This window comes from Clostridium sp. C8-1-8, from assembly GCF_009928445.1.
Classification (GTDB): Bacteria; Bacillota; Clostridia; order Clostridiales; family Clostridiaceae; genus Clostridium_AR.
Map to the genome: position 1 here is coordinate 1 of NZ_JAABNO010000037.1, position 48,103 is coordinate 48,103.

Annotated in this window: 37 protein-coding genes; 36 read left to right on the forward strand and 1 reads right to left on the reverse strand. The window is 32.3% G+C overall.

Going from position 1 to position 48,103, the window contains the following annotated elements; all coding sequences use genetic code 11:
- Window positions 1–269: 269 nt before the first annotated feature.
- Window positions 270–512: a hypothetical protein gene (locus tag GXK57_RS23430; RefSeq protein ID WP_160680438.1), complete on the forward strand. Its 243-nt coding sequence runs from the start codon at window positions 270–272 to the stop codon at window positions 510–512.
- Window positions 502–714: a hypothetical protein gene (locus GXK57_RS23435; protein ID WP_160680439.1), complete on the forward strand. Its 213-nt coding sequence runs from the start codon at window positions 502–504 to the stop codon at window positions 712–714. Before GXK57_RS23430 ends, GXK57_RS23435 begins: the two co-directional genes overlap by 11 nt.
- A 174-nt stretch (window positions 715–888) precedes the next feature.
- On the opposite strand, the gene GXK57_RS23440 is transcribed toward GXK57_RS23435, so the two are convergent.
- Window positions 889–3,003 carry a methyl-accepting chemotaxis protein gene (locus GXK57_RS23440; RefSeq protein WP_160680440.1) on the reverse strand — a complete coding sequence of 705 codons (2,115 nt, stop codon included), beginning with the start codon at window positions 3,001–3,003 and terminating at the stop codon, window positions 889–891.
- A gap of 598 nt (window positions 3,004–3,601) precedes the next feature.
- Here GXK57_RS23440 and GXK57_RS23445 point away from each other — a divergent pair.
- The 34 genes from GXK57_RS23445 (at window position 3,602) to GXK57_RS23610 (ending at window position 47,494) form a co-directional block, all read left to right on the forward strand.
- Window positions 3,602–7,420, forward strand: a complete 3,819-nt coding sequence (locus GXK57_RS23445; RefSeq protein WP_160680441.1) for a 5'-nucleotidase C-terminal domain-containing protein — start codon at window positions 3,602–3,604, stop codon at window positions 7,418–7,420.
- Window positions 7,421–7,817: 397 nt separating this feature from the next.
- The gene (locus GXK57_RS23450) at window positions 7,818–8,318 is read left to right on the forward strand and encodes a GNAT family protein (protein WP_160680442.1); all 501 of its coding nucleotides are present in this window, start codon (window positions 7,818–7,820) and stop codon (window positions 8,316–8,318) included.
- A gap of 428 nt (window positions 8,319–8,746) precedes the next feature.
- Window positions 8,747–9,193 carry an Rrf2 family transcriptional regulator gene (locus GXK57_RS23455; protein ID WP_128214521.1) on the forward strand — a complete coding sequence of 149 codons (447 nt, stop codon included), beginning with the start codon at window positions 8,747–8,749 and terminating at the stop codon, window positions 9,191–9,193.
- A gap of 19 nt (window positions 9,194–9,212) precedes the next feature.
- Window positions 9,213–10,397: a cysteine desulfurase NifS gene (gene nifS, locus GXK57_RS23460; RefSeq protein WP_160680443.1), complete on the forward strand. Its 1,185-nt coding sequence runs from the start codon at window positions 9,213–9,215 to the stop codon at window positions 10,395–10,397.
- Between the two features lie 2 nt (window positions 10,398–10,399).
- Complete coding sequence (gene nifU, locus GXK57_RS23465; RefSeq protein ID WP_202127777.1) at window positions 10,400–10,828, forward strand: Fe-S cluster assembly scaffold protein NifU; 429 nt, start codon at window positions 10,400–10,402, stop codon at window positions 10,826–10,828.
- 9 nt (window positions 10,829–10,837) lie between these two features.
- Window positions 10,838–11,914, forward strand: a complete 1,077-nt coding sequence (gene mnmA, locus GXK57_RS23470; protein ID WP_160680444.1) for a tRNA 2-thiouridine(34) synthase MnmA — start codon at window positions 10,838–10,840, stop codon at window positions 11,912–11,914.
- A 343-nt stretch (window positions 11,915–12,257) separates the two neighbouring features.
- Window positions 12,258–12,995, forward strand: a complete 738-nt coding sequence (gene nfsA, locus GXK57_RS23475; protein WP_160680445.1) for an oxygen-insensitive NADPH nitroreductase — start codon at window positions 12,258–12,260, stop codon at window positions 12,993–12,995.
- Window positions 12,996–13,120: 125 nt separating this feature from the next.
- Complete coding sequence (locus GXK57_RS23480; RefSeq protein ID WP_160680446.1) at window positions 13,121–13,801, forward strand: response regulator transcription factor; 681 nt, start codon at window positions 13,121–13,123, stop codon at window positions 13,799–13,801.
- The gene (locus GXK57_RS23485) at window positions 13,798–15,333 is read left to right on the forward strand and encodes a HAMP domain-containing sensor histidine kinase (protein ID WP_160680447.1); all 1,536 of its coding nucleotides are present in this window, start codon (window positions 13,798–13,800) and stop codon (window positions 15,331–15,333) included. The genes GXK57_RS23480 and GXK57_RS23485 overlap by 4 nt, the downstream gene beginning before the upstream one ends.
- A gap of 318 nt (window positions 15,334–15,651) precedes the next feature.
- Complete coding sequence (locus GXK57_RS23490) at window positions 15,652–17,061, forward strand: efflux RND transporter periplasmic adaptor subunit (protein ID WP_160680448.1); 1,410 nt, start codon at window positions 15,652–15,654, stop codon at window positions 17,059–17,061.
- A 25-nt stretch (window positions 17,062–17,086) separates the two neighbouring features.
- Window positions 17,087–17,800: an ABC transporter ATP-binding protein gene (locus GXK57_RS23495; protein ID WP_160680449.1), complete on the forward strand. Its 714-nt coding sequence runs from the start codon at window positions 17,087–17,089 to the stop codon at window positions 17,798–17,800.
- Window positions 17,797–18,993, forward strand: coding sequence for an ABC transporter permease (locus tag GXK57_RS23500; protein WP_160680450.1), 1,197 nt, complete (start codon window positions 17,797–17,799; stop codon window positions 18,991–18,993). The genes GXK57_RS23495 and GXK57_RS23500 overlap by 4 nt, the downstream gene beginning before the upstream one ends.
- Window positions 18,994–19,347: 354 nt before the next feature.
- Window positions 19,348–19,776 (forward strand): MarR family transcriptional regulator, encoded by a 429-nt coding sequence (locus GXK57_RS23505; protein WP_160680451.1) that lies wholly within the window; start codon window positions 19,348–19,350, stop codon window positions 19,774–19,776.
- Window positions 19,777–20,026: 250 nt separating this feature from the next.
- Window positions 20,027–20,527, forward strand: coding sequence for a nitroreductase family protein (locus GXK57_RS23510; protein ID WP_160680452.1), 501 nt, complete (start codon window positions 20,027–20,029; stop codon window positions 20,525–20,527).
- A 196-nt stretch (window positions 20,528–20,723) separates the two neighbouring features.
- A complete protein-coding gene (locus GXK57_RS23515; RefSeq protein WP_160680453.1) occupies window positions 20,724–21,011 on the forward strand; it encodes a putative quinol monooxygenase in 288 nt (95 codons plus the stop codon).
- A gap of 383 nt (window positions 21,012–21,394) precedes the next feature.
- The gene (locus GXK57_RS23520) at window positions 21,395–23,101 is read left to right on the forward strand and encodes an alpha/beta hydrolase (RefSeq protein WP_160680454.1); all 1,707 of its coding nucleotides are present in this window, start codon (window positions 21,395–21,397) and stop codon (window positions 23,099–23,101) included.
- Between the two features lie 289 nt (window positions 23,102–23,390).
- A complete protein-coding gene (locus GXK57_RS23525) occupies window positions 23,391–24,095 on the forward strand; it encodes a response regulator transcription factor (RefSeq protein ID WP_160680455.1) in 705 nt (234 codons plus the stop codon).
- Window positions 24,088–25,101, forward strand: a complete 1,014-nt coding sequence (locus GXK57_RS23530; protein ID WP_160680456.1) for a sensor histidine kinase — start codon at window positions 24,088–24,090, stop codon at window positions 25,099–25,101. Before GXK57_RS23525 ends, GXK57_RS23530 begins: the two co-directional genes overlap by 8 nt.
- An 83-nt stretch (window positions 25,102–25,184) precedes the next feature.
- The gene (locus GXK57_RS23535) at window positions 25,185–25,949 is read left to right on the forward strand and encodes an ABC transporter ATP-binding protein (protein WP_160680457.1); all 765 of its coding nucleotides are present in this window, start codon (window positions 25,185–25,187) and stop codon (window positions 25,947–25,949) included.
- On the forward strand, window positions 25,939–27,852 hold the full coding sequence (locus GXK57_RS23540; RefSeq protein WP_160680458.1) for an ABC transporter permease: 1,914 nt from the start codon (window positions 25,939–25,941) through the stop codon (window positions 27,850–27,852). Before GXK57_RS23535 ends, GXK57_RS23540 begins: the two co-directional genes overlap by 11 nt.
- A 22-nt stretch (window positions 27,853–27,874) precedes the next feature.
- Complete coding sequence (locus GXK57_RS23545) at window positions 27,875–28,384, forward strand: GNAT family N-acetyltransferase (protein WP_160680459.1); 510 nt, start codon at window positions 27,875–27,877, stop codon at window positions 28,382–28,384.
- 383 nt (window positions 28,385–28,767) lie between these two features.
- A complete protein-coding gene (locus tag GXK57_RS23550; protein WP_160680460.1) occupies window positions 28,768–29,286 on the forward strand; it encodes an RNA polymerase sigma factor in 519 nt (172 codons plus the stop codon).
- Window positions 29,270–30,391 (forward strand): anti sigma factor C-terminal domain-containing protein, encoded by a 1,122-nt coding sequence (locus GXK57_RS23555; RefSeq protein WP_160680461.1) that lies wholly within the window; start codon window positions 29,270–29,272, stop codon window positions 30,389–30,391. Before GXK57_RS23550 ends, GXK57_RS23555 begins: the two co-directional genes overlap by 17 nt.
- Window positions 30,392–30,576: 185 nt before the next feature.
- The gene (locus tag GXK57_RS23560) at window positions 30,577–30,882 is read left to right on the forward strand and encodes an Imm53 family immunity protein (RefSeq protein WP_160680462.1); all 306 of its coding nucleotides are present in this window, start codon (window positions 30,577–30,579) and stop codon (window positions 30,880–30,882) included.
- Between the two features lie 28 nt (window positions 30,883–30,910).
- On the forward strand, window positions 30,911–31,636 hold the full coding sequence (locus GXK57_RS23565) for an SGNH/GDSL hydrolase family protein (protein ID WP_160680463.1): 726 nt from the start codon (window positions 30,911–30,913) through the stop codon (window positions 31,634–31,636).
- Between the two features lie 423 nt (window positions 31,637–32,059).
- Window positions 32,060–32,512, forward strand: a complete 453-nt coding sequence (locus GXK57_RS23570) for a MarR family transcriptional regulator (protein ID WP_160680464.1) — start codon at window positions 32,060–32,062, stop codon at window positions 32,510–32,512.
- Window positions 32,512–34,242, forward strand: a complete 1,731-nt coding sequence (locus GXK57_RS23575; protein WP_160680465.1) for an ABC transporter ATP-binding protein — start codon at window positions 32,512–32,514, stop codon at window positions 34,240–34,242. The genes GXK57_RS23570 and GXK57_RS23575 overlap by 1 nt, the downstream gene beginning before the upstream one ends.
- Complete coding sequence (locus GXK57_RS23580) at window positions 34,235–36,058, forward strand: ABC transporter ATP-binding protein (RefSeq protein ID WP_160680466.1); 1,824 nt, start codon at window positions 34,235–34,237, stop codon at window positions 36,056–36,058. Before GXK57_RS23575 ends, GXK57_RS23580 begins: the two co-directional genes overlap by 8 nt.
- Before the next feature lie 679 nt (window positions 36,059–36,737).
- Window positions 36,738–37,025: a CD3324 family protein gene (locus GXK57_RS23585; protein ID WP_160680467.1), complete on the forward strand. Its 288-nt coding sequence runs from the start codon at window positions 36,738–36,740 to the stop codon at window positions 37,023–37,025.
- A 172-nt stretch (window positions 37,026–37,197) separates the two neighbouring features.
- Window positions 37,198–37,791 carry a GNAT family protein gene (locus tag GXK57_RS23590; RefSeq protein ID WP_160680468.1) on the forward strand — a complete coding sequence of 198 codons (594 nt, stop codon included), beginning with the start codon at window positions 37,198–37,200 and terminating at the stop codon, window positions 37,789–37,791.
- Window positions 37,792–38,078: 287 nt separating this feature from the next.
- The gene (eutH, locus tag GXK57_RS23595) at window positions 38,079–39,167 is read left to right on the forward strand and encodes an ethanolamine utilization protein EutH (RefSeq protein WP_160680469.1); all 1,089 of its coding nucleotides are present in this window, start codon (window positions 38,079–38,081) and stop codon (window positions 39,165–39,167) included.
- Window positions 39,168–39,856: 689 nt separating this feature from the next.
- A complete protein-coding gene (locus tag GXK57_RS23600) occupies window positions 39,857–40,084 on the forward strand; it encodes a hypothetical protein (RefSeq protein WP_160680470.1) in 228 nt (75 codons plus the stop codon).
- A 384-nt stretch (window positions 40,085–40,468) separates the two neighbouring features.
- Window positions 40,469–47,044 carry a DNRLRE domain-containing protein gene (locus GXK57_RS23605; protein WP_160680471.1) on the forward strand — a complete coding sequence of 2,192 codons (6,576 nt, stop codon included), beginning with the start codon at window positions 40,469–40,471 and terminating at the stop codon, window positions 47,042–47,044.
- 18 nt (window positions 47,045–47,062) lie between these two features.
- On the forward strand, window positions 47,063–47,494 hold the full coding sequence (locus GXK57_RS23610; protein ID WP_160680472.1) for a hypothetical protein: 432 nt from the start codon (window positions 47,063–47,065) through the stop codon (window positions 47,492–47,494).
- Window positions 47,495–48,103 lie beyond the last annotated feature (609 nt).

Genomic DNA, 48,103 nt, shown 5'->3' on the forward strand with positions numbered 1-48,103 from the left:
AAGATTTTGGGGAGATCCATTGATTAATCTTTACAAGCTTATCATACCAGGGGGTAAGAGAAGCTGGAGGATTACGACAGTCAGCATTAAAAGAATTAACTCCTGAGGAAATAGAACACATAACTAATGAATTCACTGAAATTGGCGGAGATGCGAGCAAACTACGCTTTAATAAAGGAAGTAGTACTTATTACAGGGATGATATTGATGCGATTAACGTAAGAGGAGATATTTTCCCGGATTTAAATGAAATCCATCCTCGTTCTGTTATGAGTGAAAGGGCAGTATTAGCACATGAATATTATGGGCATGCTGCTAATAGGGGAACAACAGCAGGAGTTGGGTCATGGAATGATGAATTTAGAGCTAGTTATATGGCAGCAAAGAATGCACCAAATCTATCAGAGATTGACAGGTATCACTTAATACAGGATGCAATTAGTAGAGCACAAGAAGCAGGAGTTTCTATAAGACCTAATGAATTTATGAGGGGGATATTGTATGGATATTAATAAAGATTCAATCATAGGTTATGATATGAATAATGAAGCAGATTATATTGATAAGGCAGATGAGGATTTTGCTAGGTATGGAAATACTAATTTGAATTGTCCACGTTGTGGTAGTAAACTGATATATGAGGATTATGGTTCAGCGCATATTATAAGATGTGAAAAAGAAAACTGTATAAAAATAACGTATAGAGGACTATAAGTAACTGCAAAAGTAAAGCGTGATTGGATACAAAAAAGTATTAAGCCAAAGGATACAGTAATACCAATATAATTGGAACATTAATTAGCTGCATAATTTCAATAGCGCAGCGAGAAAATAAAAATGAACTAGCTAAAAACAATTAAACTAGTTCATTCTTATTATTTTCGGGTCTTAGTCCATTTTGAACTTAAGAATTAAGTTTCTCATGTTAGAGGCATTACGAGCTAATTCTTCTGTTGTTTTGGCTATTTCTTCACTTCCAGCAGAAACTTGATTTGAGCCTTCTCCAAGCTGTTCAGAGGTAGCTAAGATCTCTTCTGCTGCAGCTACTTGATCACTGGTTACTTTAGCCACTTCCTGCGCTAGACCATTCATCATATCGATATTATTTAGTATGTCCTGAATCAAGTCATTGGTATTTTGAACGGATTCAAAAATATTTTGAAAGATAACACCTGTGTTTTCTACAACAGAAACTCCATTTTCTATAGTCTTAGCATTTAAATTAGAACTATTAACTGAATTAGTTATTTCTTTTTCTACATTATTAATCAAAGATGAAATAATTCCAGTAGATCTTGAGGACTCCTCTGCAAGCTTTCTAACTTCATCTGCTACTACTGCAAAACCTTTACCGGATTCTCCTGCTCTTGCGGCTTCGATTGCAGCATTTAAAGCTAAGAGGTTGGTCTGTTCAGATATACTGTTAATAATGTCTATAATACCTCTGATCTCACCAGTAGATTCACCAACCTTGTTTATAGAAGTAGCAAGTTGGAACATGGAATTTTGTATGCCTGACATCTCGATAATTAAAGCTGACATGCTATCTCTACCTTTATTAGAGTTATCAACTGAGTTTGTTATCTGATTTTTAGCAATACTACTTTTTTCTGTTGTGTTACCTATTAGTTCTGCTAATTTACTTGTGTTTTCAGCAACATTTTCAATGGATACTGCCATTACATTAGTTGTCTTAATCAATTCTTGCATTGACTCAGTCTGACTTTGTGCTGTACCTGAAAGTTCTTCCGTAACACTGCTTGTCTCATCTGCTACACAGGATAGCTCTTCTGAGGAGGCGCCAATTTTACTAATTAGTTCAATAAAATTATTTTGCATGGTAACAAGTGATCTTGAGATCAGGCCTATTTCATCATTCATATTACCATATTGGTCTATCTTACTAATATTTTTATTTGATAAATTAAAATTAGCCAAATTATTAATATTTACAGACAAAGCTTTGATTGGATTTGATATTTTTGATGAAATATATGAAACAATTGCAACCAATAGCAGAAGACCTAGTGTGCTAAGAGAAATCATAAATATAACAAGCTTATCAACTTGCTTGGTAATCTCATTTATAGGGACAACAGCTTCTATATACCAAGGTTTAGTTGTTTTCCCTATACTTATCGGCACGAAGGATATATAAGTTTTTTTACTATCTATATTAGATGTCTGTTTAGTATTAATAGCCTGTCCGTTACTAAAAGCAGTTTTTATGCTATCTTTTTCTTTTAAGTCATAATTAAATAAATTTTTTGTAATTAGCTCCTTCTTAGGATTGGCTACATAGGTACCTGTATTTGTAACGATTGTGCTGTAGCCAGTTTGGTAGAATTTAATTTTGTTATTAATTGTTTGTAAAGAGTCAAGTGCTAAATCAACTCCAACAACTCCTAGGAAGACCCCGTTAACTTTAATTGGAACTACTAAAGAAGTCATTAAAACTTCCTTGCCACTAACGTTATATAAATATGGTTCCAGTATCACTTCTTCTCCAGAAGCTTTTGCTAATAGATAATAATCTCCAGCTCCAGGTTTATCATAGTCAACTAGTGGTTCTAATACAACTTTGTTGTCACTATAATGCCAGTAAGGAATAAATCTTCCAGTAGCGTCATGACCTGCTTGGTTTATGTATTCAGCATCTTTGCCATCAAGAGCATTTGGCTCCCAGGCGGTCCAAAGAGCTAAAATATTTTTGTTTTCAGATAATACATTTTTAAGAATGTTACTCATAAGTTCTCGATTGGTCTGATTATTTGTTTTAAGACCTTTAAAGCTATTTGCAGTAGTTCGAGCAATATCAAAGTCTACATCCAGTTGGTTTTTAATTTCCTTTGAAATACTTTCTGTCTCAGTTTTTGAATTTGAGTACGCTTCTTGTACAGAAGTACTTCTCATACTTACAGTAACTGTTCCAATAATAATTGATAAAATCACTAAGATACTTGCAGAAATAAATAGTATTAATTTTGATCTTATAGATCTCACAAATTTCATCCTTTCATAATTTAAAGATATTAGTTTTCTTATTAAGTCAAGTTGTAAGCGAATATGAATAATTAGCTTTGTAATCGTATACTTATATCTATATGATAAACAGGGCTGAGCTTATTTTCAATGTAGATAGTATGGGATTTAAGGTAAATATAACAGGTATAGTATTTTATTCTCTAGTAATCCACAATGAAGTCTGAAGTCATCACAAGAGTATAAATAAGAGCTTATTTTTTCGTAGGGAATTGTATTTAAGATAAGCCTTTATAGATGACCTAAAATCATATATGGGAGAAAAATAAAAATGAAAAGTTATGACAACTGCCAGATTTTTCTCATATATATTTGGAAAGTAATATGTGAAAAATAGAAAATTATGGGAATAAAAATATACAATCCCTATAAGATGTTAAAAAAAATTAATGAACAATTAACATATAATGGAAGGAAGAGGCGAATGAAAGGTCGTATTATTTAGTTTGTATACTAATATATATATATTAATTATTGTGTATGATACTAAATTTGTAGCTTTTGCTTAAATGAAAATTATACATTAATAAAAAGTTATATGAATGAGGAGGAGGAGAAAATGCTAAATTCTATCAGAAAAGTTAAGTCACTTATAACCCTGGCGCTGTCAACAGTTATGACCTTTAGCTTAATCGGACCAGTGAATGTTATTGCGGCAACAGATACTCAAGGTAAACAAGTTGTTAACTCAAGCGAAAAAATTGATCAATCCTCAACTAATGATAAGATATCACTTCAGATTCTTGCTACTTCAGATAGTCATGGAAGGTTTTTACCTTATGATTATGCTGTAAATGCTCCGGATACCACAGGAAGTTTGGCTCAGGTCTATACAGCAGTAAAGCAATTAAGAGCACAAAATCCAAACAACACTATCCTTGTAGATGATGGTGATACTATTCAAGATAATTCAGAAAGCCTATTTATAAACGGTTCATCAAACCCTATGATAACTGCTATGAATATGATGGGCTATGATACCTTAAGTTACGGAAATCATGAGTTTAATTATGGAATTCCGGCATTAAAGAATGTCATGAGTCAGTTCAAGGGAAAGACTCTTTGTGGAAACGTATATAATAAGGATGGTTCAAGACTTGCAGCACCATATACAATTGTTGAGAGAAGTGGAGTTAAGGTTGGAATAATCGGTATGGTTACTCCTAATATAAAGAGATGGGATTCTGCTAATCTTGAAGGATATAAAGTAACAAACCCTGTAGATGAAACAAAAAATGCTATAGCTGAACTAAAGAAGCAGAATATAAATACCATAATCGCAGTTGAGCATATGGGAGAAACAGAAGAATATAACGAACCAGGTTCAGGAGTTGCTGATGTTTTAGCACAATGTCCTGAGATTGATGCTTTTGTGGCAGGACATTTTCACAGTAGAATAGCGGGGGATTATTTTTATAACAATACAATATATTCCTTAAACAATGGAAGTGTTACAGCAACTTTAAATGATGGAAGTACAAAAACTGCTTCTATGGATGAGTACAGCACTGCAAAGCAGAAGGGTACTGTAATCGTAGAACCAAATAAGTGGGGGAAGAGCCTTTCACAGATTAATATAAGTTTAACGAAGGATTCAACTGGAAAATATGTAATCGAAAATAAAGGAAATGATATTACAACAGCAATTTATGATATGTCTAGCAAGGCTGGTGTAACTTATCAGGCTGATCCAGAACTAACAGCTGCACTTCAGCCTTTTAATAAGATTGCTATTGATGATGCTAATACACCAATTGGTACTTTAAAGGGAGGAGATCTAGCTCCTAAGAATGAAGTTAATGGTATAAGTGATGCAAAGCTTCAACCTACAGCTATGATTGACTTAATAAACAAGGTACAGATGTATTATGGCGAAAAGATGGTAAGTCATAAGATAGATGTATCTTCTGCAGCTATGTTTAAGGATAATCAAAATATAGCAGCTGGACCTATTAAAAAGTGTGATACAGCAAATATTTATCAGTTTGATAATACTTTGTATGTTTTAAAGATAACTGGAGCTCAGCTTAAGAAGTACATGGAATGGTCAGCTTCCTATTATAATACCTTTAAGCCTGGTGATTTGACTGTTTCCTTTAATGCTTCAATACCAGGATATAATTATGATATGTTTGCTGGAGTTAAGTATACAATAGATATATCAAAACAACCAGGAAGCAGAATAGTTAACCTAACTAAGACTGATGGAACAGCAATAGGGGACTCTGAAGTTCTTTATATGACTGTTAATAACTATAGAGCCAGCACTCAGCTTACAAAGCCAGGAACAGTATACTCAGCAAATGACAGCTTACCGGTAATTGTTGGGCAGTCAGATAAGACTGATGGTTTTGGAGAAGGAAGGGTAAGAGACTTAATCGGAACTTACATTCAAAATGTAAAGGGCGGAACTATTACACCAGATTGTGATAACAACTGGAAGGTTATAGGTAACAACTGGAACACTCATGAAAGAGCTTTGGCTGTTAAGTATATAAACAATGGTAGTATAACTCTTGCTCAATATAATGGTAAAGCTATTACTTGGGATGATGTGAAAAAGGCAATGAATCCTAATGGAGATAAGATTATTGATGTGGTTTCATTTAATGATTTCCATGGAAACTTAGCAGAAGATACAAGTGCCAGCGGTAAGAATCCAGGAATGGCAAAGTTTGTAGCAGCTATTAATGAATATAAAGCTGCTAACCCTGATACTGTAGTAGTTTCAGGTGGAGACAATTATCAGGGAAGCGCTATGTCAAACTTAACTTATGGAGAACCAGTTTCAGCAATGATGAAACAACTTGGAGTTACAGCCTCTGCAGTGGGTAACCACGAATTTGACTGGGGCATAGATAAGATATCTCCATGGGCACAAGCTGGTAACTTTGACTACTTAGCTTCAAATATTTATGATAAGAAAACAGGGCAACCAGTTTCTTGGGCAAAACCATATAAGCTAGTAACCATAGATGGAGTGAAGATTGGCTTTGTTGGATTAACAACTCAAGAGACAGCATACAAAACAAAACCAGATATAGTTGCTGGACTAGAATTTAGAGACCCTGCTGCCTCAGCAAAAGTTTGGGCTGATAAGCTTAAGGATGGAAGTCTTCCAGAAGGAAAGGCAGATGTGGTAATAGCACTTACTCACATTGGTGCAGCACAGGACTCAAAGGGCAATATAACCGGTGAAGTTGTTGATTCAGGTTTATGCAAGGTTGACAGCTTAGATGCTATAGTAACTGCTCACACTCACAATCCAGTTAGTGGATATGTAAATAATAAGCCTGTAGTTCAAGCTTACTATGCAGGCAGAGATCTAGCAGATCTTTCAATAGCGATAGATAAGAATACTGGTAAAGTAAAGAGCATTACTCCAAATCTAGATAGTATCTATCAAAGAAAAAATACAATAGTTGCTGATAGTACAGCACAAGATACTTATAATAACTTCTATACAAAGCTTAAGCCATTACTAGATAAAGTTGAAGGAGTTACTGATACCAATCTAACTCATGATAGATTCGCTGAAGGTACTTCAATACTTGGTCAATGGGTTACTGATGTTATGAGAAAAGCTGTTGGAGTTCAGATAGGAATAACCAATGGTGGAGGCTTAAGAGAGCCTATAGCTGCAGGCAATATTACTATGGGAGACCTATATGAAGTAATGCCTTTTGATAACACCTTAGTAAAAATGAACTTGAAGGGTTCAGACCTAAAGAGAGTTATTGAGAATGGTATAATGAATACAAATGTAGGTTGGGTTCAAGTGTCTGGAGTTAAGGTTTATTACGATAAAGCAGCACCAGCAGGAAATAGAATAACAGCAATGTTTTTAGAAGATGGTACACCAATTGACATGAATAAGTATTATTCAGTAGTTACAAATGACTTCATGGCTACAGGTGGAGATCAATATGACTTTACAGGAGCTCAAAATGTTTACGATACAGGCATTCCTATAAGAGATAGCCTGGCAAGTGCTCTTGAAGCCTTAGGTGGAAAACATCTTGTAGTTGCAGATGCAAAACCGCTTGTTGCAGGGGCAGCACCTTCAACTAACAACAATACTGGAGGCAATGGAAACTCGAACACAGGAAGTAACACTAATACAGGCAATGGCAGTGGAACACAGGGTAGTGGAACCGCTACATCAGGAAACAGCGCTAGTACTACTCCAACAAGTGCTACTAATAGCAACGGAAGTACTGGTACAGCATCAAGCACAGTTTCATCGTCAAGCTTGCCAAAAACAGGATCAACTATTGATTCTAATAATCTAATTGAAATAAGTGTTGCTGCAATGCTTCTAGGATTTGCAATGATAGTCCTAGCTAAAAAGAAAAAAGAGGAAGATGAAATAGCTTAATAATCTTAAAGAGTCCTTGTATGATTGTTTTATTAATCATATAAGGACTCTTTTTACTGTTAAGAAAATTATATTTTTTTGCTAGCTAAACCTATTAATTTTAAGGTTGCTTCAGCTACTTTTTATTTTGTAGCTTTAGTAAATTTTCTACACTTACAGTTTAAAGTAGAATGGTTAATTTTGAATGAAGCATTTGCTAGGGTAACATATTTTAGATAGTATAATACAATTGTTTGTTAAAATATGTATATATTTAAGAAATGTTTTGCTAATATATAAGTATAGAGATATAAGAAAGGAATGATAATGTATGAAGAAGCTATTAACTACTAATAAAAATAACAATACATGGAGGGATACTATAAATTAGACCCTCTTGTAATTTTTGGAGGAGTTTATGTATAAATATAAATTAACAATCAAAGAAACTGATAAAAGTGATTTGAAAAATGTTATGGAGCTATGGAATGACGGAGAAGTTATGTACTATGTTGGATTTCCACAAGGTCTTAATATAACTTTGGACAAACTAGAAGGTTGGTTAAGTAAATTAAATAGTAGTAAGTACACTAAACATTATAGTATCTATGATGAGAATATAGGCTACTGTGGAGAAACTTATTACTCTATTGATTTGGATCATGATTTAGCCGCATTGGATATTAAGCTTTTTCCAAAAGCTCAAGGTAAGGGGATTGCAGAATACTCTTTAAGCTATTGTATAAATGAAGTGTTCAAGAATAACTTAGCATCTAAGGTCTATGTAGATCCAAATCCTTTGAATAAAAAGGCTTGGAAGTTATACGAGAAACTAGGTTTTGAAAGTAAGCTTAGACCAGACTTTCTTGATCATTATGAAACATACCTTGAGACAACTAAGGACCGTTGGAATAGATAAAAGAACAATATTACTAAACATAGCCTAATCTTAATTTGCAAAGTAAGCACAATCTAGAATATAGCAGAGGTAGAAATACTTATGAGAAGATAGGTGTTTTTGCCTCTGCTTTTAGTTTAATTAATATTTTATAATAATCATGAAATTATATGGATAGGACAATTACAGGCTTTTGATTAATAATTAGTTATTTGAACTTAGGAGAGGAAAACAATCATACCTATTTATGTGATATTTATTTTCAATTGAAAATATGAAACCTATATTCATAGCTAGTACAAAGTTAATAATTAAATCGTTTACTGTGAGCAATAAACTAAAATAATGGGAGAAAAATTGATTTCTTTAATTGTTGACAGTTTAAGTCGGATTTGCTATCATATGAAATGGAAAGTTTAGTGTTTTACTCAACATTAAGGGGTGATAGTATGAAGTTGTCAACCAAAGGAAGATATGGAGTAAAGGCTATGGTTGATTTAGCTATTAATTATGGCGAGGCACCCGTATCCATTAAGACAATATCAGAGAGACAAAGTATTTCTGAATATTACTTAGAACAGCTTTTTAGTCCTTTGAGAAAAGCAAAGCTTATTAAGAGTATTAGAGGAGCTCAAGGTGGCTATGTTTTGAACAAAGAGCCTAAAGATATAACTGTTGCAGATATAATGGATGTACTTGAAGGCCCTATTGAGATATCAGACTGCGTAGACGGAGTTGTTTGTGACAACGTAGATTGCTGTGCTACTAGGCTGTTATGGAAAAAAATAAAAGATAGTTTAGATGAAGTCATGGAATCAGTGACTTTGCAAGATATTGTTAATGACTACAATGGAATAAAATCAAAACAAAGCAGCATCAAAATAGCTGAAAAATAGCTGATTGGAGTGAAGGTTAATGAATAAAGTTGTGTATATGGATTATGCGGCTACTACATATGTAAAGCCAGAAGTTTTAGAAGAGATGATGCCTTATTTCACAGAAAAGTTTGGTAACCCATCATCATTCTATAGCATTTCAAGAGATACTAAAATGGCTATAGATCAAGGTAGAGATAGAGTAGCTAAGGCCCTAGGTTGTGACTCAAGTGAAGTTTACTTTACTGGTGGTGGCTCAGAAGCAGATAACTGGGCGCTAAAAGGTATTGCTTTTGCCCATAAGAATAAAGGAAATCACATAATAACTACAAAGATAGAGCACCATGCAGTGCTTCATGCTTGTGAATATCTTGAAAAGCACGGTTTTGAAGTTACATATCTTGATGTAGATAGTGAAGGTTTCATAAATTTAGAAGAATTAAAAAATGCAATCACTGATAAGACTATATTAGTTTCTATCATGTTTGCAAATAATGAAATAGGTACAATACAACCAATAAAAGAAATCGGACAGATCTGTAAGGAAAGAAAGATATTATTCCATACAGATGCAGTTCAAGCTATAGGAAATGTTCATATAGACGTTAAAGAATTGAACATAGATTTATTATCCCTTGCTGGTCATAAGATATATGGACCTAAAGGTATAGGTGTTCTTTATATAAGAAAAGGTGTTAGAATCGACAATCTAGTTCACGGTGGTGGACAGGAGAGAGCAAGAAGAGCAGGTACAGAAAATGTTCCAGCTATAGTTGGTCTTGGAAAAGCAATAGAGCTTGCTACTGAAAATATTGATGCTCATGTTGAAAGACTTGAAAAGTTAAGAGATAAATTGATTGATGGATTGTTACAAGTTCCATATTCAAGACTTAACGGACCAAGAGGGAAGAACAGACTTGCTGGTAATGCTAATATTATATTTGAATTCATCGAAGGTGAATCAATATTATTAATGTTAGACTTTGAAGGTGTTTGCGCGTCTTCAGGAAGTGCATGTACTTCAGGATCTTTAGATCCATCTCATGTTCTTTTAGCTATAGGCTTACCTCATGAAATAGCTCATGGTTCTCTAAGATTATCCTTAGGGGATGGAACTACTGAGGAAGATATAGATTATGTAATAAATGTAGTACCACCAATTATACAAAGATTAAGAGACATGTCACCATTATGGGAAGACCACTTAAAGAAGGGAGATAAATAATTATGATGTATAGTGAAAAGGTAATGGACCATTTTAGAAATCCTAGAAATGTTGGAGAAATAGTTGACGCAAACGGTGTTGGTGAAGTAGGAAACGCTAAGTGCGGAGACATAATGAAGATATATTTAAAAGTTGAAGATAATAAAATACAAGATGTTAAGTTCAAAACTTATGGCTGTGGTTCAGCTATAGCATCTTCAAGTATGGCTACAGAATTAATCATGGGAAAATCTCTTGAAGAAGCATGGACATTAACAAACAAAGCAGTTGCAGAAGCTCTTGATGGACTTCCACCAGTAAAAATGCACTGTTCAGTATTAGCTGAAGAAGCTATACATAAAGCAATAAACGACTATAGAATAAGCCAAGGCTTAGAACCATGGGATTATGAAGAACATGACGACATCCATGATCAAGTTCACGGAGAATAGTCGATATATATGAAGAAAAAAGTAGTTATAGGTATGAGTGGCGGGGTTGATAGCTCCGTCGCTGCTTATCTTTTAAAAGAACAAGGCTATGATGTAATAGGAGTTACTATGCAGATATGGCAAGAAGATAAGGAGTTTGAAGAAAGAGAAGGAGGATGTTGTTCTCTTTCAGCTGTAGATGATGCAAGAAGGGTTGCTGATAGAATCGGTATACCTTTTTATGTGCTGAATTTCAGAGATTCATTCAAAGAAAAGGTAATTGATTACTTTGTTGAAGAATACATAGAAGGCAAAACTCCAAATCCTTGTATAGCTTGTAATAAGTATCTAAAATTTGATGAACTTTTAATGAAAGCTAGAGCTATAGGTGCAGATTATGTTGCTACTGGTCATTATGCTACTGTTTCTGAAAAGGACGGAAGATATGTCCTTAAGAGATCAGAGGATGGTAGAAAAGATCAGACCTATGCTTTATATAATCTAACACAAGAACAGTTATCTCACACTTTAATGCCTTGTGGTGAGTACACTAAGGATAGAATAAGAGAGATAGCAAAGGAAATAGGTCTTGCTGTCCATAACAAAAAAGATAGTGAAGAGATATGTTTTATACCTGACAATGATCATGGAAGCTACATAAAGCTTGCTAAACCAGGAAAGGTTAAGGCAGGAAACTTTGTTGATAAGCACGGAAATGTCTTAGGCAAGCATAAAGGAATTGTATATTACACTATTGGTCAAAGAAAAGGCTTAGGATTAGCTTTGGGAAGACCGGTTTTTGTTACGGATATCAATCCTTTAAGAAATGAAGTTGTAATAGGACCTGAAGAAGATATATTTAAAACAGAGCTTATAGCAAAGGACTTGAACTTTATAACTTTTGATAAGCTTGAAAAAGAAATAAGTGTAAAAGCTAAAATAAGATATTCTGCAAAAGCTGCAGATGCCACTATAAGGCCATTAGAAGATGGAAGAGTAGTTGTGTCTTTTAAGGAAAAGCAAAGAGCTATAACAAAAGGTCAATCAGTAGTTTTCTATGATGAGGACTTAGTTGTAGGTGGCGGAATAATTGAAAAAATAATTTAAAGCTGCTTTATATTGATGTACTAAACCTTTTTAGGCAAATCATGCTTGGAAGGTTTGGCATCATATAAGTAGCTTTTTTCCTATATAAAAAACTGGTAAAATCAAAGAAACTTTAAATGATAAGAAAAAATATAAATCTATGGTGTTTTAAGAAGTTTAAAAAGCCATATTAAAAAGATTGCTATAGATACACTGTATCTGAAATTTATAAAAATAGTCTTGATTAACTTATATTAATTAAGTAAAATTGTAGAAACTTAAAAATTAGATTTTATTGAGTTTCTAATTTTTAAAATTTAAAAATATAATAGATAATTTGTTGTTTAATATTGGAGGTTTTAAAATGAATGATGTTATAAATTTATTAAAGTCTCACAAGTCAGTGAGAAAATACAAGGATAAAGCAATAGAAGAGGAAAAGATAAGAAGCATAATAGAAGCAGCACAAAGTGCTTCTACATCTAGCTTTATACAGGCATATACAATAATAAGCGTGGAGAATAAAGAAAATAGAGCAAAGATTGCAAAGCTTGGCGGAGATCAAAAGTATATAGAAGAATGTCCTTTATTTCTTGTTTTCTGTGCAGATTTAAATCGTCATAAGCTTGCTTGCGATATTCATCAAGTAGAGATGCAGGAAGGTTATACAGAAAGTTTTATCATTGCTACAGTAGATACTGCTTTGGCAGCTCAAAATGCTATGATTGCAGCTGAATCACTGGGACTTGGTGGTGTATATATAGGAGGAATAAGAAATAATCCTAATGAAATATCAGAAATACTAAACATTCCAACTAATGTGTATCCTGTTTTCGGCATGTGTCTTGGATATCCAGATGAAGACAATGATATCAAGGAAAGACTTCCTATGGATATTGTTTTCAAGAAGGATACATATACAACTGATGGAGATCTTGAAAGATTAAAACAGTATGATAGTAGCATTGAGGCGTACTATCTAGATAGAACTAAAGGAATGAGATCTGATACTTGGACAGGAATGATGGCTAGGATGATGAGTCATATCCCAAGACCACATATGAAAGCATTTCTTGAGAAGTATGGCTTCTTCATGAAATAAGATTATTTTAAAATTATTTATATATCTCACATAATGTTCACATAATTTATCTAAAATGTTTTTAATGTTGTATGATAAAATAGGTTCATAAGTAAAATGAAGATATATAAATTGAGGTGAGAATATTGGATAAGACATTATATCTTGTAGAAGATGAAAAAAGTCTAAACCTTTTGTTAGAAAAATATTTGAAAAGAGAAGGATATATAGTTACAACCTTCTCCAATGGTTTATCTGCTATGGAAAGAATCAAGGATAAGCCTGATTTGTGGATACTTGACATAATGCTTCCAGATATAGATGGATATGAATTGATAAAGGCTATAAAAGCTAATGATAAAAATACACCAGTTATATTTATGTCAGCAAGAAATGAAGAGCTGGATAGGGTAGTTGGACTTGAGATGGGCAGTGATGATTATCTTTCAAAACCATTTCTTCCTAGGGAGCTTGTTATAAGAACCAATAGACTAGTTGAGAGGGTATATGGCAAGGAAAGTACTGAAGTTCAAGATGTGATGTTAAAAATAGGCGACTATAAAATAAGTAAAAGACAAAGAACTGTGTTCTTAGGCGATGAAGAGATTCAATTGACTAATAAAGAATTTGAGTTGTTAGTTTATCTTGTGGAAAACAAAAATGCTCTTTTGTCCAGAGATCAAATCCTAGACCATGTGTGGGGTGATGATTACTTTGGTTCAGATAGAGTTGTTGATGACACCATAAGAAGACTAAGGAGAAAGGTGCTTACTTTGGCTATAGAAACCATATATGGCTGTGGTTATAAATTGGTATATAAGTCATGAAGAAATTCAAATTTAGATCACTAACCATGAGAATATGGACTACTTTTACCGCTTTTATTCTGATAATAATATGCAGCATAACCTTTGTATATATGTTTGCTTATAGAAGAACAAGAGAGAAAGCTGTAATTGCAGATCTTAAGGTAGCACATGGCATGGTACTTGATAGTGAAGATGGTATTACCTCTCCAGATGGCTTAAGACGTTTTGGCAATCTTAAAAATAGCAGACACTTTTTAGTAGTAGCCGATGATAGCTGGAAGCCAGAAGTAGATGCAAATGGGTATCCAGTGGTTCCTTCTAATTCAAGTAGTAAAATAGAGATACCTGTGCCTGGAATACCAATAGAACCAAGTCAAAATGATAACCCTGCACCTCCAAGTACCATAAAAAGTGATAAAGGGTTAATTGAAAATATAGTAGACTTCGTCACTGGTGATAAGGGGTTTACTAAAGAGTTTAATGATAAAGAGCTTAAAAAATGGATGATTAAATTAATATCTGAAGGTAAGGCTTCTGAGAAGCAGCTTCAGGGGTACTACAAGGGTAGAAAGTACTTTATGATAGTAAGTTCAAAACAAACCGTTAATGGAACTAAGGAATTCTTAATATCTTATGTGCCTAGCATGGAAGACAATACTTTACTTTATACAGTGCTTTCCATAGGAATAGTATTTATAATAATAGGTTTCTTTACTTCTAAAATGATTGCAAATTATCTTTCTAAGCCATTAAAGCAGCTTGAAGAGTATACAAAGAAAATATCTCATAAGGATTGGACTGACCCAATAGAAGTGAAAACTGAAGATGAGATAGGCAGGCTGGTAACTTCAATGAATGTTATGCAGACTGAACTTCAAAAGATAGACAGGGAAGAAAAGCTATTTCTTCAAAGTATATCTCATGATTTGAAAACACCAGTAATGGTAATAATGAGTCATGCTGATGCAATAATTGATGGAGTATATATTGACTCCGTTGAAAAAACGGCAGAGATTATAAGAGATGAAGCTATAAGTCTTGAAAAGAAGATAAAACAAATGTTATATTTAAATACCTTAGATTATGTGATGAATAATACAAATGAAGATACAGAAATTAATTTTCACAAGCTTATTATACATATAGTGAATAGATTTGAAGTTGTAAAAAGTGATATTGATTGGAATTTAGATATAGATGAAGTTAATATATTCGGTAATATTGACAAGATACAGGTTGCTGTAGAGAATATATTAGATAATGGTCTTAGATATGCAAAAGAGCAGGTATCAGTAACGCTTAAAAAGCAAGGTGGTTATGCGGTGTTAGATATATACAATGATGGTCCTAGTATAGATCAAATTCATATGAATCGTATATTTGACAATATGTATAAAGACAAAACTGGAAACTTTGGCCTTGGCCTGGCTATATCTAAGAAAATAATAAATTTCTATAAAGGAGAAATATCTGCAAAGAATAGAGAAAAAGGCGTTAGTTTTATAATAAAATTTCCAATAGCTGAAAGCGTAGAGATAATAGAAGACTAAATTAACCATTGCATTGTTAGAGATTTTTATTATTTATAGGATACCCTTTAAGGCTAAAGATCACATAAAGTATAATGGACAATGCGTTACTGATAGAAAATTATATTTCATATAAGACTTTAGAAAATAATATGATTACCCCATTGGATTAAAAAATCTGCTGGGGTAATTTTGTTTTATCACATAATTTTCACATAATTCTTTGATAATGCTTAGGTAATTTGAAACTATAATTTTACTATAAATAGTAAACAAATGTATAAATTCGGATGTTATTAAGGGATATAAATTGGTAATCACATTTATAGGAGGATTAAGATGAAGAGTAAAGTTATCAAAGGAATAGTTGCAGGAATTATAGCAGTAGCTGTAGGAGTAGGTGGGTATTTTGGGTATAAGGCCTTCTTTGCAAAACCAGCGGTTGCTTCTACAGCTCAGTATTACACTGTTTCTGCTAGAAAGATGAATCTTAATGTTACAGTTCAAGGAACGGGGACGGCTTATGCTGCTACAACAAAACAAGTATCAGCTAATAATTCTGGAACTATAAAGGACTTAAATGTAAAGGTAGGCGATACTGTAACTGCTGGACAAAAGCTATTTGTATCAGATAGTGATACTCTTAGAAAAGCAGTAACAACTGCACAAAATAACTTAGCAAAGCAAAACCTTACATTAACAAGTGATGAAAGCGCTACGAAAGTAGATGATAATAAAGTTGCTATGGATAAGTTAAATGTTTCTGATGCACAGTCGCAACTTAATGATGCTTATACTCAGCTTAACAATATGACTGTAAAGGCACCTATAGCAGGTGTTGTTACAGCAGTAAATGCTTCTAATGGTGACAATGCTCAATCTGGTGGCTCAAGTTCAGGCTCTGGATCATCAGGGGCAGGTTCAAGCTCATCAAGCTCTTCAGGCTCATCAAGTGGTGGAGTTTTAACAATAGTTGATATGAATTCAATTAAGATTAAGTTATCCATAGATGAACTTGATATAGAAAAAGTAAAGAATGGACAAACTGCACAGATAAAATTTGATGCAATTAAAGATAAAACATATGATGGAACTGTAGAATCAGTTGCAACAGTAGGTACAACCTCCAATAATGTTACTACCTATGATGTAGTTGTTGGAATAAAGGATCCTACTGGTATTAAGCTTGGTATGAACGGTAATGTTACTGTATCTGTTGAAAGTAAGCAGGATGCATTAGTTATTCCGTCTGAAGCACTAGTAGAAACTAATGGACAAAAGTTTGTAAGAGTAGAGAGTTCAAGTAATACTTCGAGTGGACAAGGTTCAAGCGAAAATCAACAATCACAAGGTTCTAATAACCAAAATAGCAATAATAGCAATAACCAAAGTAATAGTGGAACAAATAGTGGAAAAGGTCAAAGAAATAAACAAAGCTATGGAAATGGCAATGGATATGGAAACTCTGGATTTAGAGGTATGACTACAACAGCAAGCAGTGGAAGATTGGTAGCAGTTAAGACAGGCTTAGAGACTCAAAATTACATTGAAATCACAGAAGGAGTTACAGAAGGAGAAAAAGTATTAGTTCAATTACCACAGACTTCAACTACAACTACAAGCAGTAATAGAAGTGGTCAGAACTCAGCCTTTGGTGGAGGCATGGGTGGCTTTGGTGGCGGTATGGGTGGCTTCGGTGGACAAGGTGGCCAAAGAAGTAATGGCAGCAGTGGTGGCGGTAAAAACTAGTATAAATAAGAGAGGTATTCAGTAGATGGAAGAGAATTCAAGTAAAGATATAATCAAAATGACTGGAATAGAAAAAGTATACAAAATGGGAAGTAATACCTTTAAAGCTCTAAGCAATGTAAATTTAACTATTGCAAAAGGAGAATACGTAGCTATAGTAGGACCATCCGGTGCTGGAAAGTCTACTCTTATGAATCTTATAGGATGTCTCGATAAGCCTAGTTCAGGTGAATACTTTTTAGACGGGGTAGACACTAGATGTAATGATAATAAGCTAGCTGAAATAAGAAATAGGAAAATAGGCTTTATATTTCAGAGTTACAATCTGCTTCCAAAGTTAAATATATATGAAAATGTTGAATTGCCACTATTATACTTAGGATATCCTAATGGTAAGACTAAAGAGAAAGTTAAACAAGCGATCGAAAAGGTGGGGCTGATAAGTCACTTAAAGCACAAACCTTCTGAGCTTTCTGGAGGGCAAATGCAAAGAGTTGCAATTGCAAGAGCATTGGTAACAGAACCTCAAATGATCCTTGCAGATGAACCAACAGGAGCGCTTGACAGTAAGACCGGTAAAGAAGTCCTAAGGATGCTGACAGAGCTAAACAACGAAGGCAATACAATTGTTATGATTACTCATGATATGGAGATAGCAGCTCATGCTAAGAGAATTATAACAGTAAGAGATGGAATGATAACTTCTGACAAGCTCAATGATAGTGAGGTGATAGCATGAAGTTAAGTAAACTTATAAAGATTGCCTTATCTTCAGTTTGGCACAACAAAGTTAGATCTTTTCTTACTATGCTTGGTATAATTATAGGTATATCCTCAGTTATTATACTGGTAGGAATGGGACAAGGAACTCAAAAGACAGTAAGTGATCAGATAGAGAAGCTTGGAACAAACCTTATAACCATAAGCATAACAGGAAATAGAACCCCTACTATAACAACTGATGAGCTTACGGAGCTTAAAACTAAACCTGGTATCAAGGAGATTGCTCCTCAGATAACAAGTAGTGTGAATGTAAAGAATGGTGATGAGTCAAGTACCACTACTTTAGAAGGCTCCACTCCAAATTATGCTGAGATAAGAAAGCTATCAATTAGCACTGGTAGATTTATAACTCAAAGAGACGTTGACAATAGATACAATGTTTTAGTAATAGGAAGCGAAACTGCAGAAACTTTATTTAGTACTACAAATGTAGTTGGTAATAGTATGTATGTAAATGGTATCGAGTTTACTATAGTTGGAGTGTTGCAATCAGAAGGAACTTCAGCAGCAGGATCAAGTGATGATAGGATAATAGTGCCACTAAGTACTGCTGAAAGATTATTAAAGAGTGCCAATCCAAAGACTTTTTATATAGAGGCAGCAAGTAAAGAAAAAGTGGATACAGCAATGTCTTACTTGCAACTATTCTTAAATAAAAAGTATAAGTTAAATAGCAGTACAAGCAATACTAATACTACAAGAAATTATTATAGAATAATGAATCAAACAAGCATATTAGATACAGCAAACTCAACTAACAAGAGTTTAACTACAATGCTTGCAGGTATAGCAGCTATATCTCTAGTTGTTGGAGGCATAGGTATTATGAACATAATGCTAGTATCTGTAATAGAAAGAACTAGAGAAATTGGTACAAGAAAAGCTATTGGAGCAAAGAGAAGGACAATACTTGCTCAATTCCTAATAGAGGCTGCCAGTGTAAGTGGTCTAGGCGGAGTCCTAGGAGTTTTGGTGGGATATTTAGGTTCATATATAGGGCAAAAGTTCTTTAATACAACTATTTTGATTTCCAATAACATAGTCTTAGCAGCGTTCTTGTTCTCCTTAGCAGTTGGTATAATATTTGGAATGTATCCAGCTAATAAGGCATCTAAGTTAAATCCTATTGATGCATTGAGATTTGAGTAACATGTAGAAAGTTCTCTCGCAGCTTAAAAGTTGTGAGAGAACTTTTTTACTGTTAATACCAGTTATATAAAAAAACTATTACCTGTCAGATATTGAAGTTTGAATTTCTTGACAAAGATTTAAAACTAGACTATAGTTGTATGTACAAACAATAAGTAGCTTAATTTATAACTTAAATGTGGTATAATTAGATTATGTAATAAATCTTATTACATAGCTGTATATCTATAGCATTCCATGAGAATAGATAGAGTAAAAAATATATAGTAAATATATTTTAGAATCTACAGAGATAAATAATAACAATGTATTGTGTATTTGTAAAATGAGACATATACAGAAAGGAACATTACAATGTCAGAGATGAATGAGCTATTATGTGATTGTTTGTATTTTTCTGCTAATAAGCTAGCAAGAATAATGACAAAAATGGCTGATGAAGAATTTAGAATAACTGGACTTTCGCCAACTTATGCATTTTTAATAAGCATAGTTAATGAAAAGCCAGGGATTAGTCAAAAAGATATAGGCGAGGCTTTGCACATAACCCCTTCTACTATAACTAGATTTATAGATAAGTTAGAAAACAGCGGATATGTAAATAGGAGAACAGAGGGGAAGAATTCCTTTATATATTCAACTGAAAAAGGAATTGATTTACAAAAGGATATTAATAGAGCCTGGAATAATCTTCAACAGAGATATACCCAATCCGTTGGAAAAGATGAGTATGTAAAAGTTACTGAGATGATTAACTCAGTATGTTCAAAGTTAGAAAAATAGTTTAATAAATCCGTATCCTTAGGGTATGGATTACAAATAAGGTTGTATGTACAACTAAGTAATATTGCTAATTAATATAACTAATACTATAGTTTATTGGTTTAATAGGTTGTGATTATATGTATAATTTTATAAAGCCTATAATTTAAAACTTACTCATTGAAGTAGTGAAGGTAAAAGCGAGAAAAATCCATACCTAAAATTTATAAGACTATGGATTAATATATATAATATTTTTGGAGGTAATAGCATGGAAGAGATTTTTAAAAGAAGAAGTATCAGAAAATATGAAGATAAACCAGTAGAAAAGGAAAAAATAGAGAGACTTCTAAGAGCAGCAATGCAAGCACCATCAGCAGTAAATCAGCAACCTTGGGAGTTTTTAGTTGTTGAAGATAAAGATACACTAAAGAAGTTGTCTGAAATGAGTCCATATGCTAAGATGGTAGCATCTGCACCAGTTGCTTTTGTTCTGCTATCTAACACTGATAAGCTTAAGGTTCCAACAGCTTGTCATCAAGACATGGGGGCTTGTGCTGAAAACCTATTGCTAGAGGCTACTCATCTTGGACTAGGTGCAGTATGGTTAGGTGTTTCTACTGCAGAGCCAGTTGGTGCATATGTTAAAGAACTATTCAATTTGCCGGAAAATATCGTACCTTTCAATGTAATACCTGTTGGGTATCCAGATCAAAAGAGCGACTTTGTAGATAGATATGATGAAACAAAAGTTCATTATGAAAAGTGGTAAAAATCACAAGGTTGAAAATCATATGCTCAGAAAATGTGGATGCGCAAAAGAAGCTAACTAAAGGAGGTTTCTTGAGCGACTTTTTACAATTATTATAGATGTGCCATCAAACCATTTGTTTCAAACTAGAATAAAATCGTGAAAATTTTATAATAAACATGAAACTAAGCGAAAACATAGAGAAAGAAGGATTATTATGTTAAAGATTGTAGCAAAGCATTATGTACTTGCAGATAAAGTAGAGGAAGTATTAGCACTTGCAAAAGAATTGGTAGATGCAACTGTTAAAGAAGAAGGTTGTATAAGCTATGCAATGTACCAGGATACAAAGGACAGTTCAATACTTACAATGATAGAAGAATGGGAAAGTGCAGAAGCCTTAAAAAAACATGGTCAGTCAGAACATTTTACAACAATAGTACCTAAAATGGCTCCATTAATGGCAAAGCCAGCTGAAATGAATGTATACAAAAAAGTAATTTAATATTAAAACATTCATTTTAAAGAGTATTTTAAACTATAGTTTAAAGACATACTTTTATACTTAGAAGAAAATTTGAATATTTAAATTTTATTACTAAGGTATACAAGAGTAATATCCTACAGCTAAAAATGAATCAATTCAATTTTATATTATTAAAATTAGGATTGATTCATTTTTTACTATAAATAATTCTATAACGAGAAGTAAAGCTTTATACTCTATAATGAAAAGCTTTTACTTTTAGGTTAGAAAGTATGTTATAGTAGTAAAATATGTGGTTTTAATGATTGTAATGATTTTATATGAGACTAATTAAAAGATTAGCTAGTACTTAAACATTTTTGGAAAGTATATAAATTCAATAAAAAGAGGTGAGAGTTATAGTGCCAACTAGTGAATTAAATAATAGGTTAAACACATCATCAGTAATTAAGACAAGCTTAAAAACAAAAACTGTTTACCATTTAAGCTTACTTTGCATCAATATGACTTCCATAATATTAGGAATAATATATTATATAAATTACAGTTCTAATACACTTTGGAATATCTACGGAGTCATCATAATTGTTGCATTATTATTAAATATATTATCAACTTATATAAGTGACAACGGAAGCACTTCAAATTATATTTATCTAATATTGAACGTATTATTTATGGCTATCATACCAATTCAAAATACCAGTGCTTCAGCGGACCTTAACAATGAGAAGGCTATAAGTCTTGTTTCAGCAATTATGCTATTTTCTCTATTTGTATATGGCTTCATAGGTAATTGTTTTAAACTAGTAAAGCTTAGAGATAGAAAGAAAAATTCTAGTAATAGACAAAAATCTAGCATTAGAAAGAGTAATAATGTAGGTAAGGCTGTAGCTATAATTATAGTTACCTTGCTTTTTATGTCAGGAATATTTGTTGTTGTTACACTGCTTACTAAGGGTAAAAAGAGTATGGCAGAAGTTTTTATTCCAGAGTATTCAGTTTTTTACGGATTTATATTTTTAGGGTTATCAGCAATTGCATATAATTTAATGTCTTCATATAAAACCAGGATAATTAAATATGTATTCCCTGTAGCAGGATTAATTATCTATGTAATATGCTTGTTACCACTAATATCAATACCAACTCTTATAAAAGAAGCTGATAAAAGCTACGCGGTAGCTTTTGGTGCAGAAGATAGAGCCAAAGTAGAAAAACAGTATAAGGATGTATTTAGAAACACTGCTTTTTCACTACCTGATTACTTCTTTGGAACACCTTCTAAAAAGTACGATGTAAAAGAAAATGTATTATTTTATGAAGGAAAAGATGGAGTAGATAAAGGAGTCAAGCTGTATTTTGATGCATATACTCCAGCTTCCAAGGATGATAACCTTCCAGGAAAAAATTCTGTACTCATAAGAATACATGGTGGCGGTTGGACCATTGGTGATAAGGGGCAGGAAAATTATGCTGAGGTCAATAAATACTTTGCCAGCCAAGGCTATATAGTTTTTGATGTGCAGTATGGACTAAGTAATAAAGAAAAGTTTGTAAAGTATGCAAAGGTACCGGAAAATGTGGTAGGTGACTTTAATATAGATGATATGATGAGACATCTAGGGATATTTACAAAGTACTTAGCTAAAAATAAGGATCTTTTTAGTGCCAATTTAAATTCTGTATTTATTTCTGGTGGGTCTGCAGGAGGACAGTTAGCAAATGCACTTGCCTTAGGTATAACTAGTGGAAAGTACTCAGACTTACTTGATTCAAGCATAAAGGTGAAAGGCTTGATACCTTTCTATCCAGCCAATGGTTTATCAAAGAATTTAGGCATAGGTGGTCAAAATGATTTTGTTGATCCTAAATATTTGGTTACACCAGACAGCCCTCCAGTTTTAATGTATCAAGGAAACCATGATGGTATAGTAAATCCTGATATTGCTGAGTTATTTAAGGAAACTTATATAAAGAATCAAAATAATAAAATAGATTTGATGTACATGCCGTATGGTACTCATGGTAGTGATGAATATTTTTCAAGCTACTACAATCAAGTTTTTATGTATTATATGGAAAGATTTATGGCTCAATATAGATAAGATAAAAAAGCACACTGGCCTTCAGTGTGCTTTTTTGTCCGTGTCTTTCTTAACAAATACAAGCAAAGGCTGCGAGGATGATAGAAAACCTGTTTTCATCAAACTTTAATAAAAATATTTTCTTTGTCCATAGGAAATTAATAACTATAATAGAAATATATATTAGGAACCGAAAGCCATTATCCTAAGGCTAAAATATTTATATTGTTGATATAAATTTATAAATAAGGCTATGTTTAATAGTGTACTTTAACAGAGCCATAAATAAAAACTATGTGAGGTTTAATATATGTACAAGGTAATGATTATAGAAGATGATGAAAAGCTATGCGCTATTGTAAAAGAGCACATGGAGAGGTATGGATATATTACTTATGAAGTTAAGGATTTTAACAGAATTGAGAAGGAGATTGAAGATATAAAGCCTGATATTTTAATACTTGATATAAATTTGCCATACTATGATGGTTTCTATATATGTAGGGCAGTAAGGAAAAAATATAATATTCCAATCATAATAACTTCAGCAAGAAGTGATACTATGGATCAAGTTTTGGCTATAGAACTAGGTGCAGATGACTATATAATAAAGCCTATGAACTTAGAACTACTTATGGTGAAGGTAAAGGCTGCCTTAAGGAGAGCATATGGTGAGTATTCAAGTAACAGTAGTATAGAGGAGAGTATAGAACTAAAGTTGGATGAAGCTAACTTTCAGCTTAAATATGATGAAAAGTCAACTATTCTAAGTAAGAATGAATACAAGCTTGCCAAGCTTTTCATAGAAAATAAAGATAGAATAATAAGTAGAGAAGAGATATTTGAAGCCCTATGGGATACACAGGATTTTGTTGATGAAAATACACTTACAGTAAACATAACAAGGCTTAGAAATAGATTAGCTGAGCTAGGGATTGACAATATAATAAAGACAAAAAGAGGTGTAGGATATATCTTTGACTATAAGGTATTAGAGGAGTTAAAAGATGTGTAAGCAACTATTTAAAGAATTTATGAAGGATAAGAGCTTATTTCTTTGTTTTTATGTAGCAAATACCTTATGTCTTATCTTATTTTTTAATCTAACAGATAGAAAGACCATAGAGATAGCCTATCCTGTTAGCATTACCTTATTCTTATTGACCATATTGATTATAGTGGAGTGGGTTAAATACTACAACTTTAATTTAAGCTTAGGACAAGTGTTAAGAGAAGAGAATCATAAGCTTATGGTTGGTACTTATGAGCAAAGAAGAGTTGAGTCAGTTATTAATTGGATAAATGAGAACCATAGAAATAATTCAAAAACTTTAAAGGAGAACTATGACAAAAAAGCATGGTTCATAACTCAATGGATACATAAATTGAAAACCCCTATTTCAGTAATTGATTTAATAATACAAAAATACGCTAAGGATTCTGCACTTAACCTTGAGGTCTTAAAAGATATAGAGGTAGAAAATAAAAGTTTATATAGCAGCGTAGAACAAGTTTTAACCTTGTTAAGACTCCAGGAATTTGAAAAAGATTATACAGTAACATCAATAAATCTTCTAGAAGCTTTAAGGCAGATAATAAATCATAGAAAGAGTCAGTTTATATATAATAAAGTTTTCCCAATTCTAGATTGTAAAACTGAAGTGTATGTTTTATCAGATTATAAATGGAATGAGCTTATGCTTTCTCAAATAATATCAAATGCAATAAAGTACTCTGCTAATGGTAAGGACAACAAGAAGCTTTACTTTTCTTTAGAGAGAAATGAGAAACATACAACTTTATCTATTAAAGATGAAGGAATTGGAATTGCAGACTATGACCTAAGAAAGATATTTGAACCTTTCTTCACTGGGGAAAACGGGAGAAAATACAGAAATTCCACTGGAATAGGACTTTATATATGTAAGGAGATATCACAAAAGCTAGGACATGATATTAGAGTTTATTCAAAATTAGGTGAAGGCACAGAAGTAAAAATAACTTACCTTTCAAAAGTGTAAGGTTATTTTAAGCTTGTTAAATGGTTTCAAGTGTTAAACTCAATTAATATTTAGTTAAGAAACCTATGAAAGGAGTATTACTTATGTGTATCTTAAAAGTAAATAACCTATCTAAAATATACGGGGGAGCAAATGGCGAGAGCTCTACAAAGGCTTTAAATAACGTGAATCTAGAGATTGATACTGGGGAGTTTGTAGGTATAATGGGGCCCTCTGGTAGTGGAAAGACTACCTTACTTAATATTGTTAGTGGAATAGATAAAGCAAGCTCAGGTTTTGTGAGTATAGCTGGCAACAAGTTAAGTGACCTGGATAAAAATCAGTTGGCTTTATTTAGGAGAAAGAAGTTAGGGTTTGTGTTTCAGGATTTTAATCTCTTGGACAGCTTAACTACTAGAGAGAATATAATGCTACCTATGATATTAGATAAATGCTCAGAGGATGCTATGAGTAAAAGAGTAGAAGAGCTTATGAACATATTTGAAATAGAAAGCTTAGCTAATAAATACCCATATAATATATCTGGTGGACAAAAGCAGAGAGTGGCTATAGCAAGAGCTATAATAAATAATCCAAGTATAATATTTGGGGACGAGCCCACAGGTAATCTAGATTCCAAGTCTTCAAAGAATGTAATGGAATGTTTTGAAAAGCTTAATAAGGAAAAGAAAAATACTATACTGCTAGTTACTCATGATGTTAGTGCCGCAAGTTACTGCAATAGAGTAATCTTTCTAAAAGATGGAGTTATAAGCTATGAAGCTGTTAAAAAGGGAACTCGAAGAGAATTTTTTAACGAACTTATGAATTATATTGCTGTTTTAGGTGGTGACAGCAATGACTTTTAAAGAGGTAGCTGTTAAAAATTTTAAAGGTTCTTTAAGAAAGTATATGTCCTTTTTTCTTTGCAACAGTGTTTCTATATTATTTCTTTTTATTTACTCTACCTTACTTTTCAACGAGGATCTGAAAAATTCTCCAAAATTATCAGAGGTAATTTCAAAGGTAATGGTAATACCGAATGTGGTACTTATAGTGTTTTGTGTGGTATTTATTAATTACTCCTACTCTATATTTATAAAAGGTAGAAAAAGAGAGTATGGTATATTCATGAATCTAGGTATGTCTATTAGCGATATAAGAAAGCTTATAGTTTTTGAAAATGCTATAATTGCACTCTTATCAATATTCTTAGGCATAATAGCTGGAACCATATTTTCAAGGCTGTTTTTTATGATAATAGCAGCAGTTTTAAAAGTAAAGGATTTGAAGTTTTCTCTTGGGATTAGGCCTTATGTTTTTACCCTTGGAATATATCTAACTGTATTTTCTTTATCTGTGCTGATAACCATAATATCAACCAGAAGTTTTGACATAATAAACTTACTTAAAACATCAAAAATGTCTACAAGGAGCAAAATATCTAAGCCTTATGTTGGAGTTTTAGGATTAGTTATTACCGTTGGGGCCTTGGCTTCACTTATTATATATTTTCATGGAGATGGAGAGACTCTACTTAAATGTACCCTTGCACTTATAATTGGTATATATCTTCTTATGCTTCAAGCAGGTCAATTCATAACATTTTTCATAGGTAGAAATAAAGAAAGATACAATAAAAACATATTATTAATTTCTAACCTAAAATATAAATTTGATCAAACAAATAAGATTTTATTTATAATAACGGTTATGATTATAGTGGTAGTGTTTATAAGTGGATTGTATATGAACCTTATATTATCTGCAGAGCCAAGTGCTGCGAAAATCAATCCATATCATATATCCTTTGTTTTGGAGGAAGGAAAAAATGAAACCAAAGCTGAGGATATAGAGAAAATAATAAAAGATAGCAACAATAAAGTTATTGAGCATAAAACTATTGAATTTATCGAACTAAAAGGAGAACTTATAACATCTCAGAAAGATATTAATAAGGCAGTAAAAAGTAATTTTAACATAAATAAAGGAAGCTACTTAAGACTTCGGCAAGTTGATGATTTAGATGAAAAAGATAAAGCTATGCAATATACTAGTGAGCAGAGATTAAAGCATACTGGAATATTAAGCGAACTTAAGCTAAAGGATATTCAGTTCAAGCTATATTTTAACTCTCCAGGATATATGTTTAATAACCTTATGATTGTGAGTGATGAGGATTATGAAAAAATAAGAGTAGCCTCAGATATAAAGAAAGGAAGAGTTGAGCTCTATAACTTTAAGGACTGGAAAAAAACTCAGGAGTTAGTTTATAATTTAAACAAAGCTTTTAGAGAATATAATAAAAATCTGAAGCTTAGTTTAGAAAATGAAAATTATATACTTACAGCCTCAAGGATAGAAACGTATAATGAAAATAATCAAGGTACTAGGGTATTGTTTTTCCTGATGGCCTTTCTTGAGTTATTCTTTTTAATATGTATCTCTATAGTTATGTCACTAAAAATATTTTCGGATTTAGATAATGATGAAGTACAATATAAAAATCTCTACAAAATAGGAATAATGGAAGCAGAATATCTTAAAATCAAATGTAATGAATTAAAGATATTGTTTTCTACAGCACCAACGTTAGCTATTCCTATAACTGTTATATATTCTTTTGGGTTTTCAAGTGATTCACCTTCAGTAGATAAAATTAAGATTTTTTTATGTGATGCAACAATAGGTATTGTTTTTATAATTTTAGAACTTATATACTATTTTCTCTGTAAGAAGACGTATATGAAGAGAATCAGTGAATGGAGTTAATATATTTAATATGGAGGAATTTATGGAAAAATTATTTTTATCGGAACCAAGCAAAACTTATGAAGAAAGCTTTAAAAAGTATGCCTTATCTTATAAAGAAGCTAAGGAAGACTATTATTTTGAGAAATATGGAAAAGCCTTAGAAAACTTTGATGAATACATGAACAATCAAATTAAGTTTTCAAAAGGTATAGACATACCTAAAGGCTATGTTACTACCTCAACCTTTTGGTTAATATGTGGCCGAGCTGTTGTAGGAGTTGTTAGAATTAGGCATGAAGAGCTTGAAAGTGCTGGACATATAGGTTATGACATAGCACCCTGTTATAGAGAAAAAGGATATGGTTCAGAAATATTAAAACTGGCTATAGAAAAAGCTCATCAAATAGGCATAGTTGAACCTATAGTTACCTGCAATATAGATAATGTAGCCTCAAGAAAGATTATAGAAAAAAATAATGGCAAGCTTTTGGGACAAATTTTTGATGAAGAGGGAAATGAATATTTATTCAAATTTAAGGTGCTATCTTGATAGTTTAATAGTATTTAAATATAAGCAGATGTTATTTGTTCATACTGAAAGCTATATAAACTAAGCTTCCGGTAAAAAAATACATGTTTTTAGTATATAAATATATTTCTTTAAGAAGTCGCTAATTATTATGATTAGCGCTTTTTTACTGTACAAAATATAAAGTTTCTTTATGTTCAATTTCAACTGAGTATTTTAATAGAGGCTAAGATTTTTATTTTCTGGATAGCAAATTTTACATGAAAATTTATAAAAAGCTGCTAACTTTTTACAGGTATAAACGTCATTTATATGAAAGGTATTAATACTTATAATAAGGCTCGCTACAGTACTGTTTAGAAATTGATCATAACTAAAGGTTATCATATTACTAGGAGAAGTTAATGGATAATGAAGAATTTAATAAGATTTTGAAAGAAAAGTTTCTGATATTATATAAATATTTAATAAAGAATGGCTGCAATCATCATGATGCAGAAGACATAATTCAGAACACCTTTATTAAATTAATGGCCAACCTAGAAGGAATTAATGTTAGAAAAATTGATGCTTGGCTATTTAGAGTAGCCATAAATGAGTTTTATGATTTATGTAGAAAAAAATCAAAAAATCCGATACTAGATACTGATGATGAGGCTTTTTTGAACAACATTATGGGCGAAGAAAACTGTGAAGGTTTTGTAATTTCCAAGGAAATAAAAAGACAAATTTCGACGGTGATGGATGGTATTAAACCAGTGTTTAAGAATCTTCTCTTACTGAAATATGATATGGAACTATCATATAAAGAAATAGGTGCTTTGTTGGACATGGAGGATAGTCTTGTGAAGAATTACTTGTTTAGAGCAAGAAAGCAATTTATGAAATTGTGGGAGGAATTAAATTATGAAAGACAATATTGAGAATAAGCTAGATGAGTTGTTTGATAAAAAGAGCAAAAAAAATAGAAAGATTATCTTTGTCGCTAAGGTGAAATCAATTGCTATAACGGTAAGCATAATTTTAGTTATATTATCTCTAATATATGTTGGGATGAGTAGAGTTGTAATAGATAAAGTAATCAATAAAATAGATATAAAATTATTCGATAAGAAAAGCCTAATCGTTAATGATATAGAGAAAGAGTATGAAATAATGCATCCAAATCAATATATAGCGCAAGTTACCTACCTAAAAGGCTTTCTTTCAGGAAATATAAAAATTGATACTTGTAAGGTTATAGAAAAAAATGTAGTTGCCGATGAACCCATAGAGAGGGAGTTCAATTTGAAAGAAATGCTTGGGTCAGAAAATCAGCAATATGTTTCTGCTAATGAATCAGGAAATGGAATAGCAACAATTTCACCAGGTAGCCTTCATGACAAGCTTAAGAATGTAGATTTTTTCAACAGGTTAGGCCAAAGAAAAATGATATTTTTCTATCCCTTTAGTGACTACAAGGATTTGTATAGAAATGATATATCAAAACTAGAACAAGTTGGTGACAAAAAGGTAGCAGAGATGGCGCTGTCTTTCGATAAATATTATAGCATGGAAGAAATTCAAAAAGTCATTCCGACAGGAATAACTGTAACTTGGTATTGGGTAGACGATATTTCTGAGGAAGGGAAGAAAGCTATATTAGCTAGTGATGAAAAAGATACTAAAAGTATAAGAGAAGGCTATAATGGAACAAGAAAAGATGGTCTATTTAGAACAGTTGTTTCAGAAGAAAACGCTATAGGAATAAAGGCTATAGATATGAATGGCTGTAAGATTGATAACCCACAAGATAACTTTGTAAGAAGTATATATAGAAATGATTATAAGGATGAAAACATAAAGGCTTTAAAAAGTAAACTTCAGATTAAGCAAACTAATGACCAAAGTAACGTCTTAAAGTATAACAAACAGAATATAAGAATTGGAGGAGTTGTAGTTACAGGTTCAGTGGAACAGCTTAAAGGATTATCCAAAATTAGCTCAATAAAAGCGAGTACCTTTGGTGTTATATTGGATAAATACTAAGTAAGAATGAGCTTGAAGAAAAAAGTAAGTTAAGGGTACTTTAGTGAAACTTTTTATATATGCATATAGGCAAAATGATATATGTGTATAATTTTATGTAGTTTTTAAAACTATATGTTGACTAATTAATATTACGTGGTACAATATGTATATAGGAAATGTTTCGTAAGCAAAGGAGTATTTTTATGATAAATATACATGTTCTTCAAGAGCTTTATAAGAAAAATAGAAAAGGTGACCTTGGAACAGGAATACAAATAGTCACAGCTGAAGATGGTAATTGGAATGTACTTATAGATTTGTTTAATACTGAATATGAAGGAAAAGATTTTGACCCAGTTGTAATACATAATGATTCAAATAATTGGGTACGCTGTTTTAAAGAAAATCAAATATTTAAAGGCTTTGGTGGAGCTGAAAACCTAGCAGACATACTTGATATATTTAATATGTGGCTCAATGGTAAAGAGGCTCAAGCCTACAACAATTAGTAAGTTTAAATTTTAAGAGGTGATTTATATGGATGTTAAAGAAAAATATAATGTAGTGGCATATGGGGACTCCATTACTCGAGGAGTAGTATATGACAATGAGAGATCAAGATATACCAATATAAAGGATTGCTTTGTCAATCTTGTAAGCACCAGTATTAATGGAACGGTATATAATGCTGGAAGGTTTGGCAACACAATTAAAAGAGGCATAAGCAAGATCTACGGTGATGTGATAAAGAAATCTCCGGATATAGTTCTTATAGAATTTGGAGGTAACGACTGTGATTTTAATTGGAAGGATGTAGCTGAAAAGCCTACCGAAGATCATCAGCCTAATACAGATATTCCAACTTTTAAAGATATACTTTTGAATATGATAGATACTGTAAAAAGTTCTGGTGCAACACCAATATTAATGACTTTGCCACCACTAGATTCTGAGAGATATTTTAATTGGATCACAAGAAATGATAAGAGTTTTCAGGATAATATCCTAAAGTGGTTAGGTACAGAGGATATAATATATAAGTGGCATAGCATGTATAATGAAACTATAAAAGAGGTAGCAGAAAGAACTAAAACTACCTTGATAGATGTAAGATCAGAATTCCTTAAGTATATAGATTATAAAAAGTTTTTATGCATAGACGGAATTCATCCTAACTCAGAAGGTCACACCTTAATTGCAAATACTATACTAACTTTCTTAAGAGAAAAGTATGATTTTGTGCTGCAAGGTACGGTAAATTAAAAAATATAATCTTTCATCCATAAAAATAGCTAATGTCTAAGGGCATTAGCTGTTTTTATTATTTAGGAATAAGTTCTCCTAAAAGTACAATGGAAAATGGTGGCTTTCCGTAGAAATTCATCATGAAGACTAAAACTCCACAAAATATAATGATAAAGAGATTGTCTTTTCGTAGAAAGTTACTTTTTAGATATAGATGCACATAAGTATGTGTAAAAGGCTTTAACAAAATTTTCTCTTTATAAAACTAAAAATATGCTATATTATAATAGTTAGATATCTAATAATATTATATCTAACTATTATTTTTTACTGTATAAGAAAGTGAAAAATAAATTGCTAGCTAAACCTAGTAATATAAAGGGTTCAGAATGGCTATTTAGGGTGAAAAGTAAAAAAATGAATCTTATTGGAGGAAGTAAAATGAATAATGAATTAAGTGATCCCCAGTATAAGGAATTACATAAGGTAATGATTAGATTGTTTAGGCTTCACAGAAAGGTAGCCCACGAGCAATTTAATAAAATTGGATTAAGTGAAGGTCAGCCTAAGGTTTTGCAGTATTTGGTTTCTAATGATGGATGTATTCAGAGAGAGATAGCAAATAACTGTCATATAGAGCCTGCTACAGTTACTAGTCTTTTAGCAAGTATGGAAAAGGCTGAACTTATCTATAGGGTGCAGAATCCAGAAGATAGAAGAATATTAAATGTATTTTTAACGGACAAAGGAAGAGATAAAGAAGAGCAGTTAAAGAAAATCTTTAAAGAGTTAGATAATAAGTGCTTCCGTGGATTTACTGAAGAGGATTTGGTTCAAGCCAAGGATATATTTATTAGACTTACTGACAACCTGCTTGGAAAGGAGAAAGAGTAATGAAAAAGCTTTTGAAATATTTACAAGGAACTGCTATATTTTGGGCTATAGTAGCACCTATAGCTATGTTTGTTGAGGTATCTATGGATCTTACTCAACCTAAGCTTATGGCAGATATAATAGATATAGGAGTGGCAAAAGGAGATCTTTCCTATGTGCTTGCAGTTGGAGGAAAGATGCTTTTAGTAGCATTAATTGGGCTTATAGGTGGAAGTGCATGCTCTATTTTTGCGTCTATGGCTGCTATGAGCATGGGAGAGAAGGTTAGGCAGGGGCTTTTTGATAAAATTCAAAGTTTATCCTTTTTTGAAATAGATAAATTTAAGACATCTTCCCTTATTACTAGACTGACCAATGACGTAACTCAAATTCAAAATATGATGCTTATGGCTCTTAGAATAATGGTACGTTCACCTTTAATGTGTATTGGTGGCATAGTTATGTCTATAGCATTAAGCCCTAAATTATCCTTCATTTTCTTTATCGCGGTTCCTATAGTAGTTGCCTCTGTGTTAGTTATAGTTAAAAAATCTTTTCCGCTATTCTTAGAGGTTCAGCAGAAAATTGATAAGGTAAATATAGTTATGCGTGAAAACATACTGGGAGTACGTGTAATTAAGGCCTTCAATATGGAAGGTAAGCAGGGTGAAAAGTTCGATGAAGCCAATTATGATTTGATGGATAGAAGTATAAAAGCACAAAATATGAATATCATTTTATGGCCTATAGTAACTCTTGTGATGAACGTAAGTGTAATTGCAGTACTTTGGTTTGGAGGAAATCTAGTATTTAAAAAGTCAATGGAAATAGGAAAAATAATGGCCTTTATAAACTATCTTATACAAATAATGAATTCTCTTATGATGGTGATAATGGGAGTTTTAAATTTTTCTCGTGCCTCAGCTTCAGCAGATAGGATAAATGAAGTATTAGAAACACCATCATCCATAAGTGAAAAAGTAGATGCCGTGGAGATTAATAATTTTGATATAGAGTTTAGTAACGTAAGCTTTAAATATAATGTTCATAGTGAGTATGTACTTAAGAATATTAACTTTAAGGTGCTTCAAGGAGAGAAGGTTGGTATCATAGGAGCAACTGGAGCGGGTAAGAGTTCTCTTATAAGTTTAATTCCTAGGCTTTATGATGTTACTGAAGGACAAGTTTCAATAGGTGGAGTAAATGTTAAGAACCTGAAGTTAAAAGACATTAGAGATAAAATAGGTGTTGTGCTACAAGAAAGTACATTGTTTTCAGGAACTATTGAGGAAAATCTAAAGTTTGGTAACGAAGCTGCAGATATTGAAGTTATGGATAGTGTTTCAAAAGATGCTCAAGCTTATGAGTTTATAACCTCTAAAGAAGATGGATATGACAGTTTGGTAGAGCAAAGAGGAAAAAATCTATCTGGTGGACAGAAGCAAAGGCTTTCTATAGCAAGGACATTGATGAAAAATCCTAAGATACTAATTATGGACGACTCTTCTAGTGCTCTTGATATGACTACAGAAGCTAAGCTTCAAGTAGCTATAAATAAAAGGATGAAGGATTGTACAGTACTAATAATAGCTCAGAGAATTTCTGCAGTAATGGATTTAGATAAAATAATCGTTTTAGACAATGGTAGAATTTCAGCAATGGGTAAGCATAAAGAACTTCTAAAAAGCAGTGAAATATATAGAAGTATTGCCATCTCACAGTTAGGAGAGGAGGTATTAAGCAATGTCTAGTCACAAGGAATTAACAGTAGGAAGACCTGGACCAGGTCATATGAATAGATTTAATAAAAAGAAGGAAGAACTTAATGACCCTATGGGGACAGTTAAACGAATATTGAGGTATTTAAGTGATAAGAAAAAGCTAATTATAGTTATATTTTTTCTCTGTTTTATAACTACAGTAATTACAATCATAGGAACAAGACTTAATGGATATACAGTAGATAACTTTATTGATAAAGGCGATATGAAAGGCCTTGGAAAAATATGCATTGTATTAGCCTTTGTATATGTCATAGGCATAATTTCTACTTATATTCAAAATAGATTGATGGTAAGTATAGCTCAAAAAACATCTTCAGATATAAGAAAAGATCTATTTAAAAGTATGCAGAGATTACCTTTGAATTACTTTGATACTCATTCTAGCGGCGATCTTATGAGTAGGCTTACCAACGATGTTGATAATATAAACATGACCTTATCCCAAAATATAACCCAGTTGTTTTCAGGAGTAATTAACATTTTAGGAATGCTAATTGCTATGATAGTTCTTAGTCCTATTCTAACTGTGATTGGAATACTTACTACTCCGTTGATGTTCTTGATGACTAAGATAATAGTAAATAAAACTCAACCTTTTTTTGTAGCGCAGCAAAAAGAACTAGGAAATCTTAATGGGTATATTGAAGAAATGGTATCTGGACAAAAGGCTGTACTACTTTTTTCAAAAGAAGAGCATGTTAAGAATGAATTCTCTAAGATAAACAAAAGACTTACTAAAAGTGCTATCTTTGCTCAAGGGCTGTCCGGAATTATGGGCCCAATAAATAACTTTGTAAACAACTTAACTTATTTAGTAGTAGCAGTAAGTGGCGGATATCTTATACTGCATGGCTTTGATATTTCTGTGGGAATAGTATTTACCTTTATACTTTATATGAGAAATTTTACTAGGCCAATAAATGAGATCCTTAATATATTTAACAGTATCCAATCTGCATTAGCAGGAGCTGAAAGAATTTTTGAGGTTATGGATGAGTCTCCAGAAAAGGACATAGAAGGTGCAAAAGAGGTTGGAATAATAGATGGAGAGGTTAAGCTAAAAGATGTACACTTCTCTTATATTAAAGAAAAACCTATACTTAAGGGTGTTACTTTGCAAGCAAATAGAGGAGAAACTGTGGCAATAGTAGGGCCTACTGGTTCTGGAAAAACTACTATCATAAATCTTTTGAATAAATTCTATGATATAGATAGTGGAGAAATAATAATAGATGGAAAGAATATTCAAGCTATAAAAAGAGAAAGCTTAAGAAAAACTATTTCTATAGTTTTACAAGATACCTTCTTGTTTTCTGATACAGTAAGAGAAAACATAAGGTATGGAAGGATAACTGCTAGTGATGAAGAGGTTGAGGAAGCTGCAAAGATGGCCAATGCTGATTTATTCATAAAACAACTTCCTGATGGTTATGACACTGTTTTAGCTGACAATGGAAGCAACCTTTCGCAAGGTCAAAGACAGCTTCTAGCTATTGCTAGGGCAGTTCTTGCAAACTCCTCTATATTGATCTTAGATGAAGCAACTTCTTCTATTGATACTCGTACAGAAGTTCATATTCAGGAAGCTATGTTGAAACTGATGGAGGGAAAGACAACCTTTGTTATCGCTCATAGATTAAGCACCATTAGAAATGCTGACAAGATAGTAGTTGTAAAGGATGGAGAGATTATTGAAAGTGGACATCATGATGAACTTATAAATAGAGAAGGATTTTATTATAATCTTTACAACAGTCAGTTTAAAACTGGAATGAGCATATAAAGAATTTCTATATAGAGATTAATGGTTGTTTTAGTATTAGCGAATCTATAATTACAATAAGAAAAGTACTTTGAGAGATAAGTATTCTTTTCAGCTGAGGTCAGATTTATACTGTAAGGCAAAGAGTATCCTATATATTACAATTGCAAAATGCTAATTTAAAATGTAATATTAAACTATATAACCTAGCAGTAATGCTACGAAAGGGGGAGATTTGATGGTTTATAATGTAAATTCAGGATCTCAAGTTACTCCGTGCAAAGGCCATAAAACAGAGTCGGCTATGCTTTGTGCGGAGCCTAATTTCATTGAATAGCTGAAGGTATATTACTCTTTAGTAAAAACTATTTATATTTAACTGATTTTAAGCTTGTAATTTAATAAAGAAAGTTTTCTAGCTGATTACACTAAGAAGCTTATTAGTATAACGCAGCTGAAGCATAGACTGACAAAGCTTATTTTGCTAAGGTAGTAACAATTGTACCTTAAATCTTTCAACCTAGGATTACATAGGTTTGTAAGAGACAGATTCAAAAAAATTACATTAGTAATTTTTAATGAAATAGGTTGTGGTGGATAACGCCACTAAAATATTTCCGCAAGGTTTTGATAAGCGATATAGTTACTATGTTTTCTGGGCCTTTGCTTTGACCAATTTTATTTTGGGAGGAGTAAGGTTATGAAATATAGTAAGGCAGATAAGGTATTGCCAATTGAAATAGTAGAAATAATTCAACAATATATAGATGGAGAATATTTATATATACCTAGGAAAGTAGGAAAAGAGAAGTCCTGGGGGGAGAAAAGCGGTACGAGGAATATGCTTGATATGAGAAACAAAGATATATATTCTAAGTATTTAAAGGGAGCTAGTGTTATGCAGCTTGCCAGTGAGTTTTATCTTTCTGATAAGAGTATAAGAAGGATAATATGTGAACAGAAAAAGAAATGCTCAAATTCCATATAGAAATATTTATGAGATTGAGGAATTCATTTTTTATAGATTATAATGGAATTATTATATAGAAAGCATTGTAGATTTACTGAAAATCTACAATGCTTTTTCTTTGGCTATGTTTTAAACATGCAGTTTATAAAATCTTTATTTTAAGTATAATTCATGGGACGGAGGAGAAAAGATGAATTTTAAAAGTTTTTTAGAGCTAAAGGGTGAAAAGATATATTTAAAAAAGTTAGGGATTGAGTACAAAGATGAATATTGGAAGAGTTTTAATGAAGAAGGCGATATAGAGTCTGTAATATTTACAGGAACTCAGCAGATGTTCTGTAAAGAGAATGTAGAAAGATATCTAGAGGATATTTCTACAGATAATAGTCGAGTTGATTTTCTTATGTTTTCCAGAGCATCAGATGAGTTAATTGGAGAGGTCGTAATCAACGACATATATAGAAATAATAGAAGCGCTAGTATCAGAATTGGAATATTCAAGAAAGAGAACTTTAGTAAAGGGTATGGAAGTGAAGCTTTAATATTGGCTCTTAACTATGGATTTGGGATGTTAAATCTACATAGGATTGAACTTGAGGCACTTGAATTTAATGAACGAGCTATTCATGTATATGAGAAAGTAGGATTTAGAAGAGAAGGAATAAAAAGAGATGGTTGGTATTTTAATCATAGGTACTATGACTTAGTTACTCTAAGTATGCTGGAAGAAGATTTTAGAAAGAAATACGTAAATGAAAAAGTAGATTTTAAAGAACTTTTGTAAAATATATTGGCTATGTTAAATTAGCTTGTTGAAATTAAGTGGTTAGTTATCTGATGATTTAATGAGCTTGAGAAAGAAATCACTAATGAAGAATTTATTTTTGATCTTTAAAGCCATTTCATATAAAAAATATTTAATTCTAAATGCTAGAAAGCATAGTAGCAAGTTGAATTTTAGAAGTTACTATTTACTATCCGCATACACTCCTTCATAATAAAATTTATGATATTATATGTTTTTATTTATAATTGAAAAGAATATTATTTATGTATTATAGGAGAAATAAAATGGATGTAAATAAAATAATAGTTTCAATACTTGCAGTGTTTATGGTGATAGGAGCTATAGATAAGATAACAGGAAATAAAAGAGGCTATGGACGAAAATTTGATGAAGGTTTCTTAACTATGGGAAGTTTAGCCATATCAATGATTGGTATTATAGCTTTGGCACCTATAATGGCCAAGCTTCTTAAGCCTATAGTTGTTCCTATATATTCATTTTTAGGAGCTGATCCCTCTATGTTTGCTACTTCTTTGCTAGCCTTAGATATGGGGGGGTATCCTTTAGCAATGGAGCTTGCCAAAACAAGAGAAGCAGGTTTGTTTTCTGGAATACTTTTAGGCTCTATGATGGGAGCTACCATAGTATTTACAATTCCTGTCGCTCTAGGAATTATAGAGAAAGAAGATCATGAAGTTTTTGCGAAAGGTATACTTTCAGGTATAGTGACAATACCTTTAGGTTGTATAGTAGGTGGAATTGCAGCAGGCTTTAAACTAGCTATGATTTTTCACAACTTAGTACCAATAATAACTTTGTCTTTACTTTTAGCCTTTGGCTTGATTTTAATTCCTAAAAAAATGATTAAAGGCTTTGTTGTCTTTGCAAAGGTGATAATGGTACTTGTTACAGTAGGGACTGTTCTAGCTATATTAGAAGCAACTGCAGGGATAACCTTAGTTAAAGGTATGGCATCAATATATGATGGCATAAAAACTGTTGGTTCTATCGCAATAATGCTGGCAGGAGCTTTTCCTATGGTACACTTTTTAAATAAATTGCTTGGTAAAAAGCTAAAAAGTTTAGGAAATATACTAAAAGTAAATGAGACTTCAGTAATTGGACTTATTTCTTCCTTAGCAAACGTGATTCCTACCTTGGGCTTACTGAAAGAAATGGACGAAAGAGGAAAGCTCATAAACATAGCCTTTGCAGTCAGCGCTGCTTCTGTTTTTGGTGGTCAGTTAGGGTTCACAGCTGGTGTGAGTTCGAATATGATATTTCCAATGATTGTAGGTAAACTAACTGCTGGAATTTGTGCAGTGATCTTAGCAATAGCGGTGACAAAAAATCAAAAGAAAACTCGGCATTAGTTTTATAAAAGCCTAGCAAAACCGCATAGAATCTATAAATTCTTAAGTTCTTAAATTGTTATATTGTTAAATTTTGGCCCTGTTAAAGTACCGTGTTGAAATTAAGTGGTCAGTCATCCGATGCTTAGATGAGCTTACGCAAAGAATTAGTATGATTTTGTCATATTCCATGGCTAAAACTGTAAACTCACTACGTTCGAACAGTACAGTTTTACTCTTTATTTAATCATTCACTTTTTATAAGTCCTGTGTATCTTAATCTCAACAATATTATTAAACATAGCCTAAATTTTTAAAAATAAAGTGTGGCAAAATGATTAATTTTTTATCAGAAACGATGCTCCTTTTCGGTTATTCATAGAAATCTCCACAAAATTGAAATAACAAATCAATTTTGTGGAGATTTCTGAATTTTAAAGGAACTTAAATAAGTCTATTATTTCATTCCGTAATTAGTCAGCAGTTTTTAATTCATAAAGATGATTTTAGATTCTTTCATTTTGTATTGTTGAATAAAAAATAGGAGAAAATGCTTATTTGACAGTATAGATGGACAACAAAAGGTATACAAGTATTAATAATAATATTCTTGTTAGAGGTAATATAAAGTATTACTACATGGTAGTCAAATCATAGCCTACAAATACGATAATGAAGGAATATGTACAGAGAAAAAAGTAAATGGAGTAGTGACTAAGTACCATTTAGTAGGTGATAATGTAACCTGCGAAACTAATGGAACAGATAAAATCTACTACAGTAATGACAGTAGTAATGACATAGTTAGCATGAAGCTAAACGGTACAGAGTACTTCTATATCCGAAACGGACAGGGAGATATAATAGGTCTTATTGACGGTAGCGGAACACAAGTAGTAATCTATAGTTATGATACTTTGGGAAAACTAAGATTTTGATTAAGTCTAGTATGTATGTTGATAAGAAGTGATTTAAAAATAAATATGATTTTTAACATAAGTGATAGGGTAGTGTTCTGCTCTATTATTTTTTGTGAAGAAATTTAAGGTTAAATAAAAAACTAATTTTAGGTTGGATTAGAAAACAGAAGTAAAGGAATATTATTATTGAGAATGTCAAGGATTAATATAATTGTATTTATGTTATTGCTCAACAAATGTTTGGTTTGAAGGGCTAAATGGAGTTGTGTGGAAGAATATGAGGGAATGTATGGAAACGTGTATATATGCGTTGAATAGCAATGAATGAGCGGATATAATTTAACTGTATCAAAGGAAAAGATTCATATAGTTAAGCTCATGTCTATTTATTAGGGGGAAACCATGAAAGGTAAGTTTAAGTTAATATCCAATCTTCTAGTGGTAACATTTTTAGCGGTATCGTTACCAACTAGAGTAGTAGCAAAGGCGGCTGATCCGAGTACATTAATGGAAGGTGATACGCAGCAGAATGTTTCACAACTAAAGCTGGAAGATCAACAAGTGGCTGCTTTAGAATTAGAGAATGCTCAAAAAGAAAGTAAGATTGTAGGGGAAGTCAATGAAAAAAGGGATGAGAGTACGAAGTACTTCATGAAGGAAGACCATAGTTATGAAGCAGCAGTGTATCCTATTCCAGTACATTATTTTGAAGATGGTAAGTGGAAGGAAATTGATAACACTTTAGAGGAAACCAGTGATGATACCTTCAAAGCTGATGGTGTAAGTTCTGAAGCAAGTACTGAAAATGCTAGGAAAAGTAATGTACAAGCTACCGTAAATAAAATCAAAGATACTGATAAAAACACCTTGAAAACTAAACAAAATTCTTTTAAAATTTCTTTTGCAAAGGATACAAATAGTAAGAAGCTCATAAAGGTTCAAAAAGATAAGTATGAGCTATCTTGGGGAATTGATACTTCAAAAAAGTCTAACTCAGAGATAATAAAAGTTGATGAGACAAAGCTTAAAGCTGATATAAAAAAGGAATCAGAAGAAAAAGTAGAAAAAGATAAGAAATATGAAAAGTTAAGCAAAGCTGAAAAAAGTAAAGTTAAAGAAGTTATAAATGAAAATGAAAATAAGAAAGTTAATACTAAGGCAAGTTCCTCAGTAGAATATAAGCAGGTTTTAGAAAATATTGATTTAAGATATGACCTTTTAGGAAACAGCTTGAAAGAAAATATTATCATAGATAAACCTGTGGAAAACCTTAAACTGGATTTTAAGTTGAATTTTAAAAATTTAATTCCAGAAGTAAAAAAAGACAAAAGCATTGTCTTCTATGATGATAAGGATAAGACAAAAGCGATTTTCTCAATTCAAGTACCATATATGTATGATGCCAGTGGTGCTGAAAGTAAGGACATAGATGTAAAGCTGAATCAATCAGAAAACCAGTACATACTAACTATACAACCTAATGGCGAATGGTTAAATAATAAGGATAGAAAATATCCAGTTACCATAGATCCTCCTATTTCATCATCAATTGCTCAGGCGGATATAAAAGAAACCTTTGTATGTTCAAATGATACTTCAGATAAAAGTAATAATCAATATTTAAGGATGGGTAATACTCCAGGAGTAGGATATACAAGATCATATATGAAGTTTGTAAATCTACCAAAGTTAACTACTGGGGATATGATTACTAATGCAAATATGTATTTACTTAAAGAACCTACTGTTAGTGGAACCTTTTCTCAGATAAATGTACATAAAGTTACTTCAGCCTGGGAAGCTCCTAATATCAGATGGAATAGTCAACCTTCATATGACCCTAAAATAGTTGATTATGGAGTGCTAAACAATGACCAGTGGTATAAATGGGATATAACTTCTATAGCTAAGGAGTGGTATACCACTGGAACTAACAATGGCGTTATGCTCAAATATAATGATGAAAATGCAGGCCATACAGCCTTTTGGTCTTCGGACGTAAGTGATACTTATGTTAATTTGAGACCACGTATAATTTTTGATTATGTAAATAATTCAGGTCTTGAAGATTATTGGACATATCACTCTCAAGATATTGGAAGAGCTGGTACAGGCTATGTCAATGACTATAATGGTAATTTGGTTCATGTTCATAGTGATGTAGCTACAACAGGAAGTAAAATGCCAATCTCCGTAAACCATGTTTTTAATAGTAACAATAAAGACCAAAATATTGGATATGGCCTTGGATGGAGACTCAATTATGGTCAAAAAGTAAGTTATTATCAAAAAATAGAAAATGTAGATTACTATAGATATGAAGATGAAGATGGTACAGTTCATTACTTTAAATATGATTCGGCATCTGCAACCTTCAAAGATGAATCTGGCATGAATTTAACTCTAACTAAAAATGGTGATGGAACTTTTACTATTAAAGATAAGAAAGACAATCTTTTAAATTTTAATACTAGTGGTTTATTAGTGAATGTTAAGGATTCAAACGGAAATATGCTTAGCATAGCATATGATGGCACTAAAATTAAATCAATAACAGATGGAGCAGGTAGGGTAGTGATGCTACAGTATAATAGTAGTGGAAACCTATCACAGATAGTTGATTCAGCATCTAGAATAACAACTTATGCTTACAATGGAAGCTCACTTACAAGCATAACTTATCCGGATGCTAAAACATCAAGCTTTGCATATGATTCATTGCAAAGAATGACTGATACTACTAGTATAGATGGTTATAAAATAAAATATGGATACTATGATATGGCTCCTTATAGAATTAAGAGTATTTTAGAAACTCATAATGATGGAACCTTAGGAGAGCAACAAACCATTGAATATAGTAGAAATATAACTTATTTCACTGATAGCAAGGGAAGACGAACTACCTACCAGTTTAATAATTATGGAAATACAACTGGTGTAACTGCAAGCGATGGAAGTGCAAAGTATTATGATTATATTGATAATATAAATGATAGTAATAAGAACAAGACAAAATCAGAATCTAAGCTGCAAAAGACTAATACTAACCTTTTACTAAACCATAATTTTGAAGACAGTAATAATTGGAATCCGGGAACGTGGAATGGAAATGTTTCCTCTAAAGGATACGTAACTGAAGATAAATACTTAGGGAATCAATCCCTTAAGATAAATAGTACAACTGAAGCTGGTGGTACAGATTATGAACAAGCACTAACAGTTGAAAAGGGAAAAAGATATACACTTTCAGCATATGTAAAAACAGTTGGTATTCCTGTAAAGAATGATGCAGGTGCAAGCTTCTTTGTGGGGTATACTGATGCAAATGGTATCTGTCAATTTATAAGAAAATATATTAATGGTACTAATGATTGGCAAAGATATAGCTTTGATTTTACAATACCTGTAGATGCAAGAGATGGAATTTGGATTTCTCTATCGATGCTTAATAGTACAGGAACAGTATATTATGACTGTGTACAGCTTGAGGAAGGTTCTGTTGCAAATAGATATAACTTAGTTGAAAACTCCAACTTGATTTATGGTGGGGATATGCCAACTTATTGGAAAGCTAATAGTCAGCTGGATAGTAATGATAAACCAGTAACCACGGAAGGAGCTCCATACCCATCCGGAATTGGAAATAGAAGCTTTAAGATAGTAGGTAACGCAGATAAACAAAAGGCTTTATATCAATTCATAAACCAACCTGGGAAGAAAGGTGATTCTCTTGTTTTAGGAGGATGGCTAAAAGGAGCATCAGTGGCAACAGGTTCAGGTAAGAGTTTTGCTTTGAGTGTAGGCTTTCAATTATACGATGATACTTATGAATGGTATGGAATAGATATGCTAGGCGAAGTCAATGATTGGCAGTATATTGCTAAGAAGCTCGTAGCAACTAATGACTATAAGAGATTACTGTTTTATGTTATATATTATAAAAATGCTAACACTGCTTATTTTGATGGGCTTCAACTATATAAAGAACAGTTTGGTACAAGCTTTCAATATGATAGTAAGGGGAATGTAGTTTCAACAGCTACTTTAGCTAACCAAAACTCAAAGTTTGATTATGATGGAAGCAATAATTTGATGACTTCTACAGATCCAAAAGGTTCTCAGTTTAAATATGAGTATGATACTAAGCATAATATAACTAAGGCTACTACAGCAGAAAATGTAGTTTACAGCTTTACTTATGACAGTAATGGTAATCCTAAAACTGCAAAAGTAGGAGACAGTACTATATTTACTCAGTCAGAAGCTGGATATACTGCAAGTGGTAACTATATAAATAGTTTAAAAGATGCTTCAGGTAATACAGTTACTTATAATTATAATGAGACAAAAGGAACTTTGGATAGTGTAACTGATGCAAAGAAAACTACTACTTCCTATACCTACGATAGCAATGTAGATAGATTGCAGAGTGTATCAAAAACTGTTGATGGAACAATGATTAAAAATAGTTATGATTATGATAATGATAAAATAAAAGCTATAACCCATAATGGTTTTAGTTATAACTTTGGATATGATTCTTTAGGAAATAATACAACAGTAGCTGTGGGAAGTCAAAATCTTATAACGAACAAGTATGAATCTAGAACTGGTAAGCTCCTTCAATCAAATTATGGTAATGGCAATGGTACGGCTTTAGTATATGATAATGCTGATAGATTAGTATCCAAATCTACCAGCATTACTAATAGTGTAGGAGTAAATTACGACGGACAAGTAGAAAACATAGGTTGGCAACCTTGGGTTAGTGATGGAGCAATATCAGGAACTGTAGGTCAAGGATTGAGATTAGAGGCTTTAAAGGTACAACTTACTAGTCCTGTACAAGGAATGAGAATAAAATATCAAGCATATGTACAAAACATAGGCTGGCAGGATTGGGTTTATGATGGTAATATAGCTGGAACAGCAGGACAGTCTTTGAGAATTGAAGCTATGAAAATTCAGCTTGAAGGTGCTCCAGCAGGATATAGCGTCACCTATCAGGTACAAGTACAAGATATAGGCTGGATGGATCCTGTAAAAGATGGTGCTTTGGCAGGGACAACTGGACAAAATAAAAGAGTAGAATCCATTAAAATATCCATAAAAGTACCAAAAGTACAAGAATATAAATATGAGTATGATGCTAATAGTAATCTTGCTTATAAAGAGGATTCGGTAAATAATAAAAGTTTTAAATATACCTATGACTTATCTGATAGATTAACACAGGTAAGCGATAATAGCCAAAACACCGTAAGATATGATTATGATTTGAACAATAATATTAGTAAGGTTTTATCACAGTATTATGGTTCATCATATTTAACTTCATATGAGTATGATAAGGATAATAGGGAAACTAAAACTATAACCTCAAACGGGAATAGTATATCGAAAGCCTATGATTCTTTAGGGAGAATCACAAATAGGACTATTAATCCAACACTATACAATACTTCATATGCTTACAAAGCTGGACAAAATGGAGCAACTACAAGTCAAGTAGAAAGTATAAATAATAATGGAAATCAGATAAGTTATACCTATGATGCTAATGGTAATATTGAAACAATAACAGAAGGAAGCAATGTAACTAAATACTACTATAATGAATTAAATGAAGTTATAAGAGAAGATAATAAAGGCGCAGGTAAAACATTAACTTACAGCTATGATGCCGGAGGAAATATAACTTCGAAGATAGAATATTCATATACTACAGGAGCTTTAGGCGGATCAACCTCTACCATTAATTATGGATATGGAGATGCAAATTGGAAGGATAAGTTAACCTCATACAATGGCAAAAGCATAACTTATGATCAAATAGGAAATCCACTGAGCTATGATGGATACACTTATAATTGGCAAGCAGGAAGACAACTGAGTAGTATAAGTGGTAATAGTAAAAATTTAAGCTTTAGATACAATGATGATGGAATAAGAACACAAAAGACTTATAATGGAGTTACTACAAACTACGATTTACAGGGAGATAAAGTAGTTTACGAAAGTAATGGTACAGATAAATTGTATTATACTTATGACAGTTCGGACAACCTTGTTTCAATGAATTTAAATGGCGTAGAATATTTCTACATAAGAAATGCGCAAGGTGATATAATAGGCTTAATAGATAAGACTGGTACACAAGTAGTATCATATACCTATGATACTTGGGGTAAGGTTATATCTATTGATGGAAGCCTCAAGGATAGTGTAGGAGTTAAGAATCCGTATCGTTACCGAGGGTATCGCTATGATAGTGAAACAGGATTGTACTATCTTCAAAGTCGTTACTATAATCCTGAATGGGGAAGGTTTGTTAATGCAGATACAATAACAGGAAGTACAGGTGAGTTATTAACCTCAAATATGTTTGCTTACTGTAGGAATAATCCAGTAAATATGGTTGATGATGATGGATATTGGCCAAAGTGGGCAACTAAAGTGCTAATTGGCGTTGGGGCTATAGCAATTGTGACCGCCATAACAGTAGCAACAGGAGGTGCAGGAGCACCAGTAGCGATTGGCTTATTACAAACGGCACTTGGTGGAGCTGCAGGAGGCGCAGTGTTTGGTGGTGCTATAGGATTAGCTACAGGTGGAGTCAAGGGTGCAATTAATGGAGCAATAGACGGAGCAGCAACTGGTTTTATGTATTCTGCGGTAATTGGAGGGGTATTCGCTGCGGGCGCTAAAGTAGCAAAAGCAGCTGAAAAGTGGAATATTGTAAAATATGCAAAAGACTCGCTAAAGTTTAGATTTCAAGGTAAAACAATGACTGCGTATATGGATAAAAACGGTTATTGGTGGAGTAAAGACCTTGGTGGTCATGGTGGTTCTGCTTATAAGGTATATAGAAAAGTAGGTAAAACACTTCAATGGGTACACGATGCTGATATAAATGGAAACTTTATTGAAGGTAAGTTCAAAGGAGAAGTAGGTAAAATTATTAAACTTAATTAGAAACGGTGGTGAAAATAATTGTATATATCAAAGAGTTTAGCGTTAGAGTTATTTCAGAATGGCTTTAAAAGGCCAGCATATCAAGACATGTATAATAATTATGATTTTTTTGAATACGATAACGAGGAATGGGTATTAGGTGGTAAAATTCTTCCTTCAGGTGATATCTTGTCGCCAGAAGATATATATAAGAAAGGCACATGGTTACCGAGTGCTTATGATTTAATGTTATGGCTCGAGGAAAATAACTTTACATTTAATTTAGTATTTAACGGAGAAGTACATTCATGTATTGCAAAAGATAATCGAGGTACGGAGTACAAAGGTAAGGGTGCTAATATTGAAAATGCCTTATTCAATGCTATAATGAAAGTATTAAAGCATCATGGTGGAAATCTAATAGAGAGAAAGTATGATATAGAAAATGGACAATATTTAGGAAAAGAATAATGCTTTACTTAAAAAGTTGAGAAGTAGATACTTAACAATCAGAATGATACAGTAAGTCAATAAGTAAAACCACCACGCAATGATGTGGTGGTTTTTATATAATGATAAAAAGTTATTCTGACCACAAAAGACAATAGGAAACACTACATAAAAGTAAAATACATAAGCTTATTACTACATAGCTTTAATTACAATAAGTTTTATAAAGAAAAGTAATTGCATAATTAGAATTCTGCAGTGAGAGGTAACCATGTAAAAGGTCAACAGGTACTAAAAATACTTGTTGGCTTTTCTTTATGTGCAAATTAATGGTAAAGTTAAGAAAGAAATATGACCATTAGTGCATCATTATAAAACTAATAAAAATCAGTAGAAACATACATCAAACTATTGAAAATGCTAGATATAATGGAAACTTAATGATGCTACAGGTTTTCTAAATCATTGTAGAAACTAAGCTGATTTGGCAAAAGCTTTTGAAACGGACGGTTCTAAGTTCATTAGTTTTAACAATGGGGTACTGTGGCCAGTCTTTCTAGACCAGTTATACCAATGGATTTCGAGTTTGAGAAAATTGGATAGATACCAAGACTTTGGAGTTTGGGTAAA

What these genes read in the sequence shown, in the direction of transcription:
- GXK57_RS23430 (WP_160680438.1), top strand. Translation starts at nt 270, where the DNA reads ATGAGTGAAAGGGCAGTATTAGCACATGAATATTATGGGCATGCTGCT.
- GXK57_RS23435 (WP_160680439.1), top strand. Translation starts at nt 502, where the DNA reads ATGGATATTAATAAAGATTCAATCATAGGTTATGATATGAATAATGAA.
- GXK57_RS23445 (WP_160680441.1), top strand. Translation starts at nt 3,602, where the DNA reads ATGCTAAATTCTATCAGAAAAGTTAAGTCACTTATAACCCTGGCGCTG.
- GXK57_RS23450 (WP_160680442.1), top strand. Translation starts at nt 7,818, where the DNA reads ATGTATAAATATAAATTAACAATCAAAGAAACTGATAAAAGTGATTTG.
- GXK57_RS23455 (WP_128214521.1), top strand. Translation starts at nt 8,747, where the DNA reads ATGAAGTTGTCAACCAAAGGAAGATATGGAGTAAAGGCTATGGTTGAT.
- nifS (WP_160680443.1), top strand. Translation starts at nt 9,213, where the DNA reads ATGAATAAAGTTGTGTATATGGATTATGCGGCTACTACATATGTAAAG.
- nifU (WP_202127777.1), top strand. Translation starts at nt 10,400, where the DNA reads ATGATGTATAGTGAAAAGGTAATGGACCATTTTAGAAATCCTAGAAAT.
- mnmA (WP_160680444.1), top strand. Translation starts at nt 10,838, where the DNA reads ATGAAGAAAAAAGTAGTTATAGGTATGAGTGGCGGGGTTGATAGCTCC.
- nfsA (WP_160680445.1), top strand. Translation starts at nt 12,258, where the DNA reads ATGAATGATGTTATAAATTTATTAAAGTCTCACAAGTCAGTGAGAAAA.
- GXK57_RS23485 (WP_160680447.1), top strand. Translation starts at nt 13,798, where the DNA reads ATGAAGAAATTCAAATTTAGATCACTAACCATGAGAATATGGACTACT.
- GXK57_RS23490 (WP_160680448.1), top strand. Translation starts at nt 15,652, where the DNA reads ATGAAGAGTAAAGTTATCAAAGGAATAGTTGCAGGAATTATAGCAGTA.
- GXK57_RS23495 (WP_160680449.1), top strand. Translation starts at nt 17,087, where the DNA reads ATGGAAGAGAATTCAAGTAAAGATATAATCAAAATGACTGGAATAGAA.
- GXK57_RS23500 (WP_160680450.1), top strand. Translation starts at nt 17,797, where the DNA reads ATGAAGTTAAGTAAACTTATAAAGATTGCCTTATCTTCAGTTTGGCAC.
- GXK57_RS23505 (WP_160680451.1), top strand. Translation starts at nt 19,348, where the DNA reads ATGTCAGAGATGAATGAGCTATTATGTGATTGTTTGTATTTTTCTGCT.
- GXK57_RS23510 (WP_160680452.1), top strand. Translation starts at nt 20,027, where the DNA reads ATGGAAGAGATTTTTAAAAGAAGAAGTATCAGAAAATATGAAGATAAA.
- GXK57_RS23515 (WP_160680453.1), top strand. Translation starts at nt 20,724, where the DNA reads ATGTTAAAGATTGTAGCAAAGCATTATGTACTTGCAGATAAAGTAGAG.
- GXK57_RS23525 (WP_160680455.1), top strand. Translation starts at nt 23,391, where the DNA reads ATGTACAAGGTAATGATTATAGAAGATGATGAAAAGCTATGCGCTATT.
- GXK57_RS23530 (WP_160680456.1), top strand. Translation starts at nt 24,088, where the DNA reads ATGTGTAAGCAACTATTTAAAGAATTTATGAAGGATAAGAGCTTATTT.
- GXK57_RS23535 (WP_160680457.1), top strand. Translation starts at nt 25,185, where the DNA reads ATGTGTATCTTAAAAGTAAATAACCTATCTAAAATATACGGGGGAGCA.
- GXK57_RS23540 (WP_160680458.1), top strand. Translation starts at nt 25,939, where the DNA reads ATGACTTTTAAAGAGGTAGCTGTTAAAAATTTTAAAGGTTCTTTAAGA.
- GXK57_RS23545 (WP_160680459.1), top strand. Translation starts at nt 27,875, where the DNA reads ATGGAAAAATTATTTTTATCGGAACCAAGCAAAACTTATGAAGAAAGC.
- GXK57_RS23550 (WP_160680460.1), top strand. Translation starts at nt 28,768, where the DNA reads ATGGATAATGAAGAATTTAATAAGATTTTGAAAGAAAAGTTTCTGATA.
- GXK57_RS23555 (WP_160680461.1), top strand. Translation starts at nt 29,270, where the DNA reads ATGAAAGACAATATTGAGAATAAGCTAGATGAGTTGTTTGATAAAAAG.
- GXK57_RS23560 (WP_160680462.1), top strand. Translation starts at nt 30,577, where the DNA reads ATGATAAATATACATGTTCTTCAAGAGCTTTATAAGAAAAATAGAAAA.
- GXK57_RS23565 (WP_160680463.1), top strand. Translation starts at nt 30,911, where the DNA reads ATGGATGTTAAAGAAAAATATAATGTAGTGGCATATGGGGACTCCATT.
- GXK57_RS23570 (WP_160680464.1), top strand. Translation starts at nt 32,060, where the DNA reads ATGAATAATGAATTAAGTGATCCCCAGTATAAGGAATTACATAAGGTA.
- GXK57_RS23575 (WP_160680465.1), top strand. Translation starts at nt 32,512, where the DNA reads ATGAAAAAGCTTTTGAAATATTTACAAGGAACTGCTATATTTTGGGCT.
- GXK57_RS23580 (WP_160680466.1), top strand. Translation starts at nt 34,235, where the DNA reads ATGTCTAGTCACAAGGAATTAACAGTAGGAAGACCTGGACCAGGTCAT.
- GXK57_RS23585 (WP_160680467.1), top strand. Translation starts at nt 36,738, where the DNA reads ATGAAATATAGTAAGGCAGATAAGGTATTGCCAATTGAAATAGTAGAA.
- GXK57_RS23590 (WP_160680468.1), top strand. Translation starts at nt 37,198, where the DNA reads ATGAATTTTAAAAGTTTTTTAGAGCTAAAGGGTGAAAAGATATATTTA.
- eutH (WP_160680469.1), top strand. Translation starts at nt 38,079, where the DNA reads ATGGATGTAAATAAAATAATAGTTTCAATACTTGCAGTGTTTATGGTG.
- GXK57_RS23605 (WP_160680471.1), top strand. Translation starts at nt 40,469, where the DNA reads ATGAAAGGTAAGTTTAAGTTAATATCCAATCTTCTAGTGGTAACATTT.